Origin of the sequence: Asaccharospora irregularis DSM 2635, assembly GCF_900129815.1 — a bacterium.
Lineage (GTDB): Bacteria > Bacillota > Clostridia > Peptostreptococcales > Peptostreptococcaceae > Asaccharospora > Asaccharospora irregularis.
Genome location: NZ_FQWX01000018.1, coordinates 1 through 42,588, shown reverse-complemented (window position 1 = coordinate 42,588; position 42,588 = coordinate 1). Strand labels below are relative to the sequence as shown.

41 protein-coding genes, 1 pseudogene and 1 riboswitch are annotated in these 42,588 nt (G+C 29.6%); of the genes and pseudogenes, 4 read left to right on the top strand and 38 right to left on the bottom strand.

Annotated elements, in window-relative coordinates; all coding sequences use genetic code 11:
* The 25 genes and pseudogenes from BUB34_RS08330 to BUB34_RS08210 form a co-directional block, all read right to left on the bottom strand.
* A pseudogene (locus tag BUB34_RS08330) lies at positions 1-186 on the bottom strand (ISL3 family transposase); the annotation flags it as partial.
* 222 nt (positions 187-408) lie between these two features.
* Entirely contained in the window at positions 409-1,695 is a 1,287-nt protein-coding gene (locus BUB34_RS08325) for a SulP family inorganic anion transporter (protein WP_084120305.1), read from the bottom strand.
* Positions 1,696-1,939: 244 nt separating this feature from the next.
* Positions 1,940-2,530, bottom strand: a complete 591-nt coding sequence (locus BUB34_RS08320; RefSeq protein ID WP_408605776.1) for a helix-turn-helix domain-containing protein — start codon at positions 2,528-2,530, stop codon at positions 1,940-1,942.
* Positions 2,531-3,057: 527 nt separating this feature from the next.
* Positions 3,058-4,179 (bottom strand): sodium ion-translocating decarboxylase subunit beta, encoded by a 1,122-nt coding sequence (locus BUB34_RS08315; RefSeq protein ID WP_073126387.1) that lies wholly within the window; start codon positions 4,177-4,179, stop codon positions 3,058-3,060.
* 37 nt (positions 4,180-4,216) lie between these two features.
* Positions 4,217-4,603 carry a DUF2118 domain-containing protein gene (locus tag BUB34_RS08310; protein WP_278276711.1) on the bottom strand — a complete coding sequence of 129 codons (387 nt, stop codon included), beginning with the start codon at positions 4,601-4,603 and terminating at the stop codon, positions 4,217-4,219.
* A 44-nt stretch (positions 4,604-4,647) separates the two neighbouring features.
* Positions 4,648-4,923, bottom strand: a complete 276-nt coding sequence (locus BUB34_RS08305; protein ID WP_073126372.1) for a hypothetical protein — start codon at positions 4,921-4,923, stop codon at positions 4,648-4,650.
* A 16-nt stretch (positions 4,924-4,939) separates the two neighbouring features.
* Complete coding sequence (locus BUB34_RS08300; RefSeq protein ID WP_073126370.1) at positions 4,940-6,337, bottom strand: oxaloacetate decarboxylase subunit alpha; 1,398 nt, start codon at positions 6,335-6,337, stop codon at positions 4,940-4,942.
* Positions 6,338-6,552: 215 nt separating this feature from the next.
* On the bottom strand, positions 6,553-9,327 hold the full coding sequence (locus tag BUB34_RS08295) for a PAS domain-containing sensor histidine kinase (RefSeq protein ID WP_242948858.1): 2,775 nt from the start codon (positions 9,325-9,327) through the stop codon (positions 6,553-6,555).
* 221 nt (positions 9,328-9,548) lie between these two features.
* On the bottom strand, positions 9,549-10,343 hold the full coding sequence (locus BUB34_RS08290; RefSeq protein WP_073126368.1) for a MetQ/NlpA family ABC transporter substrate-binding protein: 795 nt from the start codon (positions 10,341-10,343) through the stop codon (positions 9,549-9,551).
* A gap of 55 nt (positions 10,344-10,398) precedes the next feature.
* On the bottom strand, positions 10,399-11,055 hold the full coding sequence (locus BUB34_RS08285) for a methionine ABC transporter permease (RefSeq protein ID WP_073126366.1): 657 nt from the start codon (positions 11,053-11,055) through the stop codon (positions 10,399-10,401).
* Entirely contained in the window at positions 11,048-12,013 is a 966-nt protein-coding gene (locus BUB34_RS08280) for a methionine ABC transporter ATP-binding protein (protein ID WP_073126364.1), read from the bottom strand. Before BUB34_RS08280 ends, BUB34_RS08285 begins: the two co-directional genes overlap by 8 nt.
* Before the next feature lie 86 nt (positions 12,014-12,099).
* Positions 12,100-12,208, bottom strand: a riboswitch (SAM riboswitch).
* 108 nt (positions 12,209-12,316) lie between these two features.
* Entirely contained in the window at positions 12,317-12,907 is a 591-nt protein-coding gene (locus BUB34_RS08275) for a peptide chain release factor 1 (RefSeq protein WP_073126361.1), read from the bottom strand.
* 432 nt (positions 12,908-13,339) lie between these two features.
* Positions 13,340-14,050 (bottom strand): AIM24 family protein, encoded by a 711-nt coding sequence (locus BUB34_RS08270; protein WP_073126359.1) that lies wholly within the window; start codon positions 14,048-14,050, stop codon positions 13,340-13,342.
* 230 nt (positions 14,051-14,280) lie between these two features.
* Positions 14,281-15,336: a flavodoxin-dependent (E)-4-hydroxy-3-methylbut-2-enyl-diphosphate synthase gene (gene ispG, locus BUB34_RS08265; protein WP_073126357.1), complete on the bottom strand. Its 1,056-nt coding sequence runs from the start codon at positions 15,334-15,336 to the stop codon at positions 14,281-14,283.
* A 51-nt stretch (positions 15,337-15,387) separates the two neighbouring features.
* Positions 15,388-16,389, bottom strand: a complete 1,002-nt coding sequence (gene rseP, locus BUB34_RS08260) for an RIP metalloprotease RseP (RefSeq protein WP_073126355.1) — start codon at positions 16,387-16,389, stop codon at positions 15,388-15,390.
* A gap of 16 nt (positions 16,390-16,405) precedes the next feature.
* Positions 16,406-17,554, bottom strand: coding sequence for a 1-deoxy-D-xylulose-5-phosphate reductoisomerase (locus BUB34_RS08255; RefSeq protein WP_084120307.1), 1,149 nt, complete (start codon positions 17,552-17,554; stop codon positions 16,406-16,408).
* A 139-nt stretch (positions 17,555-17,693) separates the two neighbouring features.
* A complete protein-coding gene (locus BUB34_RS08250) occupies positions 17,694-18,473 on the bottom strand; it encodes a phosphatidate cytidylyltransferase (RefSeq protein WP_073126353.1) in 780 nt (259 codons plus the stop codon).
* Between the two features lie 12 nt (positions 18,474-18,485).
* Complete coding sequence (locus tag BUB34_RS08245; protein ID WP_073126351.1) at positions 18,486-19,220, bottom strand: isoprenyl transferase; 735 nt, start codon at positions 19,218-19,220, stop codon at positions 18,486-18,488.
* A 27-nt stretch (positions 19,221-19,247) separates the two neighbouring features.
* Positions 19,248-19,454, bottom strand: a complete 207-nt coding sequence (locus BUB34_RS08240) for a hypothetical protein (protein ID WP_073126349.1) — start codon at positions 19,452-19,454, stop codon at positions 19,248-19,250.
* The gene (gene frr, locus BUB34_RS08235) at positions 19,454-20,008 is read right to left on the bottom strand and encodes a ribosome recycling factor (RefSeq protein ID WP_073126347.1); all 555 of its coding nucleotides are present in this window, start codon (positions 20,006-20,008) and stop codon (positions 19,454-19,456) included. Before frr ends, BUB34_RS08240 begins: the two co-directional genes overlap by 1 nt.
* A gap of 28 nt (positions 20,009-20,036) precedes the next feature.
* Positions 20,037-20,741: a UMP kinase gene (pyrH, locus tag BUB34_RS08230; RefSeq protein WP_073126345.1), complete on the bottom strand. Its 705-nt coding sequence runs from the start codon at positions 20,739-20,741 to the stop codon at positions 20,037-20,039.
* A gap of 91 nt (positions 20,742-20,832) precedes the next feature.
* A complete protein-coding gene (tsf, locus tag BUB34_RS08225; protein WP_073126343.1) occupies positions 20,833-21,744 on the bottom strand; it encodes a translation elongation factor Ts in 912 nt (303 codons plus the stop codon).
* A gap of 74 nt (positions 21,745-21,818) precedes the next feature.
* A complete protein-coding gene (rpsB, locus tag BUB34_RS08220) occupies positions 21,819-22,532 on the bottom strand; it encodes a 30S ribosomal protein S2 (protein WP_073126342.1) in 714 nt (237 codons plus the stop codon).
* A 228-nt stretch (positions 22,533-22,760) separates the two neighbouring features.
* Positions 22,761-23,939: a D-alanyl-D-alanine carboxypeptidase family protein gene (locus BUB34_RS08215; RefSeq protein ID WP_073126340.1), complete on the bottom strand. Its 1,179-nt coding sequence runs from the start codon at positions 23,937-23,939 to the stop codon at positions 22,761-22,763.
* A gap of 88 nt (positions 23,940-24,027) precedes the next feature.
* On the bottom strand, positions 24,028-25,044 hold the full coding sequence (locus tag BUB34_RS08210) for a potassium channel family protein (protein ID WP_073126338.1): 1,017 nt from the start codon (positions 25,042-25,044) through the stop codon (positions 24,028-24,030).
* Positions 25,045-25,278: 234 nt separating this feature from the next.
* Here BUB34_RS08210 and ymfI point away from each other — a divergent pair, with 234 nt between their 5' ends.
* Both ymfI and BUB34_RS08200 read left to right on the top strand, forming a co-directional pair.
* Positions 25,279-26,019: an elongation factor P 5-aminopentanone reductase gene (ymfI, locus tag BUB34_RS08205; protein ID WP_073126336.1), complete on the top strand. Its 741-nt coding sequence runs from the start codon at positions 25,279-25,281 to the stop codon at positions 26,017-26,019.
* Between the two features lie 91 nt (positions 26,020-26,110).
* The gene (locus BUB34_RS08200; protein ID WP_073126334.1) at positions 26,111-26,320 is read left to right on the top strand and encodes a hypothetical protein; all 210 of its coding nucleotides are present in this window, start codon (positions 26,111-26,113) and stop codon (positions 26,318-26,320) included.
* 155 nt (positions 26,321-26,475) lie between these two features.
* Here BUB34_RS08200 and BUB34_RS08195 read toward each other — a convergent pair whose 3' ends face one another.
* From BUB34_RS08195 to BUB34_RS13330, 8 genes are all read right to left on the bottom strand, one after another.
* Entirely contained in the window at positions 26,476-26,748 is a 273-nt protein-coding gene (locus BUB34_RS08195; RefSeq protein ID WP_073126333.1) for a DUF3343 domain-containing protein, read from the bottom strand.
* Between the two features lie 57 nt (positions 26,749-26,805).
* Positions 26,806-27,951, bottom strand: coding sequence for a double-cubane-cluster-containing anaerobic reductase (locus BUB34_RS08190; protein WP_073126331.1), 1,146 nt, complete (start codon positions 27,949-27,951; stop codon positions 26,806-26,808).
* Positions 27,952-28,014: 63 nt separating this feature from the next.
* Complete coding sequence (locus BUB34_RS08185) at positions 28,015-28,782, bottom strand: acyl-CoA dehydratase activase (RefSeq protein ID WP_073126329.1); 768 nt, start codon at positions 28,780-28,782, stop codon at positions 28,015-28,017.
* Between the two features lie 179 nt (positions 28,783-28,961).
* On the bottom strand, positions 28,962-29,906 hold the full coding sequence (locus BUB34_RS08180) for a protein kinase domain-containing protein (protein WP_084120303.1): 945 nt from the start codon (positions 29,904-29,906) through the stop codon (positions 28,962-28,964).
* A gap of 92 nt (positions 29,907-29,998) precedes the next feature.
* Entirely contained in the window at positions 29,999-31,312 is a 1,314-nt protein-coding gene (locus BUB34_RS08175; protein WP_242948857.1) for a VanW family protein, read from the bottom strand.
* Positions 31,313-31,411: 99 nt separating this feature from the next.
* Positions 31,412-31,564 carry a hypothetical protein gene (locus BUB34_RS13570; protein WP_242948856.1) on the bottom strand — a complete coding sequence of 51 codons (153 nt, stop codon included), beginning with the start codon at positions 31,562-31,564 and terminating at the stop codon, positions 31,412-31,414.
* Positions 31,565-31,639: 75 nt separating this feature from the next.
* The gene (locus BUB34_RS13565) at positions 31,640-32,050 is read right to left on the bottom strand and encodes an endonuclease/exonuclease/phosphatase family protein (RefSeq protein WP_242948855.1); all 411 of its coding nucleotides are present in this window, start codon (positions 32,048-32,050) and stop codon (positions 31,640-31,642) included.
* 279 nt (positions 32,051-32,329) lie between these two features.
* A complete protein-coding gene (locus BUB34_RS13330; protein ID WP_200787896.1) occupies positions 32,330-32,491 on the bottom strand; it encodes a hypothetical protein in 162 nt (53 codons plus the stop codon).
* Positions 32,492-32,753: 262 nt separating this feature from the next.
* Here BUB34_RS13330 and BUB34_RS08165 point away from each other — a divergent pair, with 262 nt between their 5' ends.
* Positions 32,754-33,332, top strand: a complete 579-nt coding sequence (locus BUB34_RS08165) for a hypothetical protein (protein WP_073126327.1) — start codon at positions 32,754-32,756, stop codon at positions 33,330-33,332.
* A 158-nt stretch (positions 33,333-33,490) separates the two neighbouring features.
* Here the strand turns inward: BUB34_RS08165 and BUB34_RS08160 are convergent, their stop codons facing one another.
* The 5 genes from BUB34_RS08160 to BUB34_RS08140 form a co-directional block, all read right to left on the bottom strand.
* The gene (locus BUB34_RS08160; protein ID WP_242948854.1) at positions 33,491-33,712 is read right to left on the bottom strand and encodes a hypothetical protein; all 222 of its coding nucleotides are present in this window, start codon (positions 33,710-33,712) and stop codon (positions 33,491-33,493) included.
* 171 nt (positions 33,713-33,883) lie between these two features.
* Positions 33,884-35,281, bottom strand: a complete 1,398-nt coding sequence (locus BUB34_RS08155) for a peptide MFS transporter (protein ID WP_073126377.1) — start codon at positions 35,279-35,281, stop codon at positions 33,884-33,886.
* Between the two features lie 735 nt (positions 35,282-36,016).
* Positions 36,017-37,297 (bottom strand): aminotransferase class V-fold PLP-dependent enzyme, encoded by a 1,281-nt coding sequence (locus BUB34_RS08150; RefSeq protein WP_073126325.1) that lies wholly within the window; start codon positions 37,295-37,297, stop codon positions 36,017-36,019.
* 167 nt (positions 37,298-37,464) lie between these two features.
* Positions 37,465-38,877, bottom strand: coding sequence for a peptide MFS transporter (locus BUB34_RS08145; protein ID WP_073126324.1), 1,413 nt, complete (start codon positions 38,875-38,877; stop codon positions 37,465-37,467).
* Between the two features lie 578 nt (positions 38,878-39,455).
* Positions 39,456-40,658 carry an alanyl-tRNA editing protein gene (locus BUB34_RS08140; RefSeq protein WP_073126322.1) on the bottom strand — a complete coding sequence of 401 codons (1,203 nt, stop codon included), beginning with the start codon at positions 40,656-40,658 and terminating at the stop codon, positions 39,456-39,458.
* Positions 40,659-41,100: 442 nt separating this feature from the next.
* Between BUB34_RS08140 and BUB34_RS08135 the strand changes: the two genes are divergently transcribed.
* The gene (locus BUB34_RS08135; RefSeq protein WP_073126320.1) at positions 41,101-42,180 is read left to right on the top strand and encodes a M24 family metallopeptidase; all 1,080 of its coding nucleotides are present in this window, start codon (positions 41,101-41,103) and stop codon (positions 42,178-42,180) included.
* The last annotated feature ends 408 nt before the right edge of the window (positions 42,181-42,588 follow it).

Genomic DNA, 42,588 nt, shown 5'->3' with positions numbered 1-42,588 from the left:
ATTTTTCACTACTGAATAATTTTCATTTACGCAACCGCATTTAGAGCATGCTTTTGGAACATATGTAAGCACTGCGTTTAATACCTTAAACTCAATACCTCTTATTTTTTCAATTCCATCTCCTGTAAATACTAAATTTTTATCGCTAATTCCTAGAATATTTGATATAATATCATTTGAGCACATGTCAAACCTCCTCGTTTATTTTGTTGTCGTGACTTAATTATACAACGAGTTTGACATGTGTTCTTTATTTTTTTAAAAAATAATAGCGCTGATAGTAATTAGTCCATTTTTGTCTAACGACAATTATGGATTTTTTATTACCATCAACGCTAAATATTATACAGCCATTTTGAAGTGCCATTTTTATATAATAAACTAATATGCTATATACTAACCAATATATTATCCAATATTGTCAATTTCAATATCGTATTCTTCTTCTACTTGACTTTCTTTGTATTTTCTAAACAATGATACTATTATAGAAATAATCATTCCTACTCCTATAGCTACCACTAAGTCAAATACTACAGTAAGAATAAAAGTCGCTAGAAAAGCTACCACATCTCCTTTTGGTAGTTTTAGCATCTCGCCAAACTCTTTCCATTCTCCCATGTTATAAGATACTATTATAAGTATACTTGATAAAACCGTCATAGGAATCATCTTAGCTAGAGGCATTAAAAGAACCATTATCAATAATAAAACTATAGCATGTATAATCCCAGCTATTGGAGTTTTTCCACCATTTTTTACATTTGCAGCAGTTCTGGCGATTGCACCTGTAGCTGGTATACCTCCAAATAGCGCGGATGCTATATTCCCTAGCCCTTGGGCTATAAGTTCCATATTTGAATCATGTTCATCATCTATCATCTTGTCAGAAACAACACATGACAATAATGACTCTATAGCAGCAAGTACAGCTATTGTAAGTGACGGTTTAATTAATTGTTTTATTGTATTTAAATCTATATCTGGTATTGTAGGCATCGGTATTGATGCTGATATGTCTGTATAAACACTTCCAATAGTGTCTACTTTAATATTAAATAATTGAACTGCTAATGTAGCTAGAATTAATGCTATTATTGAACCTGGTATATTTTTATTTACTTTAGGCCAAAATACCATTATTAATACGCACGCTAAACCTACGATAAAAGTTACCGCATCAAATGTGTTTATATTATTTATATAACTTCCCAGCTTAGCTAAACATTCAGCTGGAACATCACTTATTTTAAGTCCAAAAAAATCCTTTAGTTGGGTTACTAATAAAGTTATGGCTATACCACTTGTAAATCCAACAGTTATAGTTTTAGGTACATATTTAATTAAAGAACCAAACTTCAATAACCCCATTAATATTAGAATAATTCCCGCCATTATTGTGGATATTATAAGACCTGTCATACCGTGTTCCATAACGATTCCATAGACAATTACAACAAATGCCCCTGTCGGTCCGCCTATTTGTACTCTACTTCCCCCTAGAAAAGATATTATAAATCCTGCAGTTATTGCAGTTATAAGTCCTTTTTCTGGTGATACTCCAGAAGATATAGCAAGTGCAATTGATAAAGGTAGGGCAATTATAGCTACTATAATACCTGAAATTATATCCTTACTCACACTTTCTTTTGTCAACTCTTTATTCCTAAAAATACTAAACAACTTAGGTGACATTATCAAATCCCTCCAATTCTATTTATCCCATACCTATAATACTCCTCATTATCAATAAAGTCAAAAAATTTTGTATTCACAATACATAAAAATGCAATATTTATTAGTTGTATATTCAAAAACATAAAAATAGCTATTAATAAATTTTAATAAATCTATCAATAGCCACCTTATTGATTATTTATATTTTTAGTAAAATAATTGAAATTTCTTTGATTGCTGTGTTGATTTGAATGATTAATTGTTATTTTTTGCTTTTATCTGCCTCTTGAAAAGAATTTGGTATACTAACTACTAAAATCCTTACTATTTTATTTGTATAGTTAGCCCAATTGTGATTGTTACTTTCGCTATTGTAGTGTACTGTATCTCCTGGATACATATCGATTTGTTCTTCCCCTAAAAATAGAGTTAATGTTCCCTCTAAAACATATACAAACTCCTCACCTTCATGTACATAAGAACATATTTCCTCATCGCTCTTGCTTGGAAGTAGCTCTATTAATCTTGGTAACATTATTTTATCTGTTAAATTTGAAGACAAATGATAATTTATAAAACTAGAGTTGCATATATCAAATACTTCTTTTTCATAACTTCTTAATACTGGTCTTTTATGCTCTTTTGGTCTTATGAAAAAATATGTCAATTCTACATCGAGTACATCCGATATTTTTGCTAGCGAATCTGTTGCTACACTAGTAAGCCCTCTTTCTAATTGAGATAAAAAACCTATTGATAAATTAGTCTTCTCACTCATATCCTTGAGTGTCATCTGTTTCTGTGTCCTTAGTTGTTTTATTTTAGATCCTATGTCCTTATTCAATTTACTCACCTCTTATTAAAGTTTTTTTATAGCACATAAATTAGCATACTTATATACCCTAATTAATAAGCATAGCTACAATTTATGTGTTTCAAAAAAGTCAACCTATCAAATTCCTCTATAGAAAACTTTTTTATTGCTGTATAATACCTATAAACTGTCTAAACAAAAATTTTTATAATTAAAATTAATTTCATTCAAATTTTAGACACTCCACCTTATAAAAATGGTGTTATTATAACTATAATTTATTGATATTTGTTTGTCTATAATTTCTTGGCATTTTTATTTTATTTATTAAGAAAAAATTATTTTTTCTTAATAAAATTATTCACAATTAACTTTTAATCAATATAAGTAACATTTTAAAATATAAAAATTTTCTATCTAAAACCTTTAAAGGATAATTTTTTTGAAATGCATATACGAAAATTATATTTGTAAACAGTCTGAAAATTAATATAATTTCATATGCATTATAAAAAGAGGAGTTTCTTTAAATGATTTATAGTCATTTGCAGATACTCCTCCTATAATTAAGCAAAAAACTTAAGTAATATACCGGCTACTATAGCTGATCCTATAACGCCAGATACATTTGGCCCCATAGCATGCATCAATAAATAGTTTGAAGGGTTTTCTTCTTGACCTACCTTTTGAGCAACTCTTGCAGACATAGGAACCGCTGAAACTCCCGCAGCACCTATAATTGGATTTACTTTTCCATTAGTAAGCTTGCACATAAGTTTTCCCCCTAATACTCCACCTGCTGTACCAGCCGAAAAAGCTAAAAGGCCCATTAAAGTTATACCTAAAGTTTGAACAGTTAAAAATACGTCTCCATTCGCTGTAGCTCCAACCGTCAACCCCAGAAGTATTGTTATAATATACATAAGTGAGTTTTGAGCTGTTTCAACTAATTTTGGAACTACTCCAGACTCTTTTAATAAATTTCCAAACATTAACATACCTATAAGTGGAGCTGATGTAGGTAAAAGACCTATCACTATTACCATAGAAACTATTGGAAATAGTATTTTTTCTTTTTTTGAAACACTTCTTAACTGTTCCATTTTTATATTTCTTTCTTTTTTAGTTGTTAAGGCTTTTATAATAGGTGGCTGTATAACTGGGACTAGTGCCATATAAGAATAGGCAGCTAAGGCTATTGTTCCCAATAAATGCGGTGCTAATTTACCTGTTAATTGTATTGCAGTTGGACCATCTGCTCCACCTATTATGCCTATTGCAGCCGCCTCAGGACCAGTAAATCCTATAGCTACTGCCCCTAAAAATGCAAATGCAACACCAAACTGAGCCATCGCTCCAAGTAACATCGTCTTAGGATTTGCTATCATTGGACCAAAATCTGTACTAGCACCTATACATAAAAATATCAGTGGAGGATAAATTCCAAGCTTAACTCCTTGGTATAAATAATAAAACAGTCCCCCATTTACACTCTCCGTTGGCTTTTGCATTAAATCCACACCTGGCATGTTCGCAAGTAACATCCCTGTTGCTATTGGTATTAATAAATACGGCTCATATCCTTTTTTTATAGCTAAGTATAAAAATATACAAGCTATAGTTATCATTATAATTTCTTTATAAGTCATCATTGCAAAACCAGATTCTGCAACAAAGTTCATTAGCATTGTACCCACAGTTAACTCCCTCCTTAAGTCAATTTTACTAAGCTATTTTTAATATTATATCCCCTAAGCTTACATTTTGACCTTTTTCAACATTTATAGATAAAACTCGTCCGTCAACTGGGGCTACTATTTCATTTTCCATTTTCATAGCTTCAAGTACTGCTACTACATCCCCTTTTCTGACCTCTTGCCCTTCTTTAACAAGTATATTAAACATATTTCCTGGCATAGGAGCTGCTATTTCTTCTCCCTCTGATATTGCCTTATGTTTTTTTGTAGATTGTACTGGCTTATTTTCCTTTGATTCTTCTTTGTTAATTTTATCCTCTTTTACTTCCTCAATTTCAACCTCGTAAACTTTTCCATTTAATTTTATATGATATGTTTTAGAATTCATCTTTATCTTCCTTTCTCTTTTTATCAAATAATTTTTATTAAATAATTTTTATTAAATAATTTTTACTCGATTTACTTTATTCTAGTCACCCTTTTTATATGGAGATTTGGATTTACTTTGCCATCTCCAGCCATAGCTGATGCTGCTAAGCATGCTATTAATTTTTCCTCATCGTCTTCTTCTAGTATGGTATCTATATTTTCTTTTTTAATATCTAAATTAGACTCTTCTTTAAATAAGTGTTTAAATGAACCCAATATTAGTGCAATCAATGATAATGTTAAGATTACAATTGTCATACTAGAAAATGTTATAGATATAGCTTCTACTATCGATATATTATCCATTTTTATCACCTATTCTTTATATAGTTACTGTTATATATTGTATATCAGTAACATTACCCTCTTTTTTTTCTTTATTAAAATACTTAGATTCTAAAAACTTTTTAGCTACTTGCGGAAATAATGCGTATATTAGTACGTCCTCATCATTTTTAGCCAAACTTCCTATTTCTTCTTTCATAGCTTCAAATTCTGGCTTAATTAAATCTGCTGGTCTAACAGTTATTACCTTATCATCCCCAATTATTTTCTTTCTTATATCATCTTCTATTTTAGCTGGAGATTTTCCGTACTGTCCTCTTACATAATCTTTAATTTCTTTTGGAACTAACTTATACCTTTCATTGGTAAGTACATTAAATAAGGCCTGAGTTCCAACCATCTGACTCATTGGAGTAACTAAAGGAGGATATCCAAGATCCTGTCTAACTCTTGGCACCTCACTCAAAACTTCCTCGTATTTATCTTGAGCATTTTGATCTTTTAACTGTGATAATAAATTTGACAGCATACCTCCAGGTACTTGATACTTTAATATTTTAGGATTTGTTAATAAAACCTTTGGATTTAGTATTCCATCAGCCATATACTTATCCCTTATAGGTGTAAAGTATTCAGCCACCTCTGAAAGAGAATCCATATCTAGTTGTGTTTTTCTATCTGTACTATCAAATGTAACAGCTAAGGATTCTGTTGCCGGTTGGCTTGTTCCCCCTGAAAAAGGTGATATAGCCGTGTCTATTATATCTACTCCAGCTTCTGCAGCCTTCATATAAATCATATCAGCTATCCCACTTGTACAATGAGTGTGCAGTTCTATTGGTAAATTAGTTAATCTTTTTAAGCGTTTGACCAAATCGTATGCACTGTATGGAGTTAAAACCCCTGCCATATCCTTTATACAAATAGAGTCTGCTCCCATATTTTCCATGCTTTTAACTAAATCTAAGTAATACTCTACTGTATGTATAGGGCTAGTTGTATAAGATATTGCACATTGGCAATGACCATTGTATTTTTTTATTGCTTTTACAGATGCCTCTAGATTTCTTATATCATTTAGAGCATCAAACACTCTTATTATGTCTATACCATTTTTTATTGAAAGCTCTATAAATTTTTCTACTAAATCATCTGAGTAATTTCTATACCCCAAAAGATTTTGTCCTCTCAAAAGCATTTGCAACTTAGTGTTTTTTACATTTTTTCTAATGAGTCTTAATCTTTCCCAAGGATCCTCATCTAGAAAACGTATGCACGCATCAAATGTAGCCCCTCCCCAAACTTCCAAGGCATGATATCCAACTCTATCCATGGTTTTTAGTATTGGTACTATCTCCTCTGTCTTAAGCCTAGTAGCTATCAGAGACTGATGTGCATCCCTTAGTACAGTTTCAGTTATCTTCAGTTGACTCATCCAGACCACTCCCCTTTTTAAATATTGTGTTTAAGTATATTTAGATATATGTTTTAATAAATATACTATTTATTATATTTTACTATTTATTATGATTCCATTTTTATTATATAACCTTACTTTATTAATTGAAAGTCTTTTTTGAGTTTTTGTATTTTTTATATTTTTATGTACAAAAAAAGCCTATTTTATTAGGCTTTTTCAAATTCCACTATTTATTTGTATATATCAAAAAACTCTATTTCAAATTTTTCTATATTATCATCATACTTTGTATCTTCTGAAACCTCTTCCTCAACTTCTTTGATAGGAAAAGAAACTATTACCTCTGTTCCCTTGTTAACTTCACTTTTTATGTCAATTTTCCCATTTTGAATTTCTACTAATGATTTTGTCAGAAAAAGTCCTATTCCACTTCCAAACTCATTGTGTATATCGCTATTTTCTATCTGCTTAAATCTCTCAAATATATCCATAAGCTTTTCTTTTTCTATACCCACTCCATTGTCTTTTATACTTATCTCAACATAGTTATCTATTTTCTGTATATTTATTAGGATTTCTCCACCGTCTCTAGTAAATTTTATAGCGTTTGATAAAAGGTTAAGAATAATACGTTCTATAGACTCTGGATCTAATCCTACATTGAGTACATCTTCTTCTGTGTCAAATACTAAGTCTATATTTTTTGACTTTGCGTATCCACTAATAGATTCTACTATTCTTTCCGCTATATCTATAATATCAAAATTTATAGATCTTATTTTATAGATTTCAGACTTTACTTGTGATATATTTATTATGTTTTCTATAAGTCTAAGTAATCTAAACATATTTTGCTTAGTTATTTTTATATGATTTTTTATTACATCTTGCTTGTCACTGATTTTATTTTTTCTATACAAGCTTTCAATTAGCTGAATTGAGCTGTATATGTTGTTTAATGGCGTTTTTAACTCATGTGACATATTTACATAAAATTCCATTTTCATCTTATCATATTTTCTCTGTCTGTTTAAAACAGTTTTTATTTTTTCTAATTCTTTTCGGGCACCTATGTCCTTTATTATCCTAATTTTTCTTATTCTGTTGTCAAAAACTAACGTCTTTGATATTAGTTTAATCTCTTTTATATCGTTTTTCTCATTTACCAGATAGATGCTCTTATCTTCTCCACCCATGTGGATATTATTTACGTGTTTTTTCATTATTTTATTTCTATATTTCTGGCAGATATCCTCTGAGACACCATCCACTATTCCAAACATAGTTCTAAACGCTTTATTTGAATGAATTACCTTTGATGTTTCTAAATCCTCAAGCAGTGTAGCCTCAGGTATAGAATCTATTAATTTTTGATATATCACCTTTTCAGAGTTTATACTTTTGAAAATTTCTACCTCAGAGGTTACATTCCTAAAAGTTAATAATTTAAATCTATCATCTCCATAAAAACAATTCCCTATACTTACCTCCTCAATATATTCATTTCCATATTTATCTTTTACAACTAAATTCACTATACTCTTTGACTCATACAGATTGCTTATTATTCCTACTTTTTTGTTTTTATCTAACTTAATCCTTTTGTAGCAATTATTATCAAAAAAATCAACTTCAAGTAAATCTATATAATCTTCCAAAGTAATTCCCTTCATTTCATCTAATGTAAATCCGAATATTTCTTCAAATTTTCTATTTATACTTACTACAATACTTTTACTCTTGTCCTTGTTTAATTTTATAACCAATACAGGGTATGGTGTATTTAAAATTATTTTTTCGTAATTTTCATTGATGCTCTGTATTTGTCTTCCCATTTTTATCTCATTGGTTGTATCATTTAATGCTATTAAGTACGAGTTATCACTTTCATTGTTGGTTATATTTAAAGAATATATTCTATCATTCATCTGTATAGTGCTAATATATACCTTATTTTCATTTAATTTTTCTTTCCAGTTGTTATTCTTTATTCTACCCTTATCTATAAGATCTATAACTTCATAAAAACTATCAACCTTAAAATTAAATTCTTCTTTAAAATAATTATTAGTATAAATTATATTAAATTCATAGTCTGTAATCATCAATATACAAGGCATATTGTCTAATGCTTGTCTTAAAAGGCCCTCTCTTTGTTCTATATAGTTTTTTAATTTATTTTGTATTATTATATCCTTTTGAATTGCAATATTTATTTTGTTCATATGCTGAGAATTCTTATCTAACTTTTCATTTCTACTAAAAAGCTCTATATAAGGGTATATTATACTGTTTTTGCTACTATAAGAGTACGAGCCATATATATAGCTATATAAAAGTAAATAAAGTATATCTTTTAATAAATCATTGTTGATTATTGTAATCCTCATTGAAAATAAAAACCCTAATATAGTAAGTATTGTAGACATGGCCGTCAGCGATTTTGTGGCTTTGTAGTGAATACACTGTTTGTCCAATAAAAAATATACATTATATATATTAAATGCAGCCAACATTATGCCTGGCATCATTACAATAAAGTTTACGTTTATAATTTCCCCAAATGCAGCTCTAATTGCAAAATCTAACACAATTGGAATTAAACAAAACAATATTGATATTTTTTTGTCTATTTCTCCTTTATCATAAGTTGTCACGTAGATACTTATGCATACATTAATTACAAGTATAATAAGCATAATCATCTGTGAATCTTGAATCTCTAATCCTGATATATCAAAGCTGAACAAAAACATTAATGCTATAGAATTTACTCTTAGTATATTTATAAAGTTATCCTGACTAAAAGTTTTATCGTACCTTTTTGAGTAAGTGAATATCCAAAGTAGGCTTAAACTTATAGTCTCTAAACAAATTTTAAGTATATCCCTATTTAGGTACCTAATTAGTATAAAAGATAGGATACTTAAAATGTATATATCGTTCATTTCTATAATGTACTTTATACTGTTCTTCTTCCTCTCTCTTACATATTTTCCTCCCATTATAAATCCCTTTCCTTTTTATACATTTTTATCTATATAACTATGTTATCATCTTTAAATCAAAAAATTTGTCACTTTCTGATTGTTTGTAAAGTTTTTATCTATAAATTTATATTAATAGGAAAAGAATAAAATAAAAAATTTTTGTATACATTATAAAAAGGAAGCAAACCTTGAATTTAGGCTTACTTCCCTCTATATCATCTATAAATAATATTTAATTAGAATGCTGGAATTATACTTCCATTATATTTTTTTTCTATAAATTCTTTTACTTCATCGCTAGTCAATGCCTTTGATAGTGCCTTTAATTTTTCACTATCTTTATTATCTTCTCTACATGCCAATATATTTGCATAAGGAGAATCTACTGACTCTATTGCTATTGTATCTTTTTTAGGATTTAATTTTGAACTTATCGCATAATTTGTATTTATTACTGCTGCATCTACATCCTTTAATGTTGATGGTAATTGTTCTGAATTCATTGCCTTTATATTTATATTCTTAGGATTTTCAGTTATATCCTTAGCAGTTATAAGCTCTCCATCTTTTACTTTTATTATATTGTTATCTGCTAATAACTTAAGTGCTCTTGCTCCATTAGTTGCATCATTTGGTATGGCTATTGTTGCTCCATTCTTTAATTGATCTATTGATTTTAACTTATCTGTATATAATCCCATTGGCTCTATGTGTATTTTCTCTGTATAAGTCAGTTTATAACCCTTTTCTTTTATAGTTTCTTCTAAATAAGGAACGTGTTGGAAGAAGTTCGCATCAAGAGATCCTTCACTTAGTGCAGTGTTTGGAAGTACATAATCATCAAATACTTCTATCTCCAACTTATATCCTTCTTTTTCTAACTGTGGCTTTATAACCTCTAATATTTCTGCATGTGGACTTGAAGAAGCTCCTACCTTTATTGTTTTTTCATCTCCTCCTCTAGAGCATCCTATTGTTGATACTGATATTCCTACAGCTAAAGCTAGTGATAATATTTTTTTTAGTTTCATTTATTTTTCCCCCTTCTAATTTATAATTTTTATTTAAATTTTTTAATTATTTTAACTACTTTAATTTTTTATATGCCAAATTTCCAAGTCCTTGGATTATCTGGACAATTATTATGAGAGTGATTACTGTATACACCATCACAGCTGTATCGAACCTCTGATGACCATAAGTAAGGGCAATATTTCCAAGTCCTCCTGCCCCAACAGCTCCTGCCATAGCCGTATAACCTAGTATTGATATTACTGAAAGAGTAATCCCAGATACTATAGATGGCATAGCTTCTTTTATCATAACTTTAAATACAATTTGTTTTTTTGTAGCACCAAATGACTTTGCTGCCTCTATCAAGCCTTTGTCAACTTCATTTAATGATCCCTCTATAACTCTGGCTATAAAGGGAGCCGATCCTATAGTTATTGGCACTATTGCTGCCGTTTCTCCAATACTTGTTCCAACTATAAATCTTGTCATCGGTATTAATGCAATAATAAGTATAATAAAAGGAAAACTTCTGAGTGTGTTTACTATAAATCCTAATAAAGAGTTTATATTTTTGTTTGGTTTTAGCCCATCTTCTTTAGTAACTACTAATATAATTGCCAATATGAATCCTATTATTGTTGCTAATATCGTCGGTACTATAATCATGTATATAGTCTCCAAAAGAGACTTTATTAACATATTGCTTATAAAATCTACTAAGCTAGTCATTTATTATCTCCTCCCATCTTATACCCTTATTTTCTAAGTATTTCTTAACTTTCTCAGCGTTCTCATCTTTCATATTTATTATCAATGATCCCAGTACATCTTCTTTAAATTTCTCTAGTCTTCCAAATACAATAGAAAAATCTATATCTAATTCCCTTGACATCGTAGTTATAATATTTTTGTTAGATATTTCCTTAGGGAATAATATTTTTATATTTGTTCCTTTAGGTAGAATTATATTTTCTTCTCCTATTAATTTTCTAAGACCTTTTGTATTTTTTAAAAATATTTCTTCTGTATCTCCAACTTCTAAGACTTCTCCCCCTTCCATTATTGCTATTCTAGTGCATATTTGTTTTATAACTTCCATTTGATGAGTAACCATTATTATAGTTATTCCAAGTTTTTTATTTATATCCTGTAGTAGCGATAGTATAGATTTTGTTGTATTTGGGTCTAAAGCTGATGTTGCCTCATCACAAAGCAATACCTTTGGGTTTAAAGCCAATGCCCTAGCTATTGCTATTCTTTGTTTTTGACCCCCACTTAAATTTCTTGGCTTTTGATTTTTTTTATCACTTATTCCCACTAAATCTAAAAGTTCATCTACTCTTTTTTGTATATAACTCTTAGAGTATCCAAAACACTCTAGTGGCAATGCTATGTTCTCAAACACTGTCTTTCTTTCAAGGAGAGAAAAATGTTGAAATATCATACCTAGTTCTTTTCTTAAGTTTCTCAATTCGTTCTCATCTAACTTTTTAACTTCTTGATCTTCAACTAAAATGCTACCTTCTTGATACTCTTCAAGCCTATTTATACATCTAAGTAGTGTCGACTTGCCCGCTCCACTATGACCGATTATTCCAAATATTTCGCCTTTTTTGATTTCTAAATTTACATTTTTTAAGACCTGCATTTCTCCATAAAACTTATTAACATTTTTAATACTTATCATTCAATCTCCCTCCGACTCAAGTATTTATTTTTTATTAAAATTAATAAAAGCCTGAGTATAAACTCAGGCTTTTATTAAGCTATTTATACTCATCTTTCAACTATTTCTAGTTGCAGGATTTAGCACCATTGTATATAAAAATATACTGGTTGCCGGGTTTCACAGGGCCAGTCCCTCCACCGCTCTCGATAAGAGATTATTTAATTTTAATTTTAATTTAATTTTAATTTTCCTTGCTATGCTATAATCATATATTGATTAATATATTTTGTCAACTCTTTTTATTACTTTTTTTATTATTTTCTAAATTTTGCTATCTATACCTAGTCTTTTATTCATACCATCTATCATTTTATTAAAATCGCTTCTAGTATCCTTGTCTACTTTAGTAGCATCGTTTACTGCATTCATAAAGTCATTTTTCTCATCTTTTAATCTTTCTTTAGGAATTTCATCTAATCTTTTTATTTTAGTATCTAATTCACCGATTAGTTTTTCACCTTCTGCTATTAGATCTTTGTTCATTTTATTTAACTCTTGATCTTCTATTTTGATATCATTCTTTAGAGAATTTACAAATGATTGTACCTTCTCTCTGCTGTCTTTATAAGTTGTTTTTACCTCTTCTAAATATTTTTCGTTTCCTGGATATTCTTTTCCATCGTATGCTTTGTTTACACTTTCAGGTATATTATATATTGAATATTCATCTAGACCTGCTAAATACTCCTTGTAGTTTTTTGAGTAATTTTCTGTGTAAGCGTCAGGTTTTTTATCGACTTCGCTTTGATTATTACTTGCATTTTCATCAGGTTTAGGGTTATTATTTGAACAAGCAACTGCTCCTAATGAAACTCCTAATATCATACTTAATAAGACTAATTTTCTTTTCATATTGGCCTCCTGTTTTATATATTATTAATGATTCTATATATTATTATTAATTTTTTAGCCTAAACTTATACACTATATCTCTTATATCTTATCTAAAGTCTCAAATAAATTAATATTTAATGTTTTTTATCTATAATATTATTAGACATACTTTTTTATTATTTCTAAACTCTATATTTTTATTATTTTACCTTTATATAGTTTTTATTTTAACAAATAAACATATAAAACTTTGATTTTGTATAAAATCAAAAAGGCCATAAATACAGAGTTTCACTCCATACCTATGCCCTTTTATTATATATAGTAGAAAATTTTTCTATCTAAAACATTTAACTAATATTTTTTAATGCATATATAGAAATTATACTTATCAACACTCTAAAAATGAATATGATTTACTATACATCATAAAATATTAATATGGATATATTAATCTATTCCTAATCTCACTCCGCCTGAATGTATCCTATTGTTTGGAGTAGAGTTTGTACCTAGTCCAGACAATCTTTCCGATGGCTGTATTATAACAATTTGCCCACTTTCAACAAACTCTAAGTGATAGGATTCTCCCGATGTTTGACCTATAAAGGTTTTCCAAGATAGTTCTGCCACCTTAGGATATGGTTCTCTTCCAGTCCATGCAACTAAAGCGTCTGGATCAACACAGCATGGTCCCTCTAAGACTAATGGATTTCCATCAGTTATTATTGCTATATCCTGAACTTGGTTTGTCCTATTTTCTAAATATGTGATAAACAGACCTTTTTGGGACAAAACACCTGATCCAATAAACTTAACCTTGTACTCTAACTGTTCAGAAAATGCAAGCAAATTTTCACTTTCAACACTTATAGAATCTCCAGGATCTATAGATATAACATCTACATGATAAGCATTTTGAGCTAGATAAACTTCCCCAGATCCTTCAACTACCATAATAGGCATCTGTTCACCAGTTAACGCCCTTTGAGCATATCCTAAAAGAGCCTTACCTATCCCTCCACCGTTACTAGGACCTAATATCAGTTTTTCAAATCTAAAGTTGCCTTTAAACGCTACCATAGCTCCCTTTTTGGCATAAAATCTTCCGTTTCCCTTTGCAATACACATTAATTCGTTTGATACATCAAATTTAAACATAATAAAATATTCATACTATAGCCTCGTATAGTAACCTCCCTAATATATTATTTAACTATTATACAGACAAGATTATATCTCATTTGTCCTTATATAAATAATTATACATTAATTTTAGTTTTCTATGGAAAAATCCTTTTTATATACTAAAAAATCAATTAAATAAAAGAGATTATATTTTATATATAATTCAATGTATAAAAAAAGGATAGAATCCTATCCTTTTTTTATTACAACGATTTTATTTCATCTAAAAGTTCTTCTACTAATCTATCACCTTTGATTTTTCGGATGATTTCACCCTTTTTAAATAGGATTCCTTCACCTTTTCCACCGGCAATTCCTAAATCAGCCTCTCTAGCCTCTCCTGGTCCATTTACTGCACAGCCCATAATCGCTATAGTTACATCTTTATCAATGTTGCCGATTTTTTCTTCTACTTCATTTACTACACTTATTAGATCTATATTACATCTTCCACAAGTTGGACAAGAAATCACCTTTATCTTATCATTTAATAAATTAAGGCTTCTAAGTATTTCTTTGCCTACTATAACTTCTTCTGTAGGATCTCCTGTAAGAGATATTCTTATTGTATCTCCTATACCATTAAGAAGTAATGTTCCTACCCCTATAGATGATTTTATTGTTCCTTTTTTTATACTTCCAGATTCTGTTATACCTATATGAAGCGGATAATCTACCTTTTTAGAGATAAGTTCATAAGCCTCTACAGTTTTATATATATCTGATGATTTTAAAGATATAACTATGTTATAAAAATCTAAGTCTTCAAGAATCTTCACATGCCCCAGCGCACTTTCGACTAAAGCTTCTGCTGTTGCTGAGCCATACTTTTGTAAGAGTTCTTTTTCTAAAGATCCTCCATTTACACCTATTCTTATTTTTAGATTTTTTTCTTTGCATTTTTCAACTACCATTTTTACTTTATCTATGCTTCCTATATTACCCGGATTAATTCTAACTCCATCTACACCTTGTTCTATAGCTTCAAGAGCTAATCTATAATCAAAATGTATATCAGCTATAATAGGTATATTTACCTTTGATTTTATTTCACCTATGTTTTTAGCTGCTTGCATATCTGGGACTGCTACTCTTACAATTTCACAACCTACATCTTCTAGCCTCTTTATTTGGCTTATAGTAGCATTTGCATCTCTCGTATCTGTATTTGTCATCGACTGTACACTAATAGGATTATTACCTCCTATTTTTACATTTCCTACACATACCTCTTTACTGTATCTTCTTTTGTAACTCATAATACCACCTCTACTTTACTCCCTAAAGTATTTGATCGTAAAATACTTTAATTAAATCAATCTTAAAATGTCCTTATATGTTATAAATAGCATAAATGCCATTAAAGCCAAAAATCCTACAGCATGAACAGTTGCCTCTTTATTAGGGTCAAGTTTTTTGCCTCCTCTTATTGCCTCCAAGCCTATTAAAGCTAACCTAGATCCATCAAGAGCTGGTATAGGCAATAAGTTTATTATACCTAGATTTAAACTTATCATTGATGCAAAATACATTACATTTATAAATCCTGTTTTAGCTGCATTAGAAACCATTCCAATTACACCTACAGGACCTGCCACAGAGTTTGAAATTCCACCAGGAACCGTTCCAGTAACTAATTGACCTAAAAACTTAAACATCTGAACCATCATAGTTATATTTATCTGTACAGCTGCCTTTATAGAACCAATAAAGCTTTTATCTACTTTTGTTTGTATACCAATAACATATCCATTTTCACCTTTTTGAGGTGTAACACTGATTTCCTTTGTTTGCTTATCTCTATTTATAGTAATATCTAATTTTTCACCCTCAGACGAATTTATTATAGACGTTATCTCTTCCCAACTGCTAACTTCAATACCATTTATTGCCTGTATTGTGTCCCCTGCTTTTATTCCAGCTGCCTTTGCAGCTCCACCATCTATAGTATCAGCCAATGTCGTTGTAGGGAATCCTGAATATAAAAATACAGGGATCAAAATTATAATGGCAAATATTATGTTAAAAAGAGGTCCTGCAAATATTGTGGCCGCCCTCTGTGATAAGCGCTTATTGCTAAAAGCCCTTGGGTCATTTGAGGCTTCATCCTCACCTTCCATACTTATAAAACCACCTAATGGTAATAATCTTATAGAATATTCCGTATCCTTTTTTATACTAAATATCTTCGGGCCCATTCCAATTGCAAATTCATGTACTTTAATTCCGCTTCTTTTAGCAAAAATAAAATGACCAAGTTCATGTATTAATATAATTATCCCAAATAGTATTAACGCTACTATTATCGTCATTATTCCAACCTCCTAATTATATAGATTTCTTAATGAATTCTCTAGCCCATCTATCAATATCTAATATCTCCTCTAATGTCGGATTATCTATACTATTGTGAGCCTCTAAAGTTTTTTCTATGTAATATGGTATGTCATAAAATTTAATTGTATCATTTAGAAATTCATTTACTAAAACTTCATTAGCTGAATTTAATGCTGCACTATAAGTCCCACCCATTTTCAGGCATTCATATGCTAGTTTTAGGCAAGGAAATGTTTCTAAATCTGGCTTTTCAAAAGTCAAAGTAGAAAACTTTGAAAAATCCAATCTTTCAAAGCTACTATCTATTCTGTTTGGAAAAGATAGTGCATACTGTATAGGCAATCTCATATCTGGACATCCCATTTGAGCAATTATAGAACTATCTATAAACTGAACCATTGAGTGAACTATACTTTGTGGATGTATTACAACATCTATATCTTTATAATCTACATCAAACAACCATTTTGCCTCTATGACCTCTAGCCCTTTATTCATAAGAGTTGATGAGTCTATACTTATTTTTTTGCCCATACTCCAGTTAGGGTGTTTTAGGGCTTCTCTTTGAGTCATATTTAAAAGCTCTTCTTTTTTCTTACCCCTAAATGGCCCACCTGAAGCCGTCAAAATTAACTTTTCTAGCTTTCTATTATTTTCTCCATTTAGACATTGAAATATAGCACTATGCTCACTATCTACTGGGATTATTTTTGAACCGTAAATTTTAGCTTCTTTCATTACTAGTTTTCCTGCTGTAACTAAGGTTTCCTTATTTGCAAGGGCTATAGTTTTTCCCTTTCTTATAGCTGCTAGTGTTGGTATTAGACCTATCATACCTACAACTGCCGTTAGAAGTATATCTACCTCATCTAATGATGATATAATCTCTAGCCCTTCCATACCAGCCAAAACCTCTATATTTATATCGCTTGGTATCATGCCTTTTAATTTATTGGCACTATTCTTATCAAAAACCGCAACATACTTAGGCCTAAATTCCTTTATCTGATCGAGCAAAAGATTTATATTGCTATTTGCTGATATAGCTATTATTTTAAACTCATCTCTATGTTCTCTAACTACATCTAATGTCTGTTTACCAACAGAACCTGTAGAACCTAAGATTGATATATTCTTCATATCTTTTTCCTTTCTAATAATAATTTTCATATAACGGTATTATACCACTATTAAAACTATTATTTACCTTATTCACAAAAAATTCATGTTATTAAAGTAAGCAATCCTAAAAACAATTAAAGCTTCAGTTTAACTGAAGCTAGTTGATAAAAAAGTTAATTGCGTTGTAAACGAACGGTGCTACTAATATAACACTATCAAATCTATCTAATATACCGCCATGACCTGGTATTAATTTTCCATAATCTTTTATACCTACATATCTTTTTATTGAGGAAGCAAATAAATCTCCAAACTGAGCTATTACACTTCCAACACTACCTATTATAGCCATATTTATCAAATCTAATCCAAAATAATTTCCAAATAATATACAACAACATGTACTTCCAAGTACTCCTCCTACAGCCCCTTCTATAGTCTTTTTAGGGCTTACATTAGGAATTAATTTGTGTTTTCCAAATAAATATCCACTGAAATAAGCAAATATATCTGTCATAAAAGATATTATAAATACAAGCCATACATAAATCTTACCTAAATCAAAGTTATTTATAGTAATAACTATAAAATCTAAAAAAATACCTATATAAAAAATACCTAAAAAAGTAATAGCTACATCTATAACATTCTTCTTTAGCCTTAATATATATACTATGCTTATTAAGAATAAAATAAAAATCATGACATATGTATATTCTATTGGGAGCTTAAAGGTATTTTTTACTGCTAAATATGCAGAAAATACATATCCTATAAAAAATATTGGGTGTATATCCTTAGCCTTAAACGCTTTATAAAACTCATTTAGTGCAATAGATACTATCACCATTTGTGCTATATATAAAGGTACACCTCCATATACAACAAATAGAAATAATGGAAATAACGCTATCGAAGCAATAATTCTTGTAAGCATAAAATATTCTCCTTATTTAAGTCCTCCAAACCTTCTATCTCTGTTTTGATAAACAAATAAGGCCTTTTGTAACTCTTCTTTATTGAAGTCTGGCCAGTGTATATCTGTGTAATAAAACTCAGAATAAGCAACTTCCCAAAGTAAAAAATTGCTGAGTCTCTGCTCACCACTAGTCCTTATAACCAATTCTGGGTCCGGAATAGACTTTGTGCTTAAATAATTTTTTATAATACCCTCATCTATATCATTTATATCTATTTTCCCACTTTTATAGTCTTTTAGTATATCTATAAAAGCATTTTTTATATCCGCTCTACCACCATAATTCAATGCTAAATTTAAATTAATGCCTGCATTATTTTTTGTTAATTCCTCTGCGTAATTTAATTTTTCTATACATATTGATGGCAACTCTTTAGTTATACCTATCGCTGTCAATTTTACATTGTTTTTATGTAGTTCATTTACTTCATTTTGTAAGTACATAGATAATAATTTCATAAGTGTATCGACTTCAGGTTTAGGTCTTTTCCAATTTTCAGTGGAAAAAGCATACAGTGTCAAATGCTTTATACCCAATCTAGATGCCTCTTTAACTATTTCCCTTATAGTTTCCACTCCAGCTTTGTGACCAGCGGCTCTTGGAAGAAACCTAGACTTAGCCCATCTGCCATTTCCATCCATTATAATTGCTATATGTTTAGGTATTTTACTTAAATCTATGTCATAAATCAAATTATTATTCATATTCGCCTCCAATATCATTCTGACTCCTTAGTCTAAGGAGTCAGAAAAGTATGTGATTACTATCTCTACACTATTATCTATTTCAGATATTTTTATCGCTCTAGGAACTAATAAATTTTCTTTATTCTTCTTTCCTTCAATAGTTTTAATAGTATAATTAATATTTTTCTTGTCAAAATATTCTTTTACATCATTTATATGAAGGCCTAAAAGTTTATAATATTTATCTAGCACTATATTTCCATTATATCCTTTTCTTTAGTAGCTAATAATGTTTCTATATTTTTTATAAACTTATCAGTTATTTTTTGAACTTCATCTTGGCCTTTTTTTAGTTCATCAGCAGTTATTTCCCCATCTTTTTCCATTTTCTTTAGAGTATCGTTGGCATCTCTTCTCTCATTTCTTAATCTAACCTTAAATTCTTCTGATACCTTATGAGCTCTTTTAACTAACTCTTTTCTTCTTTCTTCTGTTAATGCTGGTACAGATATTCTTATAACTTGACCATCATTTGTTGGGTTCAATCCTAAGTCTGAGTTTCTTATAGCTTTTTCTATCTCAGTCATAGCACTTTTGTCCCAAGGACTTATCATTAAAGTTCTAGGTTCTGGTACAGATATTGCACCTACTTGATTTATTGGAGTTGGAGTTCCATAATAGTCAACTCTTACTTTATCTAGCATTTGAGCATTAGCTCTTCCTGTCCTTATTGTTGTGAACTCGTATTTAAGAGCTTCTATCGTCTTTTCCATTTTGCCTTCTAATTGCTTATATACTGTTTTCATATTTATTCTCCTCCTTTATTAATTTATATTATTTTACTATGGTACCTATATTTTCGCCCATTACTGCTCTTATTATATTCTCTGTAGTAAGTTTAAACACCTTTATAGGTATTCTGTTATCCATACATAAAGAAGTTGCTGTAGAATCCATAACTTTTAATTCCTTTTGTATAACTTCCATATAACTTAACTCAGTAAATTTCTTAGCGTCTTGATGTACCTTTGGATCCTTATCATATACAGCATCAACATTTTTAGCTAATAATATAACTTCGGCTTCCATTTCTGCAGCACGAAGTGCAGCAGTTGTATCAGTTGAAAAATAGGGATTTCCAGTTCCAGCACCAAATATAACAACTCTTTCTTTTTCTAAGTGTCTAACCGCTCTCCTTCTTATATAAGGTTCTGCTACCTGTCTCATCTCTATAGCAGTTTGAACTCTAGTTGCAACACCTATATTTTCTAATGCATCTTGTAGAGCCATAGAATTCATTACTGTAGCTAACATTCCTATATAGTCAGCAGTAGTCCTATCCATTCCTTCACTAGTTCTACCTCTCCAGAAATTACCGCCTCCTACAACTACAGCTACTTCAACACCTATCTCCTGTATTTCTTTTATAGCAATAGCAATATCATTTACAACATCATTATTTATACCAAAACCCTTTTCTCCTGCTAATGCTTCTCCACTAAGCTTTAATAATACTCTTTTGTACATTGGCTTACTCATTAGAAATCCTCCTATTGAATTACATATCTATCTAACTATATTATATACCTTTTTTAAAAAAGAGAACACGCAAGTGTTCTCTTTTTGGTTATTACTTAAGTTGCTTAGCAACTTCTTCTGCAAAGTTTTCTTCTCTCTTTTCTATACCTTCACCAACTTCGAATCTTACAACTCTAGAAACTTTTATTTCAGAACCTACTTTTTTAGCTACGTCCTCAACTAATTGTTTAACTGTTATATCTGGATTTTTAACAAAAGTTTGTTCTAATAAGCAAACTTCCTTTAATTGTTTGTCTAATCTACCGATTATCATTTTTTCTACTATGTTAGCTGGTTTTCCTTCGTTTAAAGCTTGTTGCTTTAATATTTCTTTTTCATGAGCTATGTATTCTTCATCTACTTCATCTCTAGAAACATATTTAGGGTTCATAGCTGCAACTTGCATAGCTACGTCTTTACCCATAGCTAAAACTTCTGGACTTCTAGCTTCTGTTTCCATTTCTACTAAAACACCTATTTTTCCAGCTCCGTGTATGTATCCTGCAACTTGTCCATTAGTTGATATTTTAGTAAATCTTCTAAAATCTAATTTTTCTCCGATTTTTGCAACTCTATTATTTAAAACTTCTTGTAAAGATATTCCTTCAGCATGAGTTTCTGATAATAATCCTTCAACATCTTCTTTATCAGTTGATAAAGCCATCATAGCAGCATCTTTAACAAAAATTTTGAAGTCTTCGTTTTTTGCAACGAAATCTGTTTCTGAGTTTACTTCTACCATAGCAGCACAAGTAGCGTCATCATTTATTTCTATAGCAACTAATCCTTCAGCTGCAACTCTGTCAGCTTTCTTAGCAGCTTTAGATAATCCTTTTTCTCTTAATATATCTACAGCTCTTTCCATGTCTGCTTCAGCTTCAACTAAAGCTTTCTTGCAATCCATCATTCCAGCGCCTGTACTTTCTCTTAACTCTTTTACCATTTGAGCAGTTATATTAGCCATATTAAAGTTCCTCCCTACATACTATTACTTAGATATTATTAATGGTAAGGGGGCCCCTTACCATTTAGTTGTTATTATTCTTGGTCCTCAGCTACTTCTTCTTCAGCACCTTGTCTACCTTCTATTACTGCTGTTGCCATAGCACCTGTTATTAATTTTACAGCTCTTATAGCATCATCATTTCCTGGTATAGCGAAATCTAATTGTTCTGGGTCACAGTTAGTATCAACTATTCCTACTACAGGAATTCCTAATCTATGTGCTTCTTGTATAGCTATGTTTTCTTTTCTTGGGTCTACAACAAATATAGCACCTGGTAATTCAGGCATATCTTTTATTCCGTTTAAGTATTTTTCTAATTTTTCTTTTTCAGCTCTTAATTTTATAACTTCTTTCTTAGGAAGAACATTGAATACTCCTTCTTCTTCCATTTTTTCTAATTCTCTTAATTTCTTGATTCTTGTTTGTATAGTTTTGTGGTTTGTTAACATTCCACCTAACCATCTTTCATTTACGTAGTACATTCCACATCTTTCAGCTTCTTCTTTTATAGCTTCTTGAGCTTGTTTCTTAGTACCTACGAATAAGATTGGCTTTCCAGTTTCAGCTACTTCTTTAGTGAACTTGTAAGCTTCTTCAACCTTTTTAACTGTTTTTTGTAAGTCTATGATGTATATTCCGTTTCTTTCAGTAAATATATACTGAGCCATCTTAGGATTCCATCTTCTTGTTTGATGTCCGAAATGAACACCAGCTTCTAATAATTGTTTCATTGATATAACTGACATGTTTACCTCCTTGGTTTTATACCTCCAGCTTGATCTACTCCCTAAAAAACCTATCAAATTTAAGATTAGGCACCTTTTAAGGATCCCAATGCTGTGTGTGATTATTTTATTTTTCACCTCTAGTAGTATATCATAGAGGTATAAAATTTACAATATTTTTTATTCTTTTCATACATTATATATTATAATTTTTTCCTTTTTTACTTATTGTATACATTTTATAAAGGGTTAATTTGAAAATATCATTTTTATTTTTGTCTTAAGCGATGCTTTATCTACATTATTCTCACTTACTATATTTACATTTCCCAATATTTCTCCACTGTCTGTATAGTATTTCACTACACCCAAGACATCGCCTTTTTTTACAGGATAGCTTATCTCTTTAAATGTTACTTGAGAGTTTATTCCTTCTTCATTTCCTATAACAGTATATAAATCATCATTTGATTTTAATGTTACTTCTAATTCATCTATTCCTTTTATATACTTTTTACCTACTAGTTGATCTTTTTTCATTACTCTCTCTGTACGGAAATTTTCTTTTCCATATTTAAGCATAGAAAGAGATGATGCCAACCTTTTATTTTTATGATTAGTTCCTAATACAACACCTATTAGTCTTCTACTTCTTTGGTTATTTTGGTCTTTGTCTACTTTCATAGAAAAAGATAGACAGTATCCCGCATTTCCTGTATAACCAGTTTTTATACCGTCTACATTTGGTATTATTCTAAGAAGCGCATTTGTATTGTTTTTTTCAAACCCTCTATCTTTATTTGAATATGTTGTCATATCAGTTATTGCTGTTACTTCTTTTTCATAGTTATCAAACATATACTTCCCAAGAATAGCTATGTCCCTAGCCGTCGATATATTCTCTTTTGGAGGGTTCTTAGGTTTACTTAAATCATAGATAGGAAGCCCGTTAGCATTTACAAAGTGCGTATTTATCATGCCTATTTCTTTAGCTTTCTTATTCATTAAATTCACAAATTTTTCATCGTCTTTAGCTATGTGTCTAGCTATAGCCACTGCGGCATCATTTCCCGACACTATCATTAGCCCCCTCATAAGATCTATTAGAGGAACCTTTTCTCCTTCTTTTAACTTATAACTAGAACCTCTCACTGATGCGATAGACTTGTCTATCTTTATTATATCATTCTCACTTACCTGCTTATTTTCTATAGCCTCTATAGCAAGTAAAAAAGTCATCATTTTGCTTAAACTCGCAAGAGGTAATTTTTTATCTGGATTTTTCTCAAATAAAACTCTACTTGTATCTTGGTCTATAAGTATAGATGCCTTAGAATATTTGTCTATATCCTGAGGCTTAGCATATGATATATTGGAACTTATAATTATTAGTACAATAGCAAGTATAAATCTTTTCTTTTGTCTCATTGTCAAACCTCTCACCTTCTTGGATTAATAAGTATATATAAACTTTTCCCTTTATAACCGAATTTTATATCTAGTAATTATTTACTACTCACCTAATCATCCTTTTTATGACAACCGAAGCCCATGTTGCTGCTACTGTTACTCCTAAAAACACTTCTATACTTACCAGTATTTTCCCTAATATTGTTCCAACAACTATATCTCCATATCCTACTGTTGCAAAAGTCACCATACTAAAATACCAGAAATCCATATATATTTTTATTATTTCTTTTGGATTATAGCTGAAAATTTTATTTATTTCTGTAAACATATAAAAAAACGCAAAAACACTTATAATTATTATTGTTATAATCAAAATATTCCATGGCCTCTCTCCATAGCCTATTGTGTATTTGGATAAAATATCAAAAAATCTAGCAGACAAATACTCATTATAAGTAGGGTAATCGTCTTTTTTCATTACTTTTGTCCCATAAGTTCTTTCTTTATAGTAGTAATACCCAATACTCTCATAATCACCTATTTTTTTTGCCTGTATTCTCGCTATTCTATAGTTTATTTTGCCAGCCAAATACCCTTTTTTTAAATAAACTATATCCCTTATTATAACTTTGCTACATTGACTAAATACCGCTCCATCTAATCTAGGTAAATTCTCTACCTTATTTACAATTAAATTTTGCCCTTTAAATTTTAATCTTTCAAAAATCTTTTTATTTACATATTCTTCATCAAAAATAGTTTTATAAAAATTACAATTCTCTAAAAATACAGAGTCTCTAAAGCTTACCGTTTCTTTAAAGTTCGTATAGTTAAAAAATACATCAGCTCTGAACTTATATTCATCAAATATTGCGCTCTTTAAAAATTCAACTTCAGAAAAATTTAAACTTTTATATTCATAATTTAATATATTTTTTGCAACAAAATCTTCTTCTATGATAAATCCACTAAAATCACTTATTTTTTCTGTTATTATAGTCTTTATTAATAGATTGTTTTCTTCTTTAGTTTTGTTCCTTTTGTGGAATATACAATATCCTGAGTTGTCTGCCTCTCTACTACATTTTTTGTTTTGATTTGATTTCCACTTACAATCCATACTCTAAGTTTACCACCCTCCAAATTGTATAGTCATATATTTTTAGTTTTCATTTTTTTCTTATTTATATACCTTATAAAAATCTAAAATCTATATATTTACCTATACTAATATTCAAAATACAATCCATATAGTGAATAAACTTTAGAAGTAGTATATAATTAAATTTTGTAAAATAGATTTTATATGAAAATAATAATAGTAATAAATTAATAAAGTTCAAGGAGAGTATTTATGGAAAATAAAGTAGTATTAATTACAGGTGCATCTAGGGGAATAGGAAAAGCAACTGCCACTCTATTTGCCAAAAAAGGATATCATACAGTAATAAACTATAACAAATCAGAAAGAGAAGCCGTTGAATTATTTAATAATTTAAAACAACAGGGTCTATCTGTGAGGTTGTTTAAGGCTGATGTTTCCAAAAGAAATGAAGTAAACGCTATGATAAATTATTGTATCGGAGAATTTGAGCGTATAGATGTATTGATCAATAATGCAGGTATAAGCACAGATGCATTATTTACAGATATAACAGATGAACAGTGGGATCAAATGATGGGAATAAATTTAAACGGTGTATTTTATTGTACACAAAAATGCCTTCAATATATGATCTCCCAAAAAAGTGGAAAAATAATAAATATGTCATCTATTTGGGGCATAGTTGGTGGGTCTTGTGAAGTTCATTACTCTACATCAAAAGCAGCTATAATAGGTATGACAAAAGCTCTTGCAAAAGAAGTAGGTCCATCAAATATACAAGTAAACTGTATCGCACCCGGAGTAATACAAACAGACATGATTGGCTCGGTAGATAATTATACATTAGATGTTCTAAAAGAAGAAACACCTTTAATGAGACTGGGCACTCCTGATGACATAGCAAATGTAGCACTTTTCTTAGCATCAGAAAGCTCAGACTTTATAACTGGACAGGTTATTAGCCCTAATGGCGGAATGGTTATTTACTAATTAACAAACCCTGTATTTATTTTATATGAGAATTTTAATTTTAAATAGTGAAATAATAATTATGTATAAATAAATATAAAGGAGAGTAATTATGAATAACAAACCTAAAAAAAGTACTCAAAAAATGAAGGAATATCAAGAAAACAAACTAGAAATCGCCAGAGAATTAGGTATAAATGGAGCTAATAACACAGAAGTAAATGCTAAAATAGCTTCTCAAAATGAACCTAAATATAGTACTAAAACTTCAGTTAAAAAACATAACCTAGCAAACGATCAAAAAACTGCTAGAGAAGATTAATATCTATTACTTTAATGATTGTAGTAGAATCAATAAAAAGATGACTCTTTTTACTGAGACTCAAAAGTTAAGTTCAGTACTAGAATCATCTTTTTTTGTTTTACACTAAATTCTTGAAATTTACTTATTACAACAAATCAATTTTATTGTAATCCCTATACCGGTTTTATCTTCTTAACTTCTCTTTTTCCGTCTACAGCTTCCAAACTTAGGCTATACAAATCGCAAGGAATGTTAAGAGAGTCATGAAATTCTATAATTTTTTCTAGATTATTTTCATTAAACCTTATAGATAAACCACAATTAGCTGTAATATCTCTCGGAGTTGGTATCATAGTTACATCGAATAATTCTTTTGCCATTTTTTCTGTCTGCATACTATGACTCGTCGTTTGAAAAGAAATTACATAAAATACTTCTTCAGACATAGTACTCCTCCTTTTTATTATTTTTTACTAATTACACTACTTATATATTAACACTTTTTATTGCATCATTTCTATAAATGCACTTACTCTAGTATTTATTTGTCCTGAATCCGATTGAGAGTAATCAGTATCTAAGCACATATAAGGTATTTTTTTCTCCTTAGTTACAAAATTTTTAACTCTGTCAGACTCTATAGCAAATGTATGGCATGCCTGAAGTACTACTTCTATAACACCATCAACTTTATAATCATCAATCATTTCATTCATAGCCTCTATTCTACCTGGATTAGGACTCATAACCGAACAGTTTACTCTTAAGTATTTTTCAGCTAGTGCCAACATTGGATCCTTACTTTCATCTACTGGATCTTTCTTTTCTCTTGGACCACAACAGTTTTCAAATCCAACTATATCAGCTCCTAACTCCTCAATCTGTCTAATTACTTTTTCTCTTACCCCTCCTGTAGGACATCCTGTAATAAGTACACGAGGTCTTGATGGTTTTCCCTTAAAGTTTAACTCATATTCTCTTTTAAGCTCTACTGTTCTTTCTTCTATATCTTTTATTCTTTCCTCTATATCAAAAGTAAAAGTCGATGAATCTACTACAGTGTTTATCTCATAACCAGAAAGTGGTGTTGGCTTTAACTTACCTATTTCAAAAAAATCTAACATAGCTTTACGTTCTCTATTTTTCAATTTAATAGCTTCTTTTATATCCTCTTTAGTAATTTCTACACCTAGTTGTTCTTCTAATACATCCTTTAGACGATACATTTCTCCATGCCAAGCTTCTAGTGCCATAGCTCCTGTCTTGCCAGGAGGCAATTGCATTACATGAGTGTGCTTTAATTCATTTAACATTTCATACATTTTCTTTTTACCATCACAAGTTGTCTCAGCTAATATCATATCCGAAAAATAAAAATATGGACATTTATCTGATACTGCAAATCCATAGCTAGCTTTTATTAGTGGACATAAATTTTTAGGCAATACCTTTTCTGCATCAGGTATTGCCTCATCACTAGATGCGCATAAGATTACAGGTACTGCCTTAGCTGCCATGACTAATTCCCAAGGAGTATATGTACAAAACACGCCAACGACTTTTTTCCCACTCTCTTTTAATTCCTTCATTTTTATAAACCCAGATTTTCTTGCATCACTATAATTTTTAAAATTTTCTGGAAGATTCATATTAATTCACCCCTAATTTTTATTAATATATCTATTTTTATAATATATTTTAATTTATCTATTTTATTTTTTAACATTAGATGCTATAAGTGCTGCTCCTAATGCTCCAGCGTATTTACCTAATTCATCTGAGTAGACATCCTGACCTAATTTTTTGGAAAGCTCTTTTCTAAAGTAATCACTTGTGCTCAATCCTCCTGTCAAAATACACTTCCCTTGCACCCCATGTCTATCAGCTAAAAGAGTTACTTTTGATACTACCGATTCAACTACCCCTGCAGCGATATCACTTCTTTCTTTTCCTTGCCCAATATGACTTATTACCTCTGATTCAGCAAATACAGTACACATAGAACTAATTCCAATCGGTTCTCCCTCTTTGGCTAAGTCAAATATTTCTCCAAGTCCAACCCCCAAACGATTCGCCATAATCTCTATAAACTTACCCGTTCCAGCTGAGCATTTGTCATTCATTAAAAATCTAGTTACAAAACCATTTTCAACAGTGATAACCTTAGTATCTTGTCCTCCAACGTCAATTATGGTACAGTCACCTTTGGCAAAATAATTCCCGCCCTTTCCATGACAAGTAATTTCTGTAACTACCTTGTCTGCATAATCAACAGAAATTCTTCCATATCCAGTAGCGATTACCCTCACGTCTTCTCTAATAACATCTATTCCTTGTTCTTTTAATTTTTCTTTTATACTCTGTGCTGTTTCTTTACTACTCCACCCTGTAGGTATTACAAAATAACTAAATATTTTATCTCCCTTAAAAATTACTGTTTTTGATGCTGTCGATCCAATATCTATTCCTACATAATACATACTTTTGACCCCTCTTTCTACATTTTTAGATATGGCGCTTATAGTGTAACCCTAATCTTTTACACCGTCAATATTTTGTCATGTTTTCCTTAATACACATAGAAAGTTCTGATAAGCCTCTAATTTGCTATAGCTTTAATCAATAAATATCAAAATAAAAGGATGCTTTATTATTTAAGTTAAATAATAAAACATCCTGTTATGATTATAGATACCAATATTAATAAAGAAATTCCGATTATTCCTTTCCTTAAGCTACCTTTTTTATTACTTATGTCCTCAAAATCCAAGTCCGATTCTTCTTCATCATCTATATTAGCTTTATTGTACATTATTTTGCTAAGGTCTAATATTATCTCCTGAGTACTTAAGTATTTATCTGTTCTTTCCAAAAGCTTTTTAGCTACATTTATTATATCATCATTTCCATTTACTGCCACTGCATCTATCCATGAAACTCCTTTATTTATTGACTTTAACATCTCTTTCTCGCTGTTGTATATTTCAAATGGAAATTTTTTAAATATCATTTCAAATAATATAACTCCCAAAGTAAAAAAGTCACTTTCTTTATCTGTATAGTCTACGCACAATTGATGAGGTGTCATATATCTTATATCCTCACTACTTCTTAGATACACACCTTTGTTAGCTTTTACCAACCCAAAATCACATACTTTAACCCTGTATTGTGAATCAACTATTATATTATCTGTCCTAAGACTACCGTGGTAAAAGTTGTAGTTATGGGCAAACTCTAGAGCCTTTACAATTTGAGTGCTTATATTTACTATCCCTTCTATATGAAGATAGTTTCCTGAAATTAAATTTTTTAAAATAATTCCATCTGTATACTCACTTACTATATAGTATAATGTATACTCTTCTGTACAATGCATACCTACATCTAATATTTTTAAGATGTAAGGAGAGTTCGTCTCACCAAGCATCGTACTCTCATCTATTAAGTTAGACATAAAATCTTCTGAGATATGCTTATTATGGTTTATTACCTTCAGTAACACCTTTTTATTTTCATATACATCTCTAGCTATATATATCTTATCAGACTCTATAGAATCTTCTTCATTTAATATTTCATATCTATTCCCAATAAACTCCAACAAACTTACCTCCTTATAAATACCTATATATCTAATTATATCAATTTTAGACATTTTTTTCTATATTTAAGTATTTATAGGAGTATAACTATCTATTTTTTAGGTTTTTTATATACACTTGTGTTTATATACTCTGTTTTGATTACATTTCCAGATGCATCTTTGTATTGTCTGTAGGTTTTAGCAGCATCCAATCCTGAGTATTTAAATTTATCTACTTTAATAGATATATTTTGCTTGTCCTCACCATTTCCATATATTCTAGAAATTAAAATTCCATTTCCAGAAATGTTTTTTACATATACTGGGTGTTTGTAAGGATTTTTAAATCTAAAATCTGATCCTCCATAACTAACCATAGCATCCTGACCCACTGGAATATATTTTGATTTTAAAGAATGATTTTGAACAGAAGTTATCTCTAGTCCTGAGTATAGGGCTGCATTATATAGTGTTGATGATGTTTGGCAAACCCCACCCCCACTTTCCTGTTCTATTTTCCCTTTTACTATTACAGGGGCATCCTTATATCCATTAGACTTAATTCTTGGACCTGTCAGCGCATTATATGAAAATTCTTGTCCTGGCATTAATAAAACGTTGCTCGTGCTATTTGCAGATCTTATAACGTTGCTAGCTCTACCAGTTTGTCCCATAGAAAATCTAGTGCTATACTCTCCTAATAGAGTATTCACAGTTTTCGCCTGTTCTGTATTCACTTCGGGCTGTTTTAAAACAACTTTAATATCTAAATCCTTGTAATTTTTACTTTTTATAATCTCATATATTGCTTCTTTATTGGATACTATATCCATCTCTTTTCCTACCAATGAAGGAGTTACAGATATATTACCATTTCCATCTACACTAACTTTTGCATCTCTTGTCTTTACATTTATTTTTTTCGAAATATTTTCAATAGATGAGCTCAACTTCGCTTCGTTATAAGTCGAATTAATCCTAATTTTCTTTCCATTTTTTATAGTTGCGAAATATGTTTTTATATTTTCAAGATAAGAACCTTGTTTAGTGTAATTATAAGCTTGATTAATAGCTTCTTCGATATTATAAGTTAATTCAATATCCTCAGGCAAAATCTGATACTGCTTACCTTCATAATTTAATTTTATATTTTGAGGTTTGTATTCATCTTTTAAAATAGCAAGAGTTTCTTCCTTAGTTAGATTAGAAACATCAGTTGATTCTATCATAATATTTTTTGCTATTTTATCATTGTAGATATAGAATTTATTAAAAGAAATAAGACATATACCTATTACAGCGATTACTCCCAATATCTTTATAATTGAATTTTTACTATAAGAGACTTTGCTATTCATGGATTTTAATTTGTCCATTAGCTGCTGCTTGTTTTTTCTTTTTCTATTATTCGCTCTTTTTCCCATTGTCTCCCCTTCCTTCAACAACCATATTTTTAAACTAACTAGATTATAGTGAATTATAGGCGTTTTAACAACGACTTAGCAAAACATGTAACTTTATTGTTACATTTGTCTAATGCACCCCACTACTGGATAGTGATCAGAAAACATCACCCTATCTACGTTATATTTTACAGGGTTCAAATCTTTTGATATAAATATATAATCTATTCTAGCATCACTAGGTATAAATGTATTCTCCTTATATTTACCCAATAAAACCGCTATATCACTAAATTTATTTATAGTAATATTTTTTTCATTAAAATCTCCACAGATTACTATGCCTCCTTATAGCCTATTGCTATAACTTATTATCTCATCTATCTGATTATATCTTTCATATTTATCTAGTCCTAAATGTACATTTATGATATTTACGGTATTTCCTTGGATTTCATATCCAGTAGCCAACATTCCTCTTTGCTCTTTTTTGCTTGTTAATAGCATATGACTACTGTCTTCTATATTAAACTTAGAAAAGGTGCATACTCCGTATGAAATCCCCATTGTTTTTGTATTACATGCAAACATTCCGTTGATTTTTAATTTCGATTTAATTTTTAAAAACTGAGGGTATAGTACCTCTTGTAAACATATAATATCCGCATCTACCTTTTTTAAATATTTTATTATTTCTTTTAAACTTGGCTTATTATCCATCCCTATACATTTGTGGATATTATACGTTATCACTTTCATACATACACCTTACCTTTAAAATATATTTATAAGTTTATTTACATAAGTCTATATTAGTATTTAAACTTTTATAACCTTTTGATTTAAACTTATCATTCTCATTTTACACTAATAAATGTACAATATTAACCCTATACATTTATTTCTATTATTTAAAATTTATATAAAAAATTTTTCATATGCATTATAAAAAGTCTAATTTAATGTTTTGTATTAAATTAGACTTTTTATAATGCATAAGCATAATATCTATTTTATATTATTAATAATTTATTGTATTTAATGTATTGTTTCTTTTTTTATTTTTGTTAATTTCCCTTGATTTACTATAAATAAAAATCCCATTTCTTTATATATTTCATCTAATTCTATAAGAGTCACTTCACCTTTTTTTAAATTCCCCAAAGTTATCTCCTTCATTCTTTTTGATGTGTTCATCATAAGTTATCACTCCTTTTAAATTATCTACATTAAATTATATTTATAATTGCTTATATATATTCCTATTTTTATAAATTATCTAATATAAATATCCTTATCAAACATTTGTTCTGTATTTACATTTTACACCATACAGATGTTCGATTCAATATAAAAAAAAATTTTTATACTAAATCTATTTTTTACCTATAATATTCTTGTATATTATCCCAATTAATAGTAGTATTATTTAAAAGGGGAAACTTTCAAGGGGGGATTTCCATTGAAAAATAATAAAGTTAGCTTATTAAAAACGAAAAATCCAACTATAAAAAGCTATGGTTTAAACAATAGCAAAAACAAGCTAGATAGTCGCAGCAAAATCGTTTCTTTTTCATCTTATAAAAGGAAAAGAAAGTATAAAAAAAGACCAATTTTTAAAAACTATAAAGTATCATTAAAAAAAGGTAAAAAACCATATGTAATAATTTTGTATACCGTACTATTAGTTTTATTAAGTTTATTAGTTGTTTTAAAGTTGTTAAGTTTTACTACTAATTCACAAGTCTCCTCTAAAAATATTGTGCCTGGTAATTTTGTATCAGAAAAAATAACACTCTCTGATTCAGAAAAGGAAACATATACCCATATAGTCAATTCTTTTTTGACTAAACAACTAGAATTGACAGTCGAGGATAACGTTAACATTACTAATCTTCATAAAAATGGTTCTTTTGTATATACCAATGGGTACTTTTCATCAGATGGTGAAAATAAAAAAATTTATTTTGATTTTATACTAAAAAAGAAAAAACCATACTCTTTATTAATTAACGGTAAAGAACTTATCAATTCAAAATAAGCATCAATCTTAAAATATTCAAGTTTGAAAATGTAGTATAGATAGACAAAAAGTTACCTCTATACTTTATATTTAAATCTATAATAGAGGTAACTTTTTTATTTTATAATTTATATTTCACTAGTATATCTTTTGCAAATCTATTAGTTATATATTTTCTATTTTTTTATGTTATCTTTTACAGCTTTTCCTATAGATTTTCCACTTTTTACTGTTTCTTTAGTTATATTTCCAACTCCGTTTATAACTTCTTTTCCTACGGATCCTACACTTTTAAAAGTTTCCTTGCCTACAGATCCTACTCCATTTACAACTTCTTTACCTACATCTTCTATAGGTTTAGTAACCTTTTTCACTGTTTTGCCTACATCTCTTTTCATATTATAGACATCTCCTATACTATTTTAGGAAGTTGTACTTTACAATTCTTCCTTATATTATTATATTCTCCTAAAAAAAATATGTTACTTTTTATCTAAAACTATAAAACCTCCTACAATATAGTAATATCGTAAGAGGTTTTAACTTTATATATCATATTAATTTATATATTATTTTGCTTCACTAGCAGTTTTGTCATCATCTATCATTGCAGTTAGTTTTTTATTAGAAATTAGTATTATAACTGTTCCAACAGCTAATATTACTGGTATAGCTATGAAAACTTGCATTAATCCCATTTTTTCTATTATACCTTGAACATATCCTGATGCCTTGTTTGCAACGAATGTAGCTGCTGCCCAAACTCCCATTAATAAAGATAAGTACTTAGCTGGAGCTATCTTACTTATCAATGAGTTTCCTAATGGAGAGAAACACATTTCCCCTACTGTTTGGAATACAACAAACATCGCTATCCATAGTACACTTGCTTTAGCTGTTGCAGGAGCTCCTACCCCTCTTGTAACTTCAGCTGCTATTACAAATAGGAATGCTACTGCTAAAAATGCATATCCTAAAGCCATTTTTTGAGCCATACTTAAGTCACCTTGTGGTCTATTAGTTGTTTTAGTCCATATAGCAGCCATTACTGGTCCTAATGCCACACATAATACACCATTTAAAGTAGTATCTATCCACATTACTGGTATTTCAAAACTACCAACATTAAGGTTTACATAGTCCTTCATATAAAGAGCTATTGAAGATCCTGCTTGATTGTAAAATACCCAGAAAAATATAGAGAAGAAAGATAATACAAATATAACTACTACTCTTTTCTTTTCTAAAGTTGTCAAAGGTCTATCAAAATCATTAGTACTTTCAGACTCAGAGTCATAATTCTTTTTAAGCATTTTTTGAGGATACTTTCCTGCATCTCCTAATAATTTTTGAGTACAAACAAACATTATACCGCCAAGTAATAAAACTCCTGCTGCAAATAAGAAACATTTTCTAAATCCATATACCAATACCCCATTGTCCATGTAAGCAAAAGTTTTAGTATATAATATACCTATTAATAATGAACCTACAAAAGATCCAAGGTTAACAAAAGTGTATATCAAAGAGAATGCTGCATCTTTTAAACTGTCATCATCATATAGTTCCCCAACTAGCGCACTTAAATTACATTTAAAGAATCCAGTTCCTATAGATATTAATATTATCATTGCATGAACCCATACTACACTAGTGGCGAAATATCCTAGAGCATATCCTGCTGCCATTATTACAGTCCCAATAATTACACAATATTTTGCCCCTAGCCATCTATCACATATAATTCCACCAAATATTGGAGCTAGATAAGTAAACGCTGCTAAGTTTGCCGCTATAGCTGCCGCATCAGCGCTTTGTATCCCCAAACCTCCCTTTGCTATTGTCTCCGCTAAGAATAATAATAGCAATGTTTTACACCCATAAAATGCAAACCTTTCAAATGTAAATGTTAATCCACAAGTAATAAGAGCCTTAGGATGCTTTTTGATTGTTGCTTCAGATCCCATATTTTTTCCCCCTTTAGTTTTTTTCATATAATTAAAAGCCCCCAGTAATACACTATACCTAATGCTAATACTAAGTGAGACTTTTGATTATGCTATACAATATAATTGATATAATTCTGCCCTTATAATAGTTTTTAATAACGTTTTCCCAAGTTTGAATTGGCAAAACTTATTTAATTTATAGAGAGAATAAAAACCTATATTTTAACACCCTGCCTATTAAATTATATTCATGTTTTATTTTTTTATTCTTTTTAGATAACCTTTCTAGCAATACTTAACATCATAAAGTAAATGTTGATATAACATTCTTTTTTGCGGTAAATTCAATATTTGTTAGGGATTATAGTTTTTATAAATATTATAGTATTGTGATTTTTCTAATTTAAAATGGCATTTCGTATTATGCCTCTGTGATATGATTTACTTATATGTCATTAGAATTTTAATCATTATGATATGTATTATTGATTTATGGCGAATATTTAAATATAAATTAGTCGATTTATACAATCTATCCTGCACATTTATTTTAAATCAATTCGCTTTGTGTCTATTAAGAATATATCATGTTAAAATAATATTTTCAACATATTTTTCAAACTATTTTGATATTTTTCAATTTATATAAATTGTCCAGAGGAAGTATAGAAAATAACTAAATTATTTATATACTTCCTCCAAAATCAAACTCAGAATTTCACCAAAAATATAGTAAATTTCAAAATACAAAACTTAACCATTAACCAAAATATATTCTAGGGAGTTTAAGAATTTATTTGCCTCTTCTTTTGTATTATAAAGCGCTAGGCTAGCTCTTATCATTCCTATGTTTTCTTCTTGGCTTGTAACATCTATATAAGCACTTATATCCTCAACCCCCATCAACCTGTATACATATGGGTGAGCACAGAATTTACCGCATCTCAAAGCTATTCCAAAGTCATACGCCATTTTCTTGGCCAAATACTCATAATCAAATCCATCTGCATTAAATGTTATTACTCCTAGTCTATCTTCTGTATTATCTATGTCCCCATACATTCTAACTCTATTCATTTTTTTCATTTCTTTTATTATATAGTCCTTTATTTCCATTTCATGTCTATATATATTGCCAAGTCCTATCTCCTTTAAATCCTCAAGAGCCTTAGCCATAGCTATTATTCCGAAGAAGTTTTGTGTCCCAGCCTCAAATAAATCCGGTGGACATTTCCATATTTCATATCTATCAAATACTCCTTCTACACATCCTCCTCCCTTTAAAAAAGGTTCTCTATTAACTAAATCTTCTTTAAGGCCTACTATAGCTCCACTTCCAAAAGGGGCATATGCCTTGTGCGCAGAGAATACCAAAAAGTCTATCTGTTCTTCAGCTTCTGTACCATTCATATCTATAGCCTTATGGGCAATAACTTGGGCTCCATCTACAATAATCTTAGCCCCGTGTTTATGGCAAAGTTTGGCTATATCATATATTGGGTTTAAGTATCCCGTTACATTTGATGCTGCTGTTATAGATACATATTTTATTTCACCCTTATTTTTTATAAGTTTTTCTTCTATATCATCCAGTTTAACTCTTCCAAATTCATCTGTATCTATATAAACAACATCAGAAACATTTCTCCATGGGAGATCATTTGCATGGTGTTCCATTCTACTTATTAGTACCTTATCTTTTTTATTATTTATCAACGTATTAGCTAATAAATTTAATGCTTCCGTTGTATTTTTTGTAAAAATTACAGTGTGTGTATTATTGTTTTTCAAATTGAAAAAATCCAAAATTATATTTCTAGACTCTTCAACCTTTTTGGTGCATATATCACCTTTTTGTCCAGTTCCCCTAGAAATAGGTCCATAATTCCCTATATTATCCATAATAGTCTTAACAACACTTTTTAATGGGGGAGTTGTAGCACCATTATCAAAGTTTATTGGAATTACAGCCATACCATTGGTTAAATCTACAGTATTATCTATTCCATCAAATAATTCTCTATAATTTTCCATATTAAAACCTCCTATAGTTTTAACATATGTACTTTCTTTATAAATGTCACATATTTTCAAATTTATACATAAAAACACAATTTAAAAAGCAACCTATAAAAGAGACTATAAATCTAACTCTTTCATAGGTTGCCATATATTTTAATATTTAAACTAAGTAATTATTATTAACTTGCAGATTCGTTAAGTTCTACTGCTACATCTTCATTATCACCTATCATTGCTGTAAGTTTCTTATTAGTTGCAAGTATTATAAATACTCCAACTACTAAGATAACAGGTATAGCAACGAAAACTTGTACTAGCCCCATTTTTTCTATTATACCTTGAACATATCCAGATGCCTTGTTTGCAACAAATGTAGCTGCTGCCCAAACACCCATTAATAATGATAAGTATTTAGCTGGTGCTATTTTACTTACTAATGAATTTCCTAATGGAGAGAAGCACATCTCACCTATTGTTTGGAATACAACAAAGAATACTAACCATAATACACTTGCCTTTGAAGTTGCAGGTGCACCTATTCCTCTTGTAAACTCTGCTGCTATTACAAATAAGAATGCTACTGCTAAGAATGTATATCCTAGTGCCATTTTTTGAGCCATAGTTAAGTCACCTTTTTCTCTCTTAGATAACTTAGTCCATATAGCCGCCATTATTGGTCCTAATGCAACACATAATACTCCATTTAAAGTAGTATCTATCCACATTACTGGTATTTCAAAACCACTAACAGTAAGATTTACATAATCTTTCATGTATAAAGCTAATGAAGAACCTGCTTGGTTATAGAATACCCAGAAGAATATAGAGAAGAAAGATAATATAAATATAACTTTTACTCTATCTTTTTCTACTTTTGTTAAAGGTGCATCTGCATCTTTAACTTCAGCACCTTCTATAGATGCATTTTTGTTAAGCATTTTTTGAGGATATTTTCCTGCTTCACCTAGTACCTTCATTGTTGAAGCAAATAAAATTCCTCCAAGTATCATTACTACAGCTGCTGTTAAGAAACATTGTCTAAATCCAAGTATCGTTACACCATTCTCTACAACTGCAAAAGTATTTATATATAAAATTCCCATTATTAATGAACCTGTGAAGCTCCCTAAATTAACGAAAGTATATAATATTGAGAACGCTGCGTCTTTTTGATTATCATCTTCGTATAATTCCCCAACTAGTGCGTTTAAGTTTCCTTTAAAAAATCCAGTTCCTATAGATATTAATGCTATCATTGCGTGAACCCATACTACACTTGTTGCAAAATACCCTAATGCATATCCTGCTGCCATTATTATAGTACCGATTATTATACAGTATCTTGCTCCTATCCATCTGTCACATATCATACCACCGAATATTGGCGCTAAATATGTAAATGCTGCTAAGTTAGCTGCTATAGCTGCTGCATCTGATGCCTTGATGCCCAGCCCTCCTGTTGCCACTGCCTCTGCTAAAAATAGCAGTAATAATGTCTTTGATCCATAAAAAGCAAATCTTTCTAATGTGAATGTCAATCCACAAGTATAAAGACCTTTAGGATGCTTTGTAGTTGTTGCTTGTGATCCCATTTCTTCCTCCCTAAATTAAATAAATTTATTTTATATTAAGAATTCTCACTATGACTTTTGTCTTTTATAAGAATTTCCTATTATACTAATTTCGTTGCAACGTTTTCCCATGCAAATACCTCTAAAATTCACTGAATTTTATATAGAGTAATTATCTGAATTGCAAAAAATAATTTTAAATATTGATTTCAAGTTAAATTTAAGTTAAAATTTATTAAAAACATAAATTTATTGTATTTTTAAAGTATTTAATTTTATTTTATATATTAAATTTATTCGACTTTTTACAACTTTTTATTTCTTATTAAAAATATATCATTTTATGATATATTTTTCAATCTTTTATTACTATTTTTTAATCTAAATCTTATTTTTTTTATTTTAATGAAATTATCATATAATTTTCCTATGCTATACTTTAATATCCTAAACCAAATTCTTTTCCTTATAAATTGTCGAATTATAAACTTTTTATTCGATTTTAATATTTTTTATAAAAAACAAAAAAAGAAACCCATAGCGTTTTAGCTAAGGATTTCATATAGTTTTATAATGTAGCATTAAAACTATGCACTACATCATTCTATTATATTTTTAATTTTCATAACCGCGTATTCCAATACTGAGTCTAAATTCCCATTATCCCTTCCTCCACCTTGTGCTAAGTGATTACTTCCACCACCTCTTCCATCTACAAGGCTGATTGCATCTTTTAGCAAATTAGACATATTTATATTTTTTAAATTTTTAGAACATGCAAATATCAAATTAACCTTTCCATCAGATTTAAGCGCCATCAAAGCCACCGCATCGTCATACTGTGATATTTTGGTTGCGACTTTATTTATATACTTTAAGTCTTCGTCTGTATATACTTTTCTAATTACCGATAAATCTCCAATCTTAGTAGCTTCTTCGATCATATCTTTTACATGATAACCAGAAACAATCTCCTCTAATTTCCTCTTTTTACTTAAAGCATCTTCAACTTTTTCGTTTAAATTAGCTATTCCCTTTAATGCCTCTTCCTCTCCACAGCTTAGATAGTTACATATTTTAGTTAGATATATATCTCTTCTTAGTACTTCATCTATAGCCCTTTTTCCTGCTAAATACTCTATTCTAGTTGCACCTTTATGTTTTTCCCACTTTCTTATTTTTATAATCCTAAGATCTTTTGTTGAACTTGGATGAACTCCACAACAGGCATTTATATCTAGTTCTCCTATTTTAACTATTCTTATCTGTTCATCAGTATTAGGCAAGTCCCTTCTTAAATTTATTTTTTTTAACTCCCTTTTATTAGGTGTAAGAAATTCCACTTCTATATTTTGTCTTATAACTTCATTTGCCAGAACTTCTATCTTTCTTATTTTATCTTCATCTAAGTCACCTTTTATATCAACTGTACTAAACTCTGTCCCTAAATGAAACCCAACTGTATTTGCATTAAATTCCTTAAAAAAACACCCCGATAGAACATGTTGTGCAAAATGTTGGTGCATTCCATCTTCTCTTCTATCCCAATCTATGCTACATTTTACCTTATGTATTTTTGATGGCTTTTTCTCCATTACATGGTATATATTGCTTCCTTCTTCATATACCTCTAGCACCGGTTTTGAGTCTATTTCTCCTAAATCACAAAACTGACCTCCACCTCCTGGGAAAAATGCTGTTTGGTCTAGTAAAATATGAAACTTGCCTCCAACTTCTTTTACTTCTAATACTTCTGCAATAAAATCTTTTGTATATTGATCTTTATAATATAATTTTTCCATATCTTCTCTCCATTAAGTCATATTTATATATACTATTTTACAACCAATAGCATAAACATTTCAAGTTAGTACATAGTCTATTGTATAACAAAATAGTATATTATAGCTTGTTTAGACAGATATATTTTTCTAGACATAATTTATAGACTTTAGAATTTTTTCATTTATAGTTTTTAGATATAAAATTCTTTTATAGTTATTTCATTGACAAATTAACTGATTATTTCTATAATCATTTTGAAACACAAATATTACATATATACTAGCTATACTAAAAACTCATACTTCAATCAGCCTGTGTTCAGATTTATGAACTTTCTTTATTAGATTATGAAATTATCATTAGTTCTACTTTTAACTGAACAAATGAAGTATATTATTATTTGAAATAAATAAAAATTAAAAAGGCTGAATAAAAAATCAAATAGAGGGGGTAATATATATGAACAGAGCAGAAAAAGTACTGAAGTTATTAGATAAAAACAATATTGATGCAATCTATCTAACTAAGGAGTCTAACGTCAATTACATAAGTGGCTTTACTGATGAGGCTGCAAATGTAATCATTTGTAAAAGTGGTAATTTTATAATAACTGATGGGAGATTTACCGAACTAGCCGAAAACGTTTGCAAGGGGTTTGAGGTTGTAAACTGGCATTTATTTGATAGAAATATTACAAAAGCAATTCAAAGTATATGTTTGAATAACGGAATAAAAAAACTAGGTTTTGAAAAATCCAACTTGATGTTCGATAAATATCAGACACTTAATGAGTTACTTGGTGAAGATGATATAACTTTAGTTCCTACAGAAGACATAATAGAAACCCTAAGATATGTTAAAGACGAAATAGAAATTGAAAATTCTAAAAAAGCATGCGCTATAGCCGATAAAGCTTTAGAACTTCTACTTCCTGATATAAAAGCTGGTGTATCAGAAAGAGAGTTATGTGCAAAATTAGAATACTACATGAAAATCAACGGAGCTCAAGCTATAGGGTTTGAAACTATTTTAATATCTGGCACAAAAACTTCTCTTCCTCATGGCAAGCCAGATGATAAAATTATAGAAAAAGGTGATTTTGTAACTATAGACTTTGGGGCAATGTATAATGGATATATTTCTGATATGACTAGAACCTTTGTGATAGGTCAACCATCAGAAAAACAGCTTGAGGTATATAACTTAGTTAAGGAGGCTCAACTTGTAGGGCTTGAAAATATGAAAGCTGGAGCTCATGCTACTGCTCCCGATATTGAAATAAGAAAAATAATCAAAAAATACGAAGAATTCTACTATCCAGGTATAGGTCATGGAGTTGGTAGAGACCTGCATGAACAACCATTCCTAGGAAACTATGGTACAAAAACTATGGAAGCTGGTTGTGTAATAACTATGGAACCAGGTATTTATATACCAGGCTGGGGTGGAGTTAGAATAGAAGATACCGTTTTAATTAAAGAAGATGGTATAGAAATATTAACTAATTTCCCTAAAGATTTAATAATAATAGAGGGATAACATCATAACAAAGGGTATAGTACACAATTGTGCACTATACCCTTTGTATATAAATATATCTATAAAATTTTATATTATCAAAATTATATTGCTCTTTCACCTATAAGAGAGTGTAAATTGATTTGTGCTTTAGAGTAATTTCGCTCCTCTATAGCAATGTAATTTAATAATAATATTTGTAAGTTTGAATTAATTATTCATATTTTGGATATTTAATTCAAAAATGGTAAAACTAAATCTAGTGAAGTATATGTAATTTTTCAAAAGTACTTATCCTTCAACAAAATCTGAATATAGATTTTTTAAAATTTATATTCTACCATCAAAGAATATAGATAGTTGGTTATAAATACTATCCCAATTTCTATATCTCATAGTCCACTTTTTCATTATGTTTTGGCTTGCTAA

Excerpts from the sequence above, each read along its gene's own strand:
- BUB34_RS08325 (WP_084120305.1), bottom strand. The coding sequence starts at position 1,695 with ATGTCACCTAAGTTGTTTAGTATTTTTAGGAATAAAGAGTTGACAAAA.
- BUB34_RS08315 (WP_073126387.1), bottom strand. The coding sequence starts at position 4,179 with ATGCTAATGAACTTTGTTGCAGAATCTGGTTTTGCAATGATGACTTAT.
- BUB34_RS08305 (WP_073126372.1), bottom strand. The coding sequence starts at position 4,923 with ATGGATAATATATCGATAGTAGAAGCTATATCTATAACATTTTCTAGT.
- BUB34_RS08300 (WP_073126370.1), bottom strand. The coding sequence starts at position 6,337 with ATGAGTCAACTGAAGATAACTGAAACTGTACTAAGGGATGCACATCAG.
- BUB34_RS08295 (WP_242948858.1), bottom strand. The coding sequence starts at position 9,327 with ATGGGAGGAAAATATGTAAGAGAGAGGAAGAAGAACAGTATAAAGTAC.
- BUB34_RS08290 (WP_073126368.1), bottom strand. The coding sequence starts at position 10,343 with ATGAAACTAAAAAAAATATTATCACTAGCTTTAGCTGTAGGAATATCA.
- BUB34_RS08285 (WP_073126366.1), bottom strand. The coding sequence starts at position 11,055 with ATGACTAGCTTAGTAGATTTTATAAGCAATATGTTAATAAAGTCTCTT.
- BUB34_RS08280 (WP_073126364.1), bottom strand. The coding sequence starts at position 12,013 with ATGATAAGTATTAAAAATGTTAATAAGTTTTATGGAGAAATGCAGGTC.
- BUB34_RS08275 (WP_073126361.1), bottom strand. The coding sequence starts at position 12,907 with ATGAAAAGAAAATTAGTCTTATTAAGTATGATATTAGGAGTTTCATTA.
- BUB34_RS08270 (WP_073126359.1), bottom strand. The coding sequence starts at position 14,050 with ATGTTTAAATTTGATGTATCAAACGAATTAATGTGTATTGCAAAGGGA.
- ispG (WP_073126357.1), bottom strand. The coding sequence starts at position 15,336 with ATGAGTTACAAAAGAAGATACAGTAAAGAGGTATGTGTAGGAAATGTA.
- rseP (WP_073126355.1), bottom strand. The coding sequence starts at position 16,389 with ATGACGATAATAGTAGCGTTAATACTATTTGGGATAATTATATTAATA.
- BUB34_RS08255 (WP_084120307.1), bottom strand. The coding sequence starts at position 17,554 with ATGAAGAATATATCAATCTTAGGTTCTACAGGTTCTGTTGGTAAACAG.
- BUB34_RS08250 (WP_073126353.1), bottom strand. The coding sequence starts at position 18,473 with ATGCTTACAAGAATTATTGCTTCGATAGCGTTATTTCCATTATTTCTA.
- BUB34_RS08245 (WP_073126351.1), bottom strand. The coding sequence starts at position 19,220 with ATGAATAATAATTTGATTTATGACATAGATTTAAGTAAAATACCTAAA.
- frr (WP_073126347.1), bottom strand. The coding sequence starts at position 20,008 with ATGAAAACAGTATATAAGCAATTAGAAGGCAAAATGGAAAAGACGATA.
- pyrH (WP_073126345.1), bottom strand. The coding sequence starts at position 20,741 with ATGAGTAAGCCAATGTACAAAAGAGTATTATTAAAGCTTAGTGGAGAA.
- tsf (WP_073126343.1), bottom strand. The coding sequence starts at position 21,744 with ATGGCTAATATAACTGCTCAAATGGTAAAAGAGTTAAGAGAAAGTACA.
- rpsB (WP_073126342.1), bottom strand. The coding sequence starts at position 22,532 with ATGTCAGTTATATCAATGAAACAATTATTAGAAGCTGGTGTTCATTTC.
- BUB34_RS08215 (WP_073126340.1), bottom strand. The coding sequence starts at position 23,939 with ATGAGACAAAAGAAAAGATTTATACTTGCTATTGTACTAATAATTATA.
- BUB34_RS08210 (WP_073126338.1), bottom strand. The coding sequence starts at position 25,044 with ATGGATTGTAAGTGGAAATCAAATCAAAACAAAAAATGTAGTAGAGAG.
- ymfI (WP_073126336.1), top strand. The coding sequence starts at position 25,279 with ATGGAAAATAAAGTAGTATTAATTACAGGTGCATCTAGGGGAATAGGA.
- BUB34_RS08200 (WP_073126334.1), top strand. The coding sequence starts at position 26,111 with ATGAATAACAAACCTAAAAAAAGTACTCAAAAAATGAAGGAATATCAA.
- BUB34_RS08195 (WP_073126333.1), bottom strand. The coding sequence starts at position 26,748 with ATGTCTGAAGAAGTATTTTATGTAATTTCTTTTCAAACGACGAGTCAT.
- BUB34_RS08190 (WP_073126331.1), bottom strand. The coding sequence starts at position 27,951 with ATGAATCTTCCAGAAAATTTTAAAAATTATAGTGATGCAAGAAAATCT.
- BUB34_RS08185 (WP_073126329.1), bottom strand. The coding sequence starts at position 28,782 with ATGTATTATGTAGGAATAGATATTGGATCGACAGCATCAAAAACAGTA.
- BUB34_RS08175 (WP_242948857.1), bottom strand. The coding sequence starts at position 31,312 with ATGGGAAAAAGAGCGAATAATAGAAAAAGAAAAAACAAGCAGCAGCTA.
- BUB34_RS13565 (WP_242948855.1), bottom strand. The coding sequence starts at position 32,050 with ATGAAAGTGATAACGTATAATATCCACAAATGTATAGGGATGGATAAT.
- BUB34_RS13330 (WP_200787896.1), bottom strand. The coding sequence starts at position 32,491 with ATGATGAACACATCAAAAAGAATGAAGGAGATAACTTTGGGGAATTTA.
- BUB34_RS08160 (WP_242948854.1), bottom strand. The coding sequence starts at position 33,712 with ATGAAAAGAGATGTAGGCAAAACAGTGAAAAAGGTTACTAAACCTATA.
- BUB34_RS08155 (WP_073126377.1), bottom strand. The coding sequence starts at position 35,281 with ATGGGATCTGAAGCAACAATCAAAAAGCATCCTAAGGCTCTTATTACT.
- BUB34_RS08150 (WP_073126325.1), bottom strand. The coding sequence starts at position 37,297 with ATGGAAAATTATAGAGAATTATTTGATGGAATAGATAATACTGTAGAT.
- BUB34_RS08145 (WP_073126324.1), bottom strand. The coding sequence starts at position 38,877 with ATGGGATCACAAGCAACAACTACAAAGCATCCTAAAGGTCTTTATACT.
- BUB34_RS08140 (WP_073126322.1), bottom strand. The coding sequence starts at position 40,658 with ATGGAAAAATTATATTATAAAGATCAATATACAAAAGATTTTATTGCA.
- BUB34_RS08135 (WP_073126320.1), top strand. The coding sequence starts at position 41,101 with ATGAACAGAGCAGAAAAAGTACTGAAGTTATTAGATAAAAACAATATT.